This window comes from Corynebacterium sp. UD i78 (assembly GCF_056280545.1).
Genome location: NZ_JBWCED010000001.1, coordinates 1 through 57,671 on the forward strand (window position 1 = coordinate 1; position 57,671 = coordinate 57,671).

General features: G+C 67.7%; 48 protein-coding genes (1 of these 48 running past the window's edge). 28 read left to right on the top strand and 20 right to left on the bottom strand.

Annotated elements, in window-relative coordinates; all coding sequences use genetic code 11:
* The first annotated feature begins 256 nt into the window (after window positions 1-256).
* Both ACZ9GM_RS00005 and ACZ9GM_RS00010 read left to right on the top strand, forming a co-directional pair.
* On the top strand, window positions 257-2,818 hold the full coding sequence (locus ACZ9GM_RS00005; RefSeq protein ID WP_476036920.1) for an ABC transporter ATP-binding protein/permease: 2,562 nt from the start codon (window positions 257-259) through the stop codon (window positions 2,816-2,818).
* Window positions 2,818-4,524: an ABC transporter ATP-binding protein gene (locus ACZ9GM_RS00010; RefSeq protein ID WP_476036921.1), complete on the top strand. Its 1,707-nt coding sequence runs from the start codon at window positions 2,818-2,820 to the stop codon at window positions 4,522-4,524. The genes ACZ9GM_RS00005 and ACZ9GM_RS00010 overlap by 1 nt, the downstream gene beginning before the upstream one ends.
* On the opposite strand, the gene ACZ9GM_RS00015 is transcribed toward ACZ9GM_RS00010, so the two are convergent.
* Together ACZ9GM_RS00015 and nhaA are read right to left on the bottom strand one after the other, a co-directional pair.
* Window positions 4,525-5,841: an MFS transporter gene (locus ACZ9GM_RS00015; RefSeq protein ID WP_476036922.1), complete on the bottom strand. Its 1,317-nt coding sequence runs from the start codon at window positions 5,839-5,841 to the stop codon at window positions 4,525-4,527.
* 120 nt (window positions 5,842-5,961) lie between these two features.
* Window positions 5,962-7,161, bottom strand: coding sequence for a Na+/H+ antiporter NhaA (gene nhaA / locus ACZ9GM_RS00020; RefSeq protein ID WP_291476206.1), 1,200 nt, complete (start codon window positions 7,159-7,161; stop codon window positions 5,962-5,964).
* Between the two features lie 36 nt (window positions 7,162-7,197).
* Here nhaA and ACZ9GM_RS00025 point away from each other — a divergent pair, with 36 nt between their 5' ends.
* Both ACZ9GM_RS00025 and crtI read left to right on the top strand, forming a co-directional pair.
* A complete protein-coding gene (locus ACZ9GM_RS00025) occupies window positions 7,198-8,082 on the top strand; it encodes a phytoene/squalene synthase family protein (RefSeq protein ID WP_476036923.1) in 885 nt (294 codons plus the stop codon).
* Window positions 8,079-9,707 (top strand): phytoene desaturase family protein, encoded by a 1,629-nt coding sequence (gene crtI / locus ACZ9GM_RS00030; RefSeq protein WP_476036924.1) that lies wholly within the window; start codon window positions 8,079-8,081, stop codon window positions 9,705-9,707. Before ACZ9GM_RS00025 ends, crtI begins: the two co-directional genes overlap by 4 nt.
* Before the next feature lie 40 nt (window positions 9,708-9,747).
* Here the strand turns inward: crtI and ACZ9GM_RS00035 are convergent, their stop codons facing one another.
* Window positions 9,748-10,470 carry a L,D-transpeptidase gene (locus ACZ9GM_RS00035; protein WP_291476203.1) on the bottom strand — a complete coding sequence of 241 codons (723 nt, stop codon included), beginning with the start codon at window positions 10,468-10,470 and terminating at the stop codon, window positions 9,748-9,750.
* A 159-nt stretch (window positions 10,471-10,629) separates the two neighbouring features.
* Between ACZ9GM_RS00035 and ACZ9GM_RS00040 the strand changes: the two genes are divergently transcribed.
* The gene (locus ACZ9GM_RS00040) at window positions 10,630-11,364 is read left to right on the top strand and encodes a response regulator transcription factor (protein ID WP_041629794.1); all 735 of its coding nucleotides are present in this window, start codon (window positions 10,630-10,632) and stop codon (window positions 11,362-11,364) included.
* Between the two features lie 64 nt (window positions 11,365-11,428).
* Entirely contained in the window at window positions 11,429-12,949 is a 1,521-nt protein-coding gene (locus tag ACZ9GM_RS00045) for a sensor histidine kinase (protein ID WP_476038293.1), read from the top strand.
* Window positions 12,950-12,975: 26 nt separating this feature from the next.
* Here the strand turns inward: ACZ9GM_RS00045 and ACZ9GM_RS00050 are convergent, their stop codons facing one another.
* From ACZ9GM_RS00050 to ACZ9GM_RS00060, 3 genes are all read right to left on the bottom strand, one after another.
* Window positions 12,976-13,701: an esterase/lipase family protein gene (locus ACZ9GM_RS00050; RefSeq protein ID WP_476036925.1), complete on the bottom strand. Its 726-nt coding sequence runs from the start codon at window positions 13,699-13,701 to the stop codon at window positions 12,976-12,978.
* Window positions 13,702-14,297: 596 nt separating this feature from the next.
* Complete coding sequence (locus ACZ9GM_RS00055; protein WP_291476201.1) at window positions 14,298-15,305, bottom strand: esterase/lipase family protein; 1,008 nt, start codon at window positions 15,303-15,305, stop codon at window positions 14,298-14,300.
* 6 nt (window positions 15,306-15,311) lie between these two features.
* A complete protein-coding gene (locus ACZ9GM_RS00060) occupies window positions 15,312-15,740 on the bottom strand; it encodes an HIT family protein (protein ID WP_291476200.1) in 429 nt (142 codons plus the stop codon).
* A 43-nt stretch (window positions 15,741-15,783) separates the two neighbouring features.
* On the opposite strand from ACZ9GM_RS00060, the gene purD reads away from it, so the two are divergent.
* The 10 genes from purD (at window position 15,784) to ACZ9GM_RS00110 (ending at window position 26,279) form a co-directional block, all read left to right on the top strand.
* Window positions 15,784-17,064, top strand: a complete 1,281-nt coding sequence (gene purD / locus ACZ9GM_RS00065; protein ID WP_476036926.1) for a phosphoribosylamine--glycine ligase — start codon at window positions 15,784-15,786, stop codon at window positions 17,062-17,064.
* Window positions 17,065-17,067: 3 nt separating this feature from the next.
* Entirely contained in the window at window positions 17,068-17,304 is a 237-nt protein-coding gene (locus ACZ9GM_RS00070; RefSeq protein ID WP_291476198.1) for an SMI1/KNR4 family protein, read from the top strand.
* On the top strand, window positions 17,301-18,011 hold the full coding sequence (locus tag ACZ9GM_RS00075; protein WP_476038294.1) for a DUF6966 domain-containing protein: 711 nt from the start codon (window positions 17,301-17,303) through the stop codon (window positions 18,009-18,011). The genes ACZ9GM_RS00070 and ACZ9GM_RS00075 overlap by 4 nt, the downstream gene beginning before the upstream one ends.
* A 4-nt stretch (window positions 18,012-18,015) precedes the next feature.
* Window positions 18,016-18,723 (top strand): hypothetical protein, encoded by a 708-nt coding sequence (locus tag ACZ9GM_RS00080; protein WP_476036927.1) that lies wholly within the window; start codon window positions 18,016-18,018, stop codon window positions 18,721-18,723.
* Window positions 18,724-19,779, top strand: a complete 1,056-nt coding sequence (locus tag ACZ9GM_RS00085; RefSeq protein WP_476036928.1) for a YbjN domain-containing protein — start codon at window positions 18,724-18,726, stop codon at window positions 19,777-19,779.
* Window positions 19,772-20,605, top strand: coding sequence for an Fpg/Nei family DNA glycosylase (locus ACZ9GM_RS00090; protein ID WP_476036929.1), 834 nt, complete (start codon window positions 19,772-19,774; stop codon window positions 20,603-20,605). Before ACZ9GM_RS00085 ends, ACZ9GM_RS00090 begins: the two co-directional genes overlap by 8 nt.
* 108 nt (window positions 20,606-20,713) lie before the next feature.
* Window positions 20,714-22,396, top strand: coding sequence for an L-lactate permease (locus ACZ9GM_RS00095; RefSeq protein ID WP_476036930.1), 1,683 nt, complete (start codon window positions 20,714-20,716; stop codon window positions 22,394-22,396).
* A 28-nt stretch (window positions 22,397-22,424) separates the two neighbouring features.
* Window positions 22,425-23,678 carry an alpha-hydroxy acid oxidase gene (locus tag ACZ9GM_RS00100; RefSeq protein WP_476036931.1) on the top strand — a complete coding sequence of 418 codons (1,254 nt, stop codon included), beginning with the start codon at window positions 22,425-22,427 and terminating at the stop codon, window positions 23,676-23,678.
* 441 nt (window positions 23,679-24,119) lie between these two features.
* A complete protein-coding gene (purB, locus tag ACZ9GM_RS00105) occupies window positions 24,120-25,550 on the top strand; it encodes an adenylosuccinate lyase (RefSeq protein WP_476036932.1) in 1,431 nt (476 codons plus the stop codon).
* An 84-nt stretch (window positions 25,551-25,634) separates the two neighbouring features.
* Complete coding sequence (locus ACZ9GM_RS00110) at window positions 25,635-26,279, top strand: VIT1/CCC1 transporter family protein (protein WP_476036933.1); 645 nt, start codon at window positions 25,635-25,637, stop codon at window positions 26,277-26,279.
* Here ACZ9GM_RS00110 and ACZ9GM_RS00115 read toward each other — a convergent pair.
* Window positions 26,276-26,911 (bottom strand): LysE family translocator, encoded by a 636-nt coding sequence (locus ACZ9GM_RS00115; RefSeq protein WP_476036934.1) that lies wholly within the window; start codon window positions 26,909-26,911, stop codon window positions 26,276-26,278. The two genes, ACZ9GM_RS00110 and ACZ9GM_RS00115, sit on opposite strands and share 4 nt — an antisense overlap.
* Window positions 26,912-26,994: 83 nt before the next feature.
* Here ACZ9GM_RS00115 and ACZ9GM_RS00120 point away from each other — a divergent pair, with 83 nt between their 5' ends.
* Window positions 26,995-27,450 (top strand): Lrp/AsnC family transcriptional regulator, encoded by a 456-nt coding sequence (locus ACZ9GM_RS00120; protein ID WP_476036935.1) that lies wholly within the window; start codon window positions 26,995-26,997, stop codon window positions 27,448-27,450.
* A gap of 82 nt (window positions 27,451-27,532) precedes the next feature.
* Here ACZ9GM_RS00120 and ACZ9GM_RS00125 read toward each other — a convergent pair whose 3' ends face one another.
* The 8 genes from ACZ9GM_RS00125 to ACZ9GM_RS00160 all read right to left on the bottom strand — a co-directional run bounded on the left by ACZ9GM_RS00125 (window position 27,533) and on the right by ACZ9GM_RS00160 (window position 40,450).
* Window positions 27,533-30,979 (bottom strand): pyruvate carboxylase, encoded by a 3,447-nt coding sequence (locus ACZ9GM_RS00125; protein ID WP_476036936.1) that lies wholly within the window; start codon window positions 30,977-30,979, stop codon window positions 27,533-27,535.
* Between the two features lie 144 nt (window positions 30,980-31,123).
* Window positions 31,124-32,278 carry a bifunctional 2-methylcitrate synthase/citrate synthase gene (locus ACZ9GM_RS00130; protein WP_291476181.1) on the bottom strand — a complete coding sequence of 385 codons (1,155 nt, stop codon included), beginning with the start codon at window positions 32,276-32,278 and terminating at the stop codon, window positions 31,124-31,126.
* 88 nt (window positions 32,279-32,366) lie between these two features.
* Window positions 32,367-33,290 (bottom strand): methylisocitrate lyase, encoded by a 924-nt coding sequence (gene prpB, locus ACZ9GM_RS00135; RefSeq protein WP_014009095.1) that lies wholly within the window; start codon window positions 33,288-33,290, stop codon window positions 32,367-32,369.
* On the bottom strand, window positions 33,290-34,804 hold the full coding sequence (locus tag ACZ9GM_RS00140) for an MmgE/PrpD family protein (protein WP_476038295.1): 1,515 nt from the start codon (window positions 34,802-34,804) through the stop codon (window positions 33,290-33,292). The genes prpB and ACZ9GM_RS00140 overlap by 1 nt, the downstream gene beginning before the upstream one ends.
* A gap of 422 nt (window positions 34,805-35,226) precedes the next feature.
* A complete protein-coding gene (locus ACZ9GM_RS00145; protein ID WP_476036937.1) occupies window positions 35,227-36,894 on the bottom strand; it encodes a dipeptide ABC transporter ATP-binding protein in 1,668 nt (555 codons plus the stop codon).
* Window positions 36,891-37,859 carry an ABC transporter permease gene (locus ACZ9GM_RS00150; protein ID WP_476036938.1) on the bottom strand — a complete coding sequence of 323 codons (969 nt, stop codon included), beginning with the start codon at window positions 37,857-37,859 and terminating at the stop codon, window positions 36,891-36,893. Before ACZ9GM_RS00150 ends, ACZ9GM_RS00145 begins: the two co-directional genes overlap by 4 nt.
* Window positions 37,852-38,778: an ABC transporter permease gene (locus tag ACZ9GM_RS00155; RefSeq protein WP_291476178.1), complete on the bottom strand. Its 927-nt coding sequence runs from the start codon at window positions 38,776-38,778 to the stop codon at window positions 37,852-37,854. Before ACZ9GM_RS00155 ends, ACZ9GM_RS00150 begins: the two co-directional genes overlap by 8 nt.
* 1 nt (window position 38,779) lies before the next feature.
* Entirely contained in the window at window positions 38,780-40,450 is a 1,671-nt protein-coding gene (locus ACZ9GM_RS00160; protein ID WP_476036939.1) for a peptide ABC transporter substrate-binding protein, read from the bottom strand.
* 241 nt (window positions 40,451-40,691) lie between these two features.
* Here ACZ9GM_RS00160 and ACZ9GM_RS00165 point away from each other — a divergent pair, with 241 nt between their 5' ends.
* The 8 genes from ACZ9GM_RS00165 to ACZ9GM_RS00200 all read left to right on the top strand — a co-directional run bounded on the left by ACZ9GM_RS00165 (window position 40,692) and on the right by ACZ9GM_RS00200 (window position 50,709).
* Window positions 40,692-41,591: a phosphoribosylaminoimidazolesuccinocarboxamide synthase gene (locus ACZ9GM_RS00165; protein WP_476036940.1), complete on the top strand. Its 900-nt coding sequence runs from the start codon at window positions 40,692-40,694 to the stop codon at window positions 41,589-41,591.
* 45 nt (window positions 41,592-41,636) lie between these two features.
* A complete protein-coding gene (locus ACZ9GM_RS00170; RefSeq protein ID WP_476036941.1) occupies window positions 41,637-43,823 on the top strand; it encodes a S9 family peptidase in 2,187 nt (728 codons plus the stop codon).
* A 214-nt stretch (window positions 43,824-44,037) separates the two neighbouring features.
* Window positions 44,038-45,432 carry a cation:dicarboxylate symporter family transporter gene (locus ACZ9GM_RS00175; protein WP_476036942.1) on the top strand — a complete coding sequence of 465 codons (1,395 nt, stop codon included), beginning with the start codon at window positions 44,038-44,040 and terminating at the stop codon, window positions 45,430-45,432.
* A gap of 163 nt (window positions 45,433-45,595) precedes the next feature.
* The gene (gene purS, locus ACZ9GM_RS00180; protein ID WP_291476173.1) at window positions 45,596-45,850 is read left to right on the top strand and encodes a phosphoribosylformylglycinamidine synthase subunit PurS; all 255 of its coding nucleotides are present in this window, start codon (window positions 45,596-45,598) and stop codon (window positions 45,848-45,850) included.
* Entirely contained in the window at window positions 45,850-46,521 is a 672-nt protein-coding gene (gene purQ / locus ACZ9GM_RS00185) for a phosphoribosylformylglycinamidine synthase subunit PurQ (protein WP_476036943.1), read from the top strand. The genes purS and purQ overlap by 1 nt, the downstream gene beginning before the upstream one ends.
* 27 nt (window positions 46,522-46,548) lie before the next feature.
* Entirely contained in the window at window positions 46,549-48,894 is a 2,346-nt protein-coding gene (purL, locus tag ACZ9GM_RS00190; protein WP_476036944.1) for a phosphoribosylformylglycinamidine synthase subunit PurL, read from the top strand.
* A gap of 118 nt (window positions 48,895-49,012) precedes the next feature.
* Entirely contained in the window at window positions 49,013-49,882 is an 870-nt protein-coding gene (locus ACZ9GM_RS00195; protein WP_476036945.1) for a hypothetical protein, read from the top strand.
* An 89-nt stretch (window positions 49,883-49,971) separates the two neighbouring features.
* Window positions 49,972-50,709, top strand: a complete 738-nt coding sequence (locus ACZ9GM_RS00200) for a hypothetical protein (protein WP_291476169.1) — start codon at window positions 49,972-49,974, stop codon at window positions 50,707-50,709.
* Window positions 50,710-50,718: 9 nt separating this feature from the next.
* Here the strand turns inward: ACZ9GM_RS00200 and ACZ9GM_RS00205 are convergent, their stop codons facing one another.
* A complete protein-coding gene (locus ACZ9GM_RS00205) occupies window positions 50,719-51,675 on the bottom strand; it encodes an acyl-CoA thioesterase (RefSeq protein WP_291476168.1) in 957 nt (318 codons plus the stop codon).
* 217 nt (window positions 51,676-51,892) lie between these two features.
* Between ACZ9GM_RS00205 and ACZ9GM_RS00210 the strand changes: the two genes are divergently transcribed.
* Both ACZ9GM_RS00210 and purM read left to right on the top strand, forming a co-directional pair.
* Window positions 51,893-52,270, top strand: a complete 378-nt coding sequence (locus tag ACZ9GM_RS00210; protein WP_291476167.1) for a sterol carrier family protein — start codon at window positions 51,893-51,895, stop codon at window positions 52,268-52,270.
* Window positions 52,271-52,287: 17 nt separating this feature from the next.
* Window positions 52,288-53,382: a phosphoribosylformylglycinamidine cyclo-ligase gene (purM, locus tag ACZ9GM_RS00215; RefSeq protein ID WP_291476166.1), complete on the top strand. Its 1,095-nt coding sequence runs from the start codon at window positions 52,288-52,290 to the stop codon at window positions 53,380-53,382.
* A gap of 326 nt (window positions 53,383-53,708) precedes the next feature.
* Here the strand turns inward: purM and ACZ9GM_RS00220 are convergent, their stop codons facing one another.
* Window positions 53,709-53,891, bottom strand: coding sequence for a DUF3073 domain-containing protein (locus ACZ9GM_RS00220; RefSeq protein WP_014009112.1), 183 nt, complete (start codon window positions 53,889-53,891; stop codon window positions 53,709-53,711).
* A gap of 159 nt (window positions 53,892-54,050) precedes the next feature.
* Complete coding sequence (gene ygfZ / locus ACZ9GM_RS00225; protein WP_291476164.1) at window positions 54,051-55,235, bottom strand: CAF17-like 4Fe-4S cluster assembly/insertion protein YgfZ; 1,185 nt, start codon at window positions 55,233-55,235, stop codon at window positions 54,051-54,053.
* 63 nt (window positions 55,236-55,298) lie between these two features.
* Between ygfZ and ACZ9GM_RS00230 the strand changes: the two genes are divergently transcribed.
* Window positions 55,299-56,219 carry an aminodeoxychorismate lyase gene (locus ACZ9GM_RS00230; RefSeq protein ID WP_291476163.1) on the top strand — a complete coding sequence of 307 codons (921 nt, stop codon included), beginning with the start codon at window positions 55,299-55,301 and terminating at the stop codon, window positions 56,217-56,219.
* Here ACZ9GM_RS00230 and ACZ9GM_RS00235 read toward each other — a convergent pair.
* The gene (locus ACZ9GM_RS00235) at window positions 56,216-56,890 is read right to left on the bottom strand and encodes a heme-binding beta-barrel domain-containing protein (RefSeq protein ID WP_476036946.1); all 675 of its coding nucleotides are present in this window, start codon (window positions 56,888-56,890) and stop codon (window positions 56,216-56,218) included. The genes ACZ9GM_RS00230 and ACZ9GM_RS00235 overlap by 4 nt on opposite strands.
* A 76-nt stretch (window positions 56,891-56,966) precedes the next feature.
* Window positions 56,967-57,671 carry the 3' portion of an LmeA family phospholipid-binding protein gene (locus ACZ9GM_RS00240; protein WP_291476161.1) on the bottom strand. The gene runs 237 nt beyond the window's last position, so only the last 705 of its 942 coding nucleotides appear in the window; its start codon lies off the right edge, out of view — the gene reads right to left on this strand; it ends in the stop codon at window positions 56,967-56,969.

A 57,671-nucleotide genomic window follows, 5' to 3' on the forward strand; every position in this document is an offset into this window, starting at 1 on the left:
GCGGCCATCGAGTCCGGGAACACGGCGTCGCTCAGGCTTCATGAGAAGCTCGGGTTCGCCACGGTGGGCGTCCTGCCGGAGGTGGGGACCAAGTTCGGACGCCGTCTCGGGATGACGCTCATGCAGATCACCCTCGACTGACCCCGGCTGATCCTCGACTGTCCCGTTACCGACCACGTACCCTTTCGGGTGTCCGCCCATCTTGGTATGGTGAGCCTTCTGTTACCTGAGTATCACTCGTAAAAGGAGGAACGCCGTGGGCAAGGGATTCCAGGGTGCTCTGCTGCGTACGCTCGGCGCGAAAGAGCACCGGATCACCGTCGTCGACAAGGAGCAGGTGACGGAGCATTTCCTCCGTATCCGGTTCAGGGAGGACCCGGACAAAGCTGTCCTCGAACCTGACGGCGAATCGCCCGGCGCCTTCCTCCGTGCCTGGTTCCCGGACCCTGACGGCGGTGCGAAACTCCACCAGCGCGGCTACACGATCGCACGTTCAGATCCGGCGTCCGGTGAGTTCGACATGGAGTTCGTCATCCACCAGCCCTACGGCCCGGCATCCTGGTGGGCGGTGAACTGTGAACCGGGCGACGAACTTGCCGCGATGCGTTACGGCGACGTCTCCTTCGAACCCCTCGACCCCGCGCCTGCGGGATACCTGCTGCTCGGCGATCTCGCCGCCCTGCCGGCGATCCGTGCAGTCGCGGCTACCGTCCCCGAGGACAGTGAGGTGATCATCTACCTCGAGAAGCACTCCGACGCGGACTCCGACGTGCCCCTGCCTGAAGGTCCGAACATCACCGCGGCGTGGATCGACGAGATCCCCGACGGACAGACGCTGGCACAGGCGCTCAGCGGCCGCGACTGGTCCGACTGGTACGCCTGGGTCACCGCGGAGACCACCGCCACCAGACACGCCCGCACTGTCCTGCAGCGTGAACACAATCTGAGTCGTGCGACGCTGCATGCCCAGGCTTACTGGGTCCGGGGCAAGGGGATGGGCAAGTCCGAGGTCCTCGACGAGGCGAACGCCGACGCACCGGACACCACCTCGCCTGCCGCCGGTACGAGCGACTCCCCGGCGCAGGACGCCACCCCGTCCGAGAGCGTCCTCTCCGGCGCGGCGGTCCCGATGGTCATCGCCGGAGTCGCACAGGCGCTGCTCTCGGTGCTGCAGATCGTGCCGTTCATCCTGTTCGCCGAACTGGCCCGCAGGTTCCTCGCAGGCACCGACCGCGACGAGGTGGTGCGCATCGCCGTCATCGCACTGGTCATCATGGGTGTCTCGGCACTCGGTAGCGCACTGCTGGTCTTCGGCACCCACCTTTTCGACTCCTCCTTCGCCGCGGCGCTGCGCAAGCGGCTCACCGGCAAACTCTCCCGCCTGCCGCTGGGCTGGTTCCAGGACCGTTCGGCGACCGAGGTGAAGAAGCTCGTCGCCGACGATGTCTCCGCCCTGCACTACCTGGTCACCCATGCGGTGCCGGACCTGGTCGCTGCGGTGGTCACTCCGGTGGCGACACTGATCTACCTGTTCACCGTCGACTGGCGGCTGGGCCTGGTGCTCTTCATACCCATCATCATCTTCATCAAGGTGATGGTCGGGATCTCCATCGAGGAGAAGGACGGCACCGTCCAGACCATGCGTCGGATGTCGCTGTTGTCCGGGCAGACACAGACCTTCCTCGCCGACCGCGAGGTCTCCCAGGTCTTCGGCGACCGCTCCCTGGTCGATCTGCCCGGGACCCTCGAGGAAGCCGGCGATTTCACCGACGCGGTACAGCGCAAGACCGGTACCCGCAAGATCCTCGCGGTGATGATCAACCGGCCGACCACCACGCTCGGCATCATCGTCGTCGCCGCCTGGCTGCTCATGCTGCCGGGCTGGGTCAGCGTCCACGACCTCGTTCCCTTCCTCATCCTCGGCCCGGCCTTCGGTGGACAGCTCGTCGCGATCTCCGGCGGTGTCGGGGTCCTCATGATGTCCCTGGACGCCCGCAGTGGTCTGGAACTGCTGCTGTCCACCCCGGAACTCGCCGGTCCGGCGAACCGGCCGGGGTCGGAAGGGCACGTCGTCTTCGACGACGTCACCTTCCGCTACACCCCGGAGCGTCCGGTGCTGCAGGACCTCTCCCTGTCGCTGGAGAAGGGCACCGTCACCGCACTGGTCGGTCCCTCGGGCGCCGGAAAGTCCACGGTCGGTGCACTCATCGCCCGGCTGTGGGACCCGCAGGCCGGGTCGGTGAGCGTCAACGGTCGCGACATCCGTGAGATGGACGTCGACGAGCTGTACTCGACCGTCACCATTCTGCTGCAGGACGTGCAGCTGGTACGCGGCACGGTCCGGGAGAACATCGCCCTGACCCGGCCGGACGCCACCGAGGAGCAGATCGTCGCCGCAGCGACCGCGGCCCGGATCCATGACCGGATCGGTGAACTACCCGACGGCTACGACACTGTCGTGGACGCCGCCCACCTCTCCGGCGGTGAACGTCAGCGCATCGGCATCGCCCGCGCGTTGCTCGCCGACACCCCCGTGGTCGTGCTGGACGAGGCCACCGCCTCGGCCGACCCGGACTCCGAGTGGGAGATCCGGCAGGGTCTCGACGAACTGCTGGTGGGACGCACCGTGGTGATGATCGCCCACCGGCTGCACACCATCGCCCGCGCCGACCGGATCCTGGTGATGGATGCCGGACGGATCGTCGAGGACGGTACCCACGCGACACTCATCGACGCCGGCGGGACCTATGCGTCCCTCTGGCACGACGCGAACGACGAGAGCGATTCGACCAACGCCCACGAGACCGAGGTGCACTGATGCTCACCAGACTCCACACCGTCACCCGCGGAGGACGGACCTTCCGGATCTACCTCCTGCTCGTCGTCCTGTCCACGGTCCTGCAGGTCGCGGCGATCATCACACTGTTCCCGCTGTGCCGGGACCTGTTCTCCGACGACCCGGCGTCCGCCGGCTGGTGGGTGCTGCTCATGGTGGTGCTCATCGCCGTGTGCTGGGTCGTCGACATCCTGGCCGCCCACCGGGGACTCGATCTCGGACTGGCGGTCATGCGCCGTATCCAACGTGCCACCCCGGACGCCCTGCTCGCCTGGCCGGAGTCCCGCTTCACCCCGACGATGACCGCGGACCTGCGCCGACTGCTGTCACAGGGGGCGACCGAGGCCAGTTCCTCGGTGGTGCTCGCGTTCACCCCGCTGGCCACCGCGGTCATCTACGTCTTCGCCCTCGGGGTCGGGCTGCTGTTCGTCCACGTCCCCGCCGGGCTGGTGACGCTGGTCGGTGGCGCCCTCGCCATCGGTGCGCTGTGGGCGAGTACCCGCCTGGAGGCCCGTGCCGACCGGCAGTTCGAGGAGGCGACCGGTGAGGTGGACTCCCGGTTGTTCGAGTTCGCCGTCGCCCAGCCGTCACTGCGCACCGGCCGACAGGCAGGCGCCGGTGCCCGACTGGTGGACCGGGCGGTGTCCGGGAACCGCAGCCGGGTCCTCAGACTGCTGCTCTGGCAGATCCCCGGGGAATTCCTGTTCAGCCTGGTGACCCAGGGCGTCCTGCTTGCCTTCGGCGTGGTGATCTGGATGGGCTACGACGGCGGTTCCCTCAGCGCCGTCGAGGCGGCGACCATGGTGATCGTGCTGCTCCGGGTCGTTGAACAGGTCTCCGCGGTGGCGGGCCTGTCCGCCGGAGTGAACAACTTCAACCGCAGCCTGGACCTCGCCGCGCAGGTCGTGAAGACCACACCGGTGCGCCCGGTGGCGATCACGACCGGGGCAGCACCGGCCGTGCAGCTCGACGGGGTAGACGTCACCTTCCCGGACGGCACCACCGGCCTGCAGGACGTGGACCTCACTGCCGCGCCGGGCAGCGTCACCGTCGTCATCGGAGCCTCCGGCTCCGGCAAGACCACCCTACTGCGTACGCTGGCCGGTCTGACCCCGCCGGACGCCGGTGCACTTACTCTCGACGGGACGCCTGCGGGCCCCGCCGAACTGCGCGGCAGCGCGACATTCGCCTTCCAGCACACCGTCCTCAATGCGGGGACGCTGCGGGAGAACCTGCTCACCGTGAACCCGGACCTCACTGACGCGGACCTGGACCGGATCGGAGCGGACGCCCGGCTCACCCCGCTGCTGGAGGCTGCACCCGACGGCTGGGACACCCCGGCCGGTGAACTCGGTGCGCAGCTCTCCGGTGGTGAGCGTCAGCGGGTCGGTATCGCCCGTGCCCTGGCCAAGCCGGCCCGCGTCCTGCTCATCGACGAGGCGACCTCCGCCCTGGACACCACCAGTGAGCGTGCGGTCGTCGAGGCGGTCAGGCGGGTCCGCGACGACTACACGACCGTCATCGTCACCCACCGTCCGGCGATGCTGGACATCGCCGACCGGGTGGTCGTCATGGCCGGCGGACGTGTCGTCGAGGCCGGTGCCCCGGCGGATCTGGAGGCAGCGGGTGGCGAGTATGCCCGACTGCTGGCCGGCTGGCGTGCTGCCGCGGACTGGCAGGTGCGGTAGTTACCGCGCTGTCTTGAGCAGTAGCGCGACACCGACGAGCAGCACCAGACCGATGCCGAGGATGCCGGCGCGGTCATTGCCGGCGATCCCGGTGAACAGGGCGAACATGGCCGGTGCGAGCCAGCTCACCGCGCGTCCGGTGGTGGCGTAGAGGCCGAACATCTCGCCCTCGCGTCCCGGCGGGCAGATCCGGGACAGGTAGGAGCGGGACGCCGACTGCGCCGGGCCGACGAACAGGCACAGGGCCAGTCCGAAGATCCAGAACATCAGCGGTCCGGAGACGATGAAGAGCACCAGGGCAATGGCGACCATGAGCATCAGGGAGACGGCGATGACCGGTACGGGGCCGCGGCTGTCGTCGAGGCGTCCCGCCAGCAGGGCGCCGAGGGCGGCGACGACATTGGCGCCGACACCGAAGATCAGGACGTCGGCGTCCGTCAGCTCGTAGACGGAGACCGCGAGGATCGCGCCGAAGGTGAACACGCCGGCCAGGCCGTCGCGGAAGATGGCAGACGAGATGAGGAACCACACGGTCTTGCGGTCGGTGCGCCACAGCACGGCGATGTCATGGAACAGAGCCCGGTAGGAGTCCTTCCACCCGGTGGGTTCGGAGCCGTTGGGTTCGACCTCGGGGATGCGGCGGAACAGGGGGATCGCCGACAGGCCGAACCACACGGCGGCGAGCAGGGCGACGATGCGGACGTTCCAGCCGTCGTCGGTGGTGATGTTGAACAGGCCGCGGGTGTCTCCGTCGCCGGCGATGAAGCCGACGTAGCAGAACAGCAGCAGGAAGATTCCGCCGAAGTAGCCCATCGCCCAGCCGAAGCCGGAGGCCCGTCCGACGTTCTCCTTCGTGGAGACCTGGTTGAGCATCGCGAAGTAGCCGACCTCGGCGAACTGGAAGGTCACCGAGGCGACCGCCATGATCACCGCGCCCAGCCAGAAGTAGCCCGGGGCGTCGTCGCCGACGAAGACGAGCATGAGCATCAGCGCCACGGTGACCAGCGTCCATGTGCGCACCGCACTGCGGCGCTTCCCCCGGGCATCCGCGCGGCGTCCGACCACTGGGGCCGTCACCGCGATGATGACGCCGGCGACGGCGATGGCTGCGCCGTACCAGGTGGACGCGCTGACGGAGCCGCCGAGGGAGTCACCGACAGAGTCGGTGAGGTAGACGGAGAAGATGAAGGTGACGAGGACGGCGTTGAAGGCGGCGGAGCCGAAGTCCCAGAAGGCCCAGGCGGTGACCGTGCGGCGGTCGGTACGGGCTGTCGTGGTGGGGGCGGCGGTGTCAGGTGCCGGGACGGGGACGGTCATGCCCTAGAGGATACGGTGCGCGACGAAACCATCCGTGAAGGTGGTGGCGTACACAATCGTCACGGATCGTGCCGCTACAGTGTCCGGACACTGCGAATCTGTCAAGATCGTGTACAGACGTCACTGCGCCGCCCGGGCGTGCTTCCGGTTCCTCACCGTCAGATACGCCCCGCCGAGGATGGCCGAGAGCAGCGACGCCGTGAGTACGCCGACCTTCGCGTGGTCGTCGAGCACGGTACCTGCCCCGAAGGTCAGCTCACTGACCAGCAGGGAGACAGTGAAGCCGATGCCGGCGACCATGCCCATGCCGATGATGTCCGGCCACTTCAACGACGGGGCCAGCGCCATGCCGGGAAGCTTCGAGGCCAGCCAGGTCGTCAGCGTGATGCCCAGTGGCTTGCCGACGACCAGGGCGATGATCACACCGTAGGCCACCGGGTCGGTCCAGGAATCCGTCAACCCCGACCAGCCGCCGACGGTCACACCGGCGGCGAAGAAGGCGAACACCGGCAGCACAACCAGCGACGACCACGGGCCGAGCGCCGCCGAGAACTGCCGCGAGGTCTCCTTGCCCGCCCGGGACTTCACCGGGACCATGAAGCCGAGGACCACCGCCGAGATCGTGGCGTGGATCCCGGAATGGTGCACCAGTGCCCAGGTCACCACCGCCAGCGGCGCCAGCACCCACCACTGGTCGACACCCCGCTGCGTACACACCGCGAACAGGACCAGTGGCACCAGCGCGAGCAGCAGGAACCCCAGGTTGAGATCGTCGGCGAAGAAGAAGGCGATGATGAGGATGCCGATGAGGTCGTCGACGACAGCCAGCGTCAGCAGGAACACACGCAACCGTTGCGGCAGATTCGACCCCACCACGGCGAGGACGGAGACCGCGAAGGCGATGTCGGTGGCCGCCGGGACCGCCCAACCTGAGGTGTCGCCACCGCTCGCCGCGGCATTCACCACGGTGTAGAGGATCGCCGGCACCGCGACACCACCGCAGGCCGCGAGCACCGGCACCAGTGCGTCCTGTACCCGGCGCAGTGCACCGGTGAGGAACTCCTGCTTCAGCTCCAGTCCGGTGACGAAGAAGAAGACCGCCAGCAGACCGTCGGATGCCCACTCACCGACGCTGAGGTGCAGATCCGCCCACTCCGGGCCGGTCTCGGCGTCCCGCAGCCCGGAGTAACCCCCGGAAAACCCGCTGTTCGCCCAGACCAGCGCGATGACCGTCGCGATGAGGAGGAGGATGCCGCCGCCCTTGTCGGTGATGAGGAATCGCACGGCGCGGGTGAACGGGGTGGGGCTGGGACCGGTCATGGTGGGAAACGGTACTCCTGACGGTACGGTTGATCCGTGACATGGCGCAGTACTGAGAGGACCGACGACCGGTACCAGGCGATGGCCGACCGGGTCGCCGCCGACGTCATCGCCCATTACTCGACCTCCTTCACTCTGGCCACGCGCCTGCTGTCCCCGCCGGTGCGTCGCGATGTGTGCAACCTCTACGCCGTCGTCCGGATCGCCGACGAGATCGTCGACGGTGCCGCAGCAGCTGCGGGGGAGGGCGCCTCGGGCATCCGCGCACTCCTCGACGGGTACGGGGACGCCGTGCTCACCGCCGCAGACTCCTCCGCCCCCGCCTTCCACACCGACCCGGTGCTGCACGCCTTCGCCGGTACCGCCCGCCGCTGCAACCTGGACCCGGCACATCTGCAGGCCTTCTTCGCCTCGATGCGCGCCGACCTGGCCCCCGACGTCCACGATGACGCCAGCCTCGCCGCCTACATCCACGGTTCGGCCGAGGTCATCGGCCTGATGTGTCTCGACATCTTCCGCGCCCACGGAACCGCCACCGGGGATCCGGAGTGGCTGGCCGAGGGGGCGGCGTCGCTCGGATCGGCGTTCCAGAAGGTCAACTTCCTGCGCGACATCGGTGCGGACTCCACTGTCCTGCACCGCCACTACCTTCCCGACGATCTCACCGAGGACGCCAAGCACGCCCTGCTCGACGAGTGTGTCGCGGAACTGGATGCCGGGTGCTCGCGCATCCCGGCCCTGCCCCGGGGAGCCCGCGCCGGGGTCGCCGCCGCAGCCGCGCTGTACCGGGCCCTCGTCGACCGGCTGCGGGAGACCCCCGCCACCGACCTCACCGGTGCGGACGCGGTGCGGGTCAGCGTGCCCTCCCGGGTGAAGACGGTGGTCACCCTGCGTGCCGTGGGGAAGGCGGTGCTGTCATGACGCGGGACATGCAGAGCGTGGTCGTCATCGGCGGCGGCGTGGCAGGTCTGGCGACCGCCGGACTGCTCGCCCGCAACGGTCATGCGGTGACTCTGCTGGAGAAGGGGGACTCCGTCGGCGGCCGTGCCGGGTCCCTCACCGTCGATGACGCCCCGGGGTTCCGCTGGGACACCGGCCCGAGCTGGTATCTCATGCCCGAGGCTTTCGACCGGTTCTTCGGACTCATGGGCACCTCGACGGAGGCGGAGCTCGACCTGGTGGACCTGCACCCGGGGTACCGCGTCCTGCCCGAGGGACTGGATCCGGTGGACGTCCCCGTCGGGGAGGACGCGGTGGCGTCCCTGTTCGAGGAGATCGAACCGGGGGCGGGGGAGAAGGTCCGCCGCTACCTCGCCGAGGCCGGCGACACCTACCGCATCGCCGTGGACCGGTTCCTCTACACCCACTTTTCCTCGCCGCGTCCATTCCTGGGACTGCCGGTGCTGCGCCGGGCAGGACGCCTGGTCCGGCTGCTCACCGGCTCGCTGGAGAACCTCGTCAACGCCCGGTTCTCCGACCGACGGCTGCGTCAGATCCTGTCGTACCCCGCGGTGTTCCTGTCCTCGCGCCCTTCGGCGACGCCGGCGCTGTACCAGCTCATGAGCTACACCGACCTGGTCCAGGGCGTGAAGTACCCGCTCGGCGGGTTCACTGCGGTGGTGGACGCACTGCGCTGCCTCGCCGAGGACAACGGCGCCGTCATCCGCACAAATGCGGAGGTCACCCGGATCCGGACCGACCGGGTGTCCGCCAATCCGTTGCGCCGGGTGCCCGGACTGGGGCGGATCTGGCCGCAGCGTGCCCGGGCGACCGGGGTGGAACTCGCCGACGGTACCGTGCTGGACGCCGACCTCGTCGTCAGTGCCGCTGACCTGCACCACACGGAGAACGCCCTGCTTTCGGCCGGTCTGCGTACGTATCCGGAACCGCACTGGACACGGGCGGACGCCGGGGTCGGCGCGGTCGTCGTGATGCTCGGCATCCGCGGCGCACTGCCGGAGCTCGCTCATCACACCCTCATCTTCAGTGAGGACTGGACGCCGGACTTCGCCGCGGTCTTCGACAGTGACGCATCCGGTAGCGGGGCATCCCGTTCCGTCTACGTCTCGAAGCCGTCCGCGACGGATCCCGACGTTGCGCCGGACGGGTACGAGAACCTCTTCGTCCTGGTCCCGGTGACCGCTGATCCCGGCCTCGGTGGCGGGTCGGCCTACAGTGCCGACGGGATCGGTTCGGCGCGGGTCGAGCAGATCGCCGATGCGGTGGTGGACCTCATCACCGAGCGTGCCGGGATCGACGACCTGGCGTCCCGTATCGAAGTCCGCCGCACGTTGGGGCCGGCGGACTTCGCCGCGCGGTACCACTCCTGGCACGGCTGGGCGCTGGGGTTGGCGCACACCCTGCGCCAGTCGGCGTTCTTTCGTGGGACGAACCGCTCGCGAGCCGTGGAGAATCTCTTCTACGCCGGGTCGACGACCACGCCCGGTGTCGGCGTGCCGATGTGCCTGATCAGTGCGGAGAACGTGCTGAGCCGGCTGGTGGGAGGACGGGGTACGGCAGACATGACGGAGCCCCGCACATCCTGAGTCGTGTGCGGGGCCCGTGGTGTCGGCCGGGAAGCAGGGTCTAGTAGATGAAGACCTCGTCGCCCTCGTTGAGGGAGTTGAAGAAGACGTCGTCATCGTCGCCACCGAGATGGATGCATCCGGCGGAGTCCACGTCCGGGTCGCCACCGTGGAAGGCATGACCTGACCAGGTGAAGTACACGGAGTTCGGCATCGGGGCGTCGTTGAACTCGCGGCTGATCTCATCCTTGACCTTGTAGGTCACGTGGAAGGTGCCACGCGGGGTCTCGGTGTCCGCACCCGGGGCGCCGGAGGAGATGTAGACCGGACCGTAGACGGTGTTGCCACCGTCGGTCAGCCAGGCACGGCGACCGTCGAGATCGACGCAGGCCTTCGCGGTGGCGGGGCACGGCGTGTTCGTCGTGTCGTTCCAGGCGTCCTGGCGGGCCTGCTCGGCAGCGGCGGCTTCCGCGGCTGCACGGGCGGCCGCACGCTCGTCGAGCGCGCCCGGGGCGACGGCGTTGGTGAGGTCGGTGACGCCCTGCTCGTAGACGTCACGGAATTCCTCCGGCACTTGGCCGGACTGCTCCAGAGCACCGTCGTGGGCGTCGAGCGCACCATCGGTGACCTGCGCACGGAGGTCATCGAGCGGGTTTGCCATGGCGGGGGCGGCACCGAGGCCGGCAAGGGCCGCCGTGGAAGCGCCGACGAGGGCGATGTTCCGGCGGGTGTGGGTGTGGGAGACCGCGCGGTGGCGTCCATGGTAGGTGTAGTTCGTAGTCACGGGGAGACACTTTAGCTGTTCAGCGGGTGGTTGACCAGAACGTTGACCGGAACTCAGTCGGCTGTGGGGTGTCGGTGTCGGTGAATCCCCGGCAGTTCCACAGGTAAAGTACAGGAGGTATGCACCCGTTTTCCGGGGTGTCTGTCCACACTAGGAAGCATGACCGTGCCGCTCACCCATCAGAATCATCAGACCGTCTCCACTCACGACACCCGGGTACTCGTCGTCGATGATGAAGCCAATATCGCCGACCTCATCAAGGCCCGCCTCGAGTTCCAGGACTTTGACGTGCGCACCGCCAACGACGGCGCGTCCGCCCTGGAGATCGCCAAGGACTTCCAGCCGGACGCCTACATCCTCGACGTCATGATGCCGGGGATGGACGGCTTCACCGTGCTCAACAAGCTCCGCGAGGCAGGCGACGAGGCTCCGGTCCTCTTCCTCACCGCCAAGGACGCCGTCGACGACCGTATCCACGGCCTGACCCTCGGCGCCGACGACTACGTCACCAAGCCCTTCGCCCTGGAGGAGGTCATCACCCGACTGCGGGTGATCCTGCGCCGCGTCCAGCCGGAGGAGAAGGAGGACGAGTCACTGATCACCTACGCCGACCTCACCCTCTCCGACGACATGCACGAGGTGACCAAGGGTGGTCAGGTCGTCGACCTGTCACCCACCGAGTTCAAGCTGCTGCGTTACCTGCTCATCAATGCGGAGGTCGTCGTCTCCAAGGCGAAGATCCTCGACGCCGTATGGGAGTACGACTTCGGCGGCGACGGCAATGTTGTCGAATCCTACGTCTCCTACCTGCGTCGGAAGATCGACACGCAGGAGCCGCACCTGATCCACACCGTCCGTGGTGTCGGGTACGTCCTGCGCATGCCGCGTAACTGACGCCTGACCAGAACACACCCAGCGCGCAACTGACACGGAACTGAGGTACTGACCTGTGGTGAGCATGCGGTCCGGCGGTCGGACGGGGACGAAGGACAGGAGTGCGCGCCGCTATCCGGGTGTCTTCCTGTCCCACTTCCCGCTCCGTGTGTCACTCGTCCTCGTGATGACGACGATGGCTGCGCTCGGTCTCGCCGTCTCCGGCGCGGTCGTCAGCGGGATGATGCAGCAGTTCCTCACCAACCGGGTCGATGAGCAGCTCACCACCGCCACCCACGACTGGGCGAGCCGCCCGGTGGAGGACCTGGAGACCTCGGCCGGTGGTAAAGCGGGGCCGTCGAGTCCGCCGAGTCAGTTCTTCGTGGTCATCTACGACACCGAAGCCGAGGGGTGGAGCACGTCCATCAATCCACTGGAGAACAGGTCCGCCCCGGATGTCTCGACGATCACCGAGGCCACCCCACCGGTGACAGTGCCTGCTTTCGGGGGCTCGGAGAGCTCCACACCCTGGCGCGCCGCCGCGGTGGTCAACGATGACGGGAAAGTCGTCGTCATCGCTCTGCCGATGGCGGGCGAGTACCACATCATGCACCAGCTCCTCGTCGTGCTGGTGACGATCGGCGTCATCGTCCTGGTGCTGCTGGTGGCAGGCAGTCTCTATCTCATCCGGCGTGCTCTGCAGCCGCTGTACCTGGTGGAGCGCACCGCCGGGCGGATCGCCAAGGGGCAGCTCGACGAGCGTGTCCCCGAGTGGTCGCCGAACACCGAGGTCGGTCGTCTCTCTGGCGCGCTCAACCGGATGCTCGCCCAGATCCAGGGTGCGTTCATCGCCACCAACCGCTCGGAGAAACAGGCGCGTGAGGCAGAGGCGTCGATGCGCCGCTTCATCGGGGACGCCTCCCACGAACTCCGCACGCCGTTGACAAGTGTCCGCGGCTACGCAGACCTGTACAAGTCAGGTGCCACCGAGGATGCGGACATGGTCATCGACCGGATCTCCTCGGAAGCCGGCCGAATGAGTCTGCTGGTCGAGGATCTGCTGACCCTGGTGCGCATGGACGAGGGGCGTCCGATGCGTCGTGAACCGGTGGACCTGCTGGACCTGGGGTTCGCCGCTGTGGAGAACGCACGTGCAGGGTTCCCGGGCCGCGCAGTGTCGCTGGTCAACGAGACCCGTTCGATCCCGGTGACCATCGGTGACTCTGACCGGCTGCACCAGGTCATCGGCAACCTCATGACGAATGCGCTGCGCCACGGTGGGGAGGGCGCTTCGGTGATCCTCAAGCTCACCCAGTCCGACCCCGGTGTCCAACCGGCGACCGTGGGTGTCGATGTCATCGACGACGGCGCCGGTATCCCCGCCGAGGATGTACCGCACCTGTTCGAGCGTTTCTACCGCGCCGACGTATCCCGGTCACGCGCGTCCGGCGGGTCCGGCCTGGGCCTGTCGATCGTCAAGAGCCTCGTCGAGGCGCACGGTGGCACGATCAACGTGGAGAGTGAGCTCGGTGAGGGCACGACCTTTCACGTGTCTCTGCCGGCGGCGGCGGAGATGCTCGACGAGAGTGAGATCGAGGAACTGTAGCCGGAGTTCCGGCTGCCCCGGCGGGGCTAGCTGAGCGCTTCGGCGACGAGGCGTCCGACCCGTCGGCTGTGGGGCAGTTTCTCGTGGGGAATACCGTCGATCTCGATGACCTCGGTGGGGCCACGGTGGGCGGGCGTTCCGGAGGCGGCGTCCTCGTCGGTGAAGGCCCGGGCCCGGTCAGTGGGAACGTAGGGGTCCCGGAGCGTGAGGATCTGGGTGACCGGGACCGTCGAACGGGTCGCGTAGTTCATCAGTCTCGCCATCTCGGAGGAGTCGGCGGGATGCCCGCGCCAGGCGGGGACGATGCGGGTGGCCAGCGGCATGATGCGCCGGAACCCGGTGACGCCACGGAAGTCCGCGCCGATGCCCACCAGGCGTCCGACCTTGCCCTGCAGTTCCGGGGTGCCGGACGCGGCGAGGGCCAGCAGTCCGCCCTGGGAGTGGCCGACGAGGTCGACGGTGCCGGCGTCTGCGACGATGTTCGCGAGTTTCTCGCGGACCTCGGTGAAGCTGTGGCGCAGCGGCATGGTGCCGTGGTGGCCGTAGGAGACGGAGAGGACGGGGTGGCCGGCGTCCTTCAGTGCGGCGGCGACACCGGTGAAGTTGCTGCGGGAGCCGACCGCACCGTGAACCAGGACGACCGGCCGGGTCGCCGGGTCGTCGATGCGGGGATACGGACGCCGGTGGCGGGATTCGGCCCAGGCGTCATCGGGCAGGAGGTCGAGCAGTCGGCCCAGGAGTGGAATGTTCACTCCAGCTACTGTGCCACGGTCACATCCGGCGGCGGACAGGTGCCCGGTCGTGGGAGGAGACGGCACCGATGACAGCACCGGTGGCCTCGCTCTACGCGTCTTCCCCGTTCCGCGACGACCTGCCGCAGCAGGTGTAACCCGTGGACAGCGCCCGGCAGGGCGACGCGGACGTCGAGTCGGGCGAAGGGGTGGTTCGCGGGTGCGGAGTGAGGGGCTGGTCAGGTGCCGGAAAGGTCTGGCTCAGGTATGGTTCAGGTCTGGTTCATGTCTGGGGTGCGGAACCATGAACCATTGGTAGGCCGGTGGAGTCAAACCGTGTATGGACGATAGGCAGGGCAATCGATTCTGTAGTGCCGTATTCGGTACCAGTCACTGACATGGGTAAGGGCATCGGGAAGCTCCTGGCACAGATGAGAACACAAGGGGCAGGGTGTGGCTGCGACGTTATGCTGCGGCATTGTGCATTCTCAACAACGTCCACTCCTGGGAAACCTGCAGGTAGACGTGATATCCGCGTCCTGTAGTCGGTATTACAGAATGCATAATGTCTGACGGTGGGGTGGTGAGGCAAGAGGGGGCGAGGAACAGGGAACGCCCTAACCCTTCGCGTCCTCCAGCCGTTCCAGCGTCTCCTCCAGTGCCTCCACCAGGCGTTCGTGCACGATGCGCTGCACCTTCGGGTCCGAAGGCATCTCATTGTGCAGGACGCGACCGGCCCCGAGGTCCTGGATGAACTCGTTGGTGACCTCGACAGCTACCCGGTCGCCCGCGTCATCCACGGCATCCGGCTCCAGGAAGCCGGACTCCGCCGGCACGACCGTGGTGTCCACCTTCGTCGCGAAGCAGGTGTAGCGCACGCCCGGCCTCGTCTCCGGAGAATAGGACAGGTCACCCAGCAGCGGCGATCCGACGACCTGCTGCATCCCGGCCACACCCATCATCCGCGTCACCGTCGTCTCGGCGACTTTCGCCGCGAGCTCGTTCGTCGAGATCAGTGAGGTCAGCTGTGCGTTCACCGTGGTCCCGTGGTGCGGTGCGGACAGTGTGACGAGGTGGTGGACCTTCGAGTCGAAGTCCATCTGGTTGATGAGGTACCGGGCCAGCAGCCCGCCCTGGGAGTGAGCGACGATGTCGACCTTCTCCGCACCCGTCGCCGAAAGCACCTGGTCGATGTACGCGCCCACGTCCTTGGCGGACTGGCGGATCTCGCCGGTGCCGTGGCGTCCGTAGTCGGGGGCGAAGACCACGAAACCGTCATCGCGCAGATCGGTCACCAGGTTCTGCCACACCGACTTCGAGGAGATCGTGCCGTGGACCAGCACCACCGGGTACGGCCGGTACGCCGGTGGCTTCGCATGCCACAGGTCGTCGACGTAGCCGGCGAAACTCTGCCGGGCGCCCATCGGCACCGGCTCCTCACCCGGCGGCTGCGGGGCAAGCTTGACCAGCCGCGAGGTGAACCCGAAGGTGTTGCGCAGCCCGTCGGAGAACGAGGCCAGCTGCTCCGCCCACGAATGCTGTTCCGGATCGGCGGTCTCCTCGGCCGCCGCAGAGGTCAGCGCGTCGATATACGGGGCGAGGTCGTCATCGGAACGGTGGCTCACGGTCGCCTACTCGCTGACACCGGAGACACCCCGGGACTGCAGGCCGAGACGGATCTTCGCCGCCGCCTCCTCCATCTGCACCGGATCGGTCTCGTCCATGCCGAGGGCGTCGGCGAGGTTGTAGCCGGACATGTCGGCGGCGGGGAAGACGTGGATGTGGGTGTGGGGGACCTCGAACCCGGCGATGAGGTAACCGGCGCGCGGGCACTCGAACTGCTCCACGATCGCGGCCCCGACCTCCTGGGCGACCTCGTTGAGGTGGGCCCACAGTTCGGGTTCCAGGTCGGTCCAGCGGTCGACCTCCTCGACCGGCACCACGAGGGTGTGCCCGTAGGCGACCGGCTCGATGGTCAGGAAGGCGACGACGGTCTCGTCGCGGTACACGAAACGGCCGGGGATCTCGCCGGCGATGATCTTGCTGAAGACAGATGCCATGCTGCCGATCGTAGTCACACCTGAGCCGTTAAGATCGGGAGTCATGCGCACACTCGTCATCGGCAACGGAGCCCGCGAACACGCCCTGGCCTATTCCCTCTCGCTCGACCCCTCGGTGACGGAGGTGCACGTCGCCCCCGGTAACCCGGGCATCGGTGGCGTGGCCACCCTGCACCCCGGCATCAAAGGGGAGGACGCCGCGGCCGTCGTCGCACTCGCCCGGGAGCTGACCCCGGACCTCGTCGTCATCGGCCCGGAGATCCCGCTGGTCGCCGGTGTCGCCGACGCCCTGCGCGCCGAGGGTTTCGCCGTCTTCGGCCCTTCCGGATCCGCCGCCCGCATCGAGGGCTCCAAGGCCTTCGCCAAGGGGATCATGGCGTCCGCCGGTGTGAAGACAGCCCACGCCGAGGCTGTCGGCCCGGGTGCCTCCGACGAGGAGATCGGTGCCGCGATCGACCGCTTCGGCCCGACCTGGGTCGTCAAGGATGACGGGCTCGCCGGCGGCAAGGGCGTGGTGGTCACCCCCGACCGTGCCGCCGCCGTCCAGCATGTCCATGACGTCCACGCCGCCGGCAACCCGGTGCTGCTCGAGAGCTTCCTCGACGGCCCCGAGGTCTCCCTGTTCTGCCTGGTAGACGGTGAGACCGTCGTCCCGCTGCTGCCCGCCCAGGACCACAAGCGCGTCCGCGACAACGACGAGGGCCCGAACACCGGCGGCATGGGCGCCTACACCCCGCTGCCATGGCTTCCGGCCGACGGTGTCCAGCGCATCGTCGACGAGGTCTGCGTCCCCGTCGCGAAGCAGATGGTCGCCGAGGGCTGCCCGTTCTCCGGTCTGCTCTACGCCGGTCTGGCCTGGGGCTCGGCCGGCCCCGCGGTCGTCGAGTTCAACTGCCGCTTCGGGGACCCGGAGACCCAGGCCGTCCTCGACCTGCTGAAGACCCCGATCGGTGGAGTGCTGGCCGCCGTGGCGAACGGCACGCTGGCCGAGCTGCCCCCGCTGGAGTGGGACGACGGTTACGCGGTGACCGTCGTGCTCGCTGCGCAGGGTTACCCGGAGAAGCCGGTCACCGGTGTGGCGGTCTCCGGTGCCGCCGCCGGTGACGAGGCCCGGGGCATCCGCGCCGCCGGTGTCGCCGAGAAGGACGGTGCGCTGGTGTCCGCCGGTGGCCGCGTCCTCAATGTCATCGGCCGCGGGGCGACCCTGGAGGAGGCCCGCGCAAAGGCCTACGCCGAGCTGGAGACCATCGACCTGCCCGGTGGCCACTACCGGTCGGATATCGGCCTCGCCGCCGTCGAAGGCCGGATCGCGATCCCGGAGTAGCGCATGTCCGCCCGCCCGAACAGCCCGTGCACGGACGCGGACATCGATGCCGTGGAGAACCGTCTGGGGCGCCGGATCCCGGCGTCCTACCGGGAACTGCTGCGGGAGACCGGGGGAGGTGTGCTCGACGACGACCACCGGGTGTACCCGGACACCTGCAGGACAACCGCCACGGCATCGGAGGAATCGTCCTCAACTGCGGGATCGCCGATGCTCCGGAGGGCGCGGTGCTGGCGATGACCCCGGCCTTGTCCGGGGCGGTGGACGCCCTGGTGGCGTCCGGTATGCGTGAACCGCAGGTCCCGCTGCGGGCGCCGGCGGAACGCCTCATCGACGCCAGAGGCTACCTCGGCCTTCACGAGGATGCGGACAGCCTGCTCTTCCTCGACATGCTCTTCGCCCTGGTGTCGGTGGAAACGGAGGCGGAGAATCCTGCGGCGTTTCTGGACCGGATCACGGACCCGGTCGGTGACGGTTCCACCGCCGGTTCCCCGACGGTGTTCCGGCTCACCTACGGGTGCAGCCGGGTCTTCGTCGACCACTGGTGGCCGACCCGCAACGCCGCACGGGGACTGGACTACCTCGAGAGGGTCATCGACGTGCGCTACGACCGGCTGCTGAAGAGCCTGGACCGCGGCATCGAGCTCTATCACCGCTTCCAGGTCACCCCGTGGGAGCAGTGGCTGCGCACGGCCCGCACCGAGATCGCCGCCGGTGACGCGCACGGTCTGACGTACATGCTCAGCGCCTACGGTGGCATGGGAAGCCTCCGGGACCTGTACATCCAGGGTCCGGGGCATCCGGTGACCGATGCGGAGTGGGGGCCGGCCACGGACCTCCACGAGGAGATCGTCTCCGCGATCCACGCGGACGCCACGGCGCTGATCACTCTGATCGCCCCCGACGGTATGAACGGTATGAACAGCCCAGACAAGAAAGCCAGGTGACACCATGAGACGGACAGTGATGATCAGCGGCCTCGGGGTAGCGACGCTCACGGCCCTCGCCCTCACCGCCTGCGGCAGCGATGAGCCGACCGACACCTCCGGCATCGCCCCGATGCTCCTCACCGAGGAGGACGCACCGGAGGGCTACACGTGGAACAGTGTCGCCGAGGTACTCACCGATGCCGGGGACGACCTCGGCCAGCAGTTGGACGCCGCGATGGCGGGCGTGACGACCGAGCCGGAGTCCTGCGCAGCCCTGGTGCCGAGCTCCGACTCGATCATCGCGGAGCTCTACGACCACCAGGATGCCGCCGATGCCGTCGAGTTCCTCCCGGTCGACGAGAATGATCCGGCGGTCATCGACGCCATCGTGTCCACCGCCGATTCCGGGGACACGGCTGACCTGGCGTCCGGCGAGATCGACGCGGAGGACTGCAGCGACTTCACCCGCACCGATTCCTCGGGTACGGAGACGGCTTTCCACGCGACCTCGCAGAAGGCGTCGGTCGCAGACACCGACGACACCTTCGTCATCACCGTGCTCAGTGATTCCGCGACACCCGGTGAGGAGCTGGTCACCACGGTCATCGGCACGGTCGACGACGTGCACTTCCGGGTCACCGCGGCCGGGGTCACCGACGTCGAGGTGCTCACCGAGCTCGCCGAGAAGCAGGTCGCACAGATCACCGGGACCCAGGAGGGGCAGGACTAGATGTTCGGCAGGAAATCGTCGAAGACCCGGCGACAGTGGAAGGACGCCCCGGATCCCGGCACGGTCGAGGTGCTCCCCGATCCGATACCGGACGCCGACCTGGCGTCTTCCGTGCTGCAGCGCGTCCTGGTCGAGGTCGGTGGCGACAATGTCGCGGGGTTCGACGTGACCGCCGGTGTGGCGACAGGTCCGCTGACGTTCACGGTGGAGGCTCTGTGGCACGGGATCGCGGGGGATGGCGGCGGCGTGGACACCGCCCTCAACCGCTGGAACGCCAGGCATACCGTGCCCCGCGCACACGCTGAACTCGACGAGGACGGCCGGGTGCGGGTCCGGGCGGACAGTACCCTGACCTGTGGTGCCGGGGTGACGGTGCAGCAGCTCGACGAGTGGATGCGCCGCGGCCTGGCCGGGTTCACCGCGCTGGGGGAGTTCCTCGACGCGCGGTGGCCGTCGGTGGAGGTCATCGGGGACGATGACGACGATGACGACGATGACGACGGAGAAGTCGGAGATTCCGGCGATGCGGATGTCGCCTCGGGTGACATCACCGCCCTGGTCACCGACGGCAACCGGTACGGACTGCTCGGCGGTCGCACACCCGCGGTGCTGCTGCCGCGACTCGCGGACGCCGTGACGAACAGGGACGGTGGGGAGAGCACCGAGGTCCGCGAGTCCGGTGCATCCGGGCGGCGCGGCAACGGCTACCTGCGCTTCGGGTCCGGCCCCGATGTGGCGCTGCACGACGGCACCCTGACGGTTACCGACGGTGTCGCCCTGGGTGCAGTGGACGCCGACACCCTCGACTGGCTCCATGCCCTGTGCGGTCGGGTCAACGCACTGCCCGGTGGTGTGGTCGCCGTGGCGGACGGGTCGGCAGGGGAGGGAACCGGAACCGTGCTGACCTGTGCCGTGCACCGGCCGGTGGGCTCAGGACTCTCGGAAGCCCAGGTCGCCCATGTCGTCGGATGGGACCGGTCCGCCGTGGCGGGGACGCTGCGGCTGCTGCTGGCCGAGGTCACCGGGGAGGACGAGGGAGAGGACGCCGATGCCTGAGGGGCATGTCATCCACCGTCTCGCCACGGGGCTGACCACGAGTTTCGGCGGTGAGGAGGTGTCGGTGGAGTCTCCGCAGGGACGGTTCACCGCTGAGGCGTCCCTGCTTGACAGGTCGGTGCTCACCGACGCCGAGGCCTGGGGCAAGCACCTCTTCGTGCACTTCACCGCGGGCACGGTCCATATCCACCTCGGCCTGATCGGCACGCTGCAGTTCGAGCCGCTCGCCGCCCCGCGGGGGCAGGTGCGGCTACGCATCGCCGATGACACGGTCGCCGCGGACCTGCGCGGCCCGCAACGGTGTTCCCTGGTCACGCCAGTGGAGGAGGATGCCGCGGTCGCGAAACTCGGTGTCGACCCGTTGCGCGTCGTCGGTGGGGGCACCCCGGCCGGGGAACTCAACGCACGGAAGCTGGAGACGGCACTGGCGAAGACCCGACGGTCGTCGAAGCCCGTCGGGGCGCTGCTCATGGACCAGGCGCTGTATGCCGGCGTGGGCAGCATCTACCGCACCGAGGTGCTGTTCCGGCTGGGCATCGGTCCGACCCGTCCGGGCAGGTCCCTGACCACGGTAGAGCTCGACGAGATCTGGTCGGACATGGTCGATCTCATGACCTACGGCGAGGTGGTCGGTCGGATCGACACCGTCCGCGCGGAGCACACCCCGGAGGCGATGGGGCGTCCGCCGCGCAAGGACGATCACGGGGGTGAGGTGTACGTGTACCGGCGCGCCGGGTTGCCCTGCCTGGTGTGCGGGACGCCGGTGGAGACAGGGGAGATGGCCGGGCGGAAGATCTACTGGTGTCCGGTGTGCCAGCGGGGTTGAGTGCACCCCCGGTCATAGATTTGTGAGCGATAGCACACTAGTGTGGTGCCGATAATTCTTGACCGATCCAGTGGCGCACCACGGCCACCTCCGCCTCATGGAGCCTTCATGTACCAACCTGACCTGGCACCGGTCGCGGACAACACCTTCCTGTCCGCGCTCGTCGCTCTCCTGCCCCTCCTCACGGTGTTCCTCACCCTCGGCGTCCTGAAATGGCGTGCCCACTGGGCTGGCCTGGCAGCGCTCGCTGTCTCGCTCGTCATCGCGGTCGCCGTCTACGGCATGCCCGCTGACCTGGCGGGACTGTCCGCCACCCAGGGTGCGGTCTTCGGACTCTTCCCGATCCTGTGGATCGTCATCGCCGCGATCTGGTTCTACGAGATCACCGTCAAGGCAGGAAGGTTCCAGGACCTCCGCGCGGTCATCGACGGCATCTCGGATGACCCCCGCATCCAGGCCATCCTCATCGCCTTCTGCTTCGGCGGCATGCTCGAGGCGCTCGCCGGTTTCGGCGCGCCGCTGGCGATCACCGGTGTGATGCTCCTGGCCGTCGGCTTCCCACGTATGCGCGCGGCCATCGCCGTCCTCGTCGCGAACACCGCCCCGGTCGCCTTCGGCGCCATCGCCACCCCGGTGATCACCGCCGGTAACCTCACCGGCATCGACTACGAGCACATCGGCGCGATCATCGGCCGCCAGACCCCGTTCATCGCCCTCGTGGTTCCGCTGTTCCTGCTGCTGATCGTGGACGGCCGCCGTGGCCTCAAGGACTGCTGGCCCGTCGCCCTGGTCATCGGCACCGCCTTCGCCGCAACCCAGTTCGTGGCGTCCAACTACATCTCGGTCGAGCTCACCGACATCATCTCATCGCTGGCCGGCCTGGCCGTCGCGGTGATCATGCTGCGGTTCTGGTCCCCGATGGGCACCGCCGACGCCACGGAGCGTCTCGGCATGGAGCGGGGTAAGGAGGATGCCGAGGCGACCGGCGAGAACGCGCAGATCGCGAAGGACGCCATGGGGGAGCGGGACACCGACCGCGAACTCACCGGCGGTCGGATCGCCATGGCGCTGTTCCCGTACCTGCTGGTCATCGTGGTCTTCAGTCTCGCGAAGCTGTGGGCTCCGCTGAAGGACTTCCTGACGGACACGGACCTCAGCATCGGCTGGCCCGGGCTCGACGGTGAGGTCGCCACCACCTCCGGCGAGATCTCGAATGCCACGGTCTTCAACTTCCAGTGGCTGTCGTCGCCGGGCTCGTTGCTGCTGATCTGCGGCGTGATCGTGGCGCTGGTGTACCGCTACCCGCTGACCGGTGCGGCGAAACTCTACGTCGACAACGTGGTCAAGATGCGCTGGACGATCCTCACGGTGGTCTCGGTGCTGTCGCTGGCCTACGTGATGAACCAGTCGGGGCAGACCATCACCGTGGGTACCTGGATCGCCGGTGCCGGTGCGGCCTTCGCTTTCTTCGCTCCGGTCCTCGGCTGGCTCGGTACCGCGGTGACCGGCTCCGACACGAGTGCCAACGCCCTGTTCGCCACGCTGCAGCAGACTGCCGCCGAGGGTGCGGGCCTGGATCCGGCGCTGATGGTGGCGTCCAACACCTCCGGTGGCGTGGTCGCCAAGCTCATCAGCCCGCAGAACCTGGCGATCGTCGCGACGGCGGTGGGGCTGGTCGGCAAGGAGTCCGTGATCCTGCGCAAGGTCGTGTGGTGGAGCATCGGCATGCTGGTGGCGCTCTGCCTGCTCAACGGTCTGCAGGCGGGAGTTCTGGAAGGTATGCTGCCCTAAGATCATACCAGGCGTACCATAGTTTCACATGGTTACACGTCAGTTCCCGCACCCGTCCGAGATCCTCGAACTCATGCAGTTCAAGAAGCCCGAGTTCAACGCGAAAAAGCGCCGGTTGGACAAGGCCCTCACCATCTACGACCTGCGTACGATTGCGAAACGCCGTACCCCGGCGTCCGCCTTCGACTACACCGACGGTGCCGCGGAGGGCGAGATCTCCCTCGCCCGTGCACGCCAGGCCTTCGAGGACGTCGAGTTCCACCCGTCGATTCTCAAGGACGCCTCCCACATCGACACCACCACCGAGATCCTCGGCGGCTCCTCCGCACTGCCCTTCGGTATCGCCCCGACCGGTTTCACCCGCCTGATGCAGACCGAGGGGGAGATCGCCGGTGCCGGTGCCGCCGCGGCCGCCGGCATCCCGTTCACGCTGTCCACCCTCGGCACCACCTCGATCGAGGACGTCAAGGCCACCAATCCGGCTGGCCGCAACTGGTTCCAGCTCTACGTCATGAAGGACCGCGAGATCTCCTACGGTCTCGTCGAGCGCGCCGCGAGGGCCGGCTACGACACCCTCTTCTTCACCGTGGACACCCCCGTCGCCGGCAACCGCATGCGCGACACCCGCCACGGTTTCTCCATCCCGCCGCAGCTCACAGCGAAGACCATTCTGGACGCCATCCCGCGGCCCTGGTGGTGGATCGACTTCCTCACCACCCCGCCGCTGGAGTTCGCATCCCTGTCCTCGACGGGCGGTACCGTCGGTGAGCTGCTGGATTCCGCGATGGACCCGACGATCAACTACAAGGATCTCGAGGTCATCCGCGAGATATGGCCGGGCAAGATCGCCGTCAAGGGCGTCCAGAATGTCGAGGACTCGGTGACGCTCGCCGAGCTCGGGGTTGATGCCGTCGTCCTGTCCAACCACGGCGGACGTCAGCTCGACCGCGCTCCTGTGCCGTTCCAGTTGCTCCCCTCGGTGAAGGACGCGGTGGGTGACGACATGGAGATCATCGTGGACACCGGCATCATGAACGGTGCCGACATCGTCGCCGCCATGGCGCTCGGCGCGGACTTCACCCTGATCGGTCGCGCGTACCTGTACGGCCTCATGGCAGGTGGCCGCGAGGGTGTGGACCGCACCATCTCGATCCTGCAGTCCCAGATTGAGCGCACCATGAAGCTGCTGCAGGCCAACACCATCGGTGAGCTGACCCCGGAGCATGTCACCCAGCTCTCCCGCTTCAACCGGGTGGAGAAGCCTGGCCAGCAGGTGCTGTAGCCCCGGTCACCGAGTTCACGCCACGTCGATGGTGCAGGTCTCGGACGTATTCGCATCGTCGTGGGCGGGGACGGTCACTTCGACGTGGTCGATGTCCTCGGGATCGCAGGTACCGTCATCGGATATGTTGCCGAGAACCGGTGGCGTCGAGGTCCGGGCGTCGGCAGGGGGTCTCGGAGGAGTCGTCCGACGAACATGCGGTCAACACGAGGGCGGCGACGGTGAGGGAAACGGCGAGGGATGGGAGGTACAGCAGACAGCGGAGAGAACGCATGGCCCCTCCCCACGGGAGCAGCACCCCGTCCCAGGGGCGTACACAATCATGACGGATCTGGCCTTGCCGTTGTCTGCGTCCTCCAGAAACGTGATGTTCGGGTACAGATTCGGGTGACCGCAGGCACGGCGGCAGCAGTTGCCGCACCATGTGGGATACTGGAACGCGTGGCTGACAAGAAGAAGATCTCCAATGTCCTGGCTGACCGCTACGCCTCCCCCGAGCTGACCCGCATCTGGAGCCCCGAGGACAAGATCCTCGCCGAGCGCCGGCTGTGGATCGCCGTAATGAAGGCCCAGAAGGAGATGGGGGTGGATATCGCCGAGGGTGTCGTCGAGGACTACGAGAAGGTCATCGACCAGATCGACCTCGCGTCCATCGCCGAGCGGGAGAAGATCACCCGCCATGACGTCAAGGCCCGCATCGAGGAGTTCAACGCGCTGGCCGGTCACGAGGACATCCACAAGGGCATGACCTCCCGTGACCTCACCGAGAACGTGGAGCAGCTGCAGATCCGCCGCTCCCTCGGGATCGCCCGCGACAAGGCCGTCGCCGTGCTCGCCCGCATCGCGACCCGTGCCGGCGAGTACAAGACCCTCGTCATGGCCGGCCGTTCCCACAACGTCGCCGCCCAGGCCACCACCCTCGGCAAGCGCTTCGCGTCCGCCGCCGACGAGCTCATGCTCGGCATCGAGCGCATCGAGGACCTGCTGTCCCGCTACCCGCTGCGCGGCATCAAGGGCCCGATGGGCACCAGCCAGGACATGCTGGATCTCCTCGGCGGCGACGTCGGGAAGCTGGCGTCCTTCGAGAAGAAGATCGCCGAAGAGCTCGGCTTCTCCCGCATCTTCGACTCCGTCGGCCAGGTCTACCCCCGCTCCCTCGACTTCGACGCTCTCTCCGCCCTGGTGGAGACCGGTGCGGCAATGTCGTCCCTGTCGATGACCATCCGCCTCATGGCCGGCAACGAGACCGTCACCGAAGGCTTCAAGGAGGGCCAGGTCGGCTCCTCCGCCATGCCGCACAAGATGAACGCCCGCTCCTGCGAGCGCGTCGGCGGCATGCAGATCATCCTCCGCGGCTACATGACCATGGCCTCCGACCTCGCCGGCTCCCAGTGGAACGAGGGCGACGTCTTCTGCTCGGTCGTCCGCCGCGTCGCCCTGCCGGACGCCTTCTTCGCCTTCGACGGCCAGTGCGAGACCTTCCTCACCGTACTCGACGAGTTCGGTGCCTTCCCTGCGATGATCGACCGTGAACTGGAGCGCTACCTGCCGTTCCTCGCCACGACCCGCATCCTCATGGCCGCGGTCCGTGCCGGGGTTGGCCGCGAGACCGCCCACGAGGTCATCAAGGAGAACGCCGTCGCCGTCGCGCTGAACATGCGTGAGAACGGTGGTGGACAGGACCTCGTCGAGCGTCTCGCCGCCGATGACCGTCTCCCGTTGGACGCCGACGCACTCACCGCAGCCCTGGCCGACCGCCACGCCTTCATCGGTGCCGCCGAGGATCAGACCGACCGCGTCCTCGCCCGTGTCGCCGCCGTCGTCGCGAAGTACCCGGAGGCCGCCGCCTACACCCCCGGCGACATCCTCTAGGACGTTCCAGGACGCTTCAGGACGCTTCAGGACGCTTCAGGACGCTTCAGGACGCTACGGTCGACCTGGCAGGGTCGCCTGTCCATGCTGGTCACGGGGGTGCTGGGTGCCAATGACGGCATCGTGTCGACCTCCGCCCTGCTGCTCGGCGTCATCGCCACCGGGGTGGGGTCCACGGCCGTCTTCGCGGCCGGTCTCGCCGCCGCCGTCGCGGGCGCGGTCTCGATGGCCCTGGGGGAGTATGTTTCCGTCTCCGCACAGCGGGACAGTGAGAAGTCGTTGATCGCCGAGGAGACCGGTGAGCTGACGGAGATGCCCACCGAGGAGACTGAGGGGATGGCGGAGATCCTCCGGGGCTACGGCATCTCAGCCGAGACGGCGGAGAAGGCGGCCGAGGAAATCCAGGCGGGGGATCCGCTGCCGGCCCACCTGCAGCTGGAACTGGGCATCGACGAGGAGGACCTCGCCAATCCCTGGGCCGCAGCCGGATCCTCTGCGGTGTCGTTCATCCTAGGGGCATTGCTGCCGATGCTGGCGGTCCTGATCGCACCGCACAGTGTGGCCGCAGTCGTCGTGACTGCGGTGACGCTGCTCGCCCTGGCGGTGACCGGTGCAGTCTCCGCGCGGCTCGGCGGTAACCCGCTCGGTAAGTCCGTTGCACGTCTGGTCATCGGTGGTGCGCTGGGACTGGCGATCACCTATGCGCTGGGGCCGGTCTTCGATGTTTAGCCGGTGATCGCGTCGAGCAGCAGCCAGGTTCCGAAGACGGTGAGGAAGATGCCGGACGCCATACTGACCGCAATGCTCAGCCGGGGCCGGGAGCGCAGTAGGGAGCGGGCGGCCACCGCCACGCCGGAGTAGACGACGAGGATCTCGAGGATGAAGATCCCGCCGAGCAGAAGAATCTGCACGCCGGAGGCCCATCCTCCCTCGGTGAGGAACCGGGGGAGCAGGGCGAGCAGCAGCATGAGGCCCTTGGGGTTGATCCCGCTGACGCCCATGCCGTGCAGGTACTGCCGCAGACTGTCGCCGCGGTAGGCGGACTCTGTGTCCGTCACCGCGACGAGTGTCCTGTCGCTCGACTTCACCCCGAGTAACGTGCTCACACCGAGCCAGAGAATATAGGACGCTCCTACCGCGGTCAGCACCGTGAGAACCCCGGGAGAGGACGCCACGACAGCACCCACGCCCACGGCAATCACCGACACGACGATGACATATCCGCTGGCCAGTCCGAGGATCGGCGGAACTATCGACCGGGATCGGAGGCCTGCGGTGATGGCATAGGCCCAGTCGGCACCGGGCATGAGTGAGAAGAGGCCGGCGGTGAGCGCGAACTGGAGGACGAGTGTAGTTTCCACAGGTCACAAGTTTATTGCGGGTTCGTGGGAAGATGTTCCTGACTTTTCGACAGGTTGGGAAATCACGTGCAATAATATTGCGTATGGACGCAGTTGACCGGGAAATAATGTCGCAGCTGCAGCGGGACGGGCGGATGAGTGTCACCGACCTCGCCCGGAGAGTCCGGCTCAGCATCTCCGCCTGCCACCGTAGGGTGAAGGATCTCGAGAGCTCCGGGGCGATCCGTGGCTACCACGCGGAGATCGCCCCCGAGGCGCTGGGACTGAGCTTCGAGGCCCTCGTCATGGTGACGATGGGTAGGACCGATCAGGCGACCGTGGCGGCTTTCGAGAATGCGGTCGCCGCTGAGCCGGCCGTCATCTCCGCGGAGCGGCTTTTCGGCGAAACCGACTTCATCCTGCGGACGCTAAGCCGGGACCTCGCCGGCTACCAGGAGCTCTACGACACGGTGCTCGGTACCCTGCCCGGGGTGGAACGGCTGACCTCCACCATGGTGATGAAGCGCATGGACACCGGTGCCCCCGGGCCACGGTTGTAGAGGAGGAGACAGGAAACCCCACCACTCCGGACGAGTGACGGGGCTATGCTGCCGGGCCACAGGGCCCGGTGGAGGGGGAGTACTACTCCACGACGACGAGAAGGTCGCCGCCCTCCACCTTCGTCGGCTTGGTCATGACTACGCGGGCGATCTTGCCGGCGACCGGGGCCGTGATCGACGCCTCCATCTTCATGGCCTCGATCACGGCCACGGCGTCACCCGCCCCGACCTCGTCGCCGACCTTCGCGGTGACGGTGACAGCACCGGCGAACGGTGCTGCGACATGGCCGGCCACAGCAGGATCGGCCTTCTCGGCGGCGGCGGTGACGGACTCCACGGACCGGTCACGCACCCGCATCGGGCGGATCTGGCCGTTGACGTTCATGACGACCTGACGCATGCCCTTCTCGTCGGGCTCTCCGACGGCGTCGAGACGGACCACCATCGGCGGGTTGCCCTTGATCCGCACCGCTGTCTCCTCGCCCTCCTGGAGACCGTAGAAGAACTGACGGTCGGTGAGCGTGGAGACGTCACCGAACTGGCGCTCGTGCTCGTCGAAACCGGCGCTCTCCTTCGGAAACAGCAGGCGGCTCAGTGCGTTCCGCCTCTCCCGGGAGGAATCGCCGCCCAGGTGTGCCTCCTCCTCGGCCGGAACCTCGGTGACACGCGATGCGGTGGAACCGCGCCCCTCCAGGGCTTTCGTGCGCAGCGGCTCGGGCCAGCCACCGGGCGGGGTACCCAGCTCACCGCGCAGGAAGGCGATGACGGACGCCGGGATGTCGTATTTCTGCGGGTCCGCGGCGAACTCGTCGACGGTAACACCGGCACCGACGAGGTGCAGCGCGAGGTCACCGACGACCTTGGAGGACGGGGTCACCTTGGTCGGCCGGCCGAGCAGCTTGTTGACGCCGGCGTAGGCGTCCTCGATGAGTTCGAAACGGTCGCCGAGTCCGAGGGCGACAGCCTGGGTACGCAGGTTGGACAGTTGTCCACCGGGGATCTCGTGGGTGTACACCCGACCCGTCGGACCGGGCAGACCGGACTCGAAGGGACCGTAGAGGGAACGCACGGACTCCCAGTACGGCTCCAGCGAGTTCACCGCGTCCAGCGAGATGCCGGTGTCCCGGTCGGTGTGCGCGAAGGCCGCGACGATCGCGGACAGGGAGGGCTGGGACGTGGTCCCGGCCATCGCAGCGGACGCCCCGTCCACCGCGTCCGCCCCGGCGTTCGCCGCGGCGAGGTAGGTGGCCAGCTGACCGCCGGCGGTGTCGTGGGTGTGCACGTGCACCGGCAGGTCGAAGTTCTTGCGCAGGGCGGTGACCAGGGTGGACGCCGCCTGCGGACGAAGCAGTCCGGCCATGTCCTTGATCGCCAGGACGTGGGCACCGGACTTGACGATCTGCTCGGCGAGTTTCAGGTAGTAGTCGAGGGTGTAGAGGTCCTCGGCCGGGTTCGAGAGGTCACCGGCGTAGGCCATGGCGACCTCGGCGACAGCCGTCCCGGTCTCCAGGACAGCGTCGATGGCGGTGCGCATCTGGTCGATGTCGTTGAGCGCGTCGAAAATGCGGAAGATGTCCACACCACTCTTCGCGGCCTCGGCGACGAAGGAGCGGCAGACCACGTCGGGGTACGGGGTGTAGCCGACGGTGTTGCGGCCACGCAGCAGCATCTGGATGTTGGTGTTCGGCATCGCGACGCGCAGCCGGTCGAGACGCTCCCACGGGTCCTCGTGGAGGAACTGCAGCGCCACGTCGTAGGTCGCGCCACCCCAGGCCTCGACGGAGAGGAGCTCCGGGGTCAGCCGGGCGACCGCCTCCGCGGCGTCCACCAGGGCGGTGGTGCGCACGCGGGTGGCGAGCAGGGACTGGTGGGCGTCGCGGAAGGTCGTGTCCGTGACGGCCAGGGCCTCCTGGGCACGCAGCTTCTTCGCGAACTCGGCCGGGCCGACCTCGAGCAGCAGGTCGCGTGAACCGCGGGGCAGACCCTCGGCGACATTGGCGTCCTCACCGTGGCGGGCGTCCTTGACCTGCACGACATCCGGCAGCTTGTGGCGCGGAATGACGTCCGTCGGACGCTCGCCGTTGGGCCGGTTGACGGTTACGTCGGCCAGGTAGTCGAGCAGACGGCCCGGCTCATCGTCGGCCGGCGGGGCCTGCAGCAACCACGGGTGGTCGGCGATGAAGGACGTGGAGATGCGGTGGTGCTGGAAGTCGTCCTCGCGCAGCAGGGCGCGCAGGAAGCCGATGTTGGTGGCGACACCGGAGACGGTGAACTCGTTGAGCGCGCGCTGGGCGCGGGTGACCGCCTGGGCGAAGTCCGCGCCACGGCAGGTCATCTTCACCAGCATCGAGTCGAAGTGTGCGGTGATCTCGCCGCCGAGGGACGCCGCACCGTCGAGACGAACGCCCGCTCCGCCCGGGGAGCGGTACGCGGTGATGACGCCGGTGTCCGGACGGAAACCGTTGTTCGGGTCCTCGGTGGTGATACGGGTCTGCAGGGCGGCACCGCGCAGCTGGATGCTGTCCTGGCTCAGGCCCAGATCCTCGAGGGACGCCCCGGCGAGGATGTTCATCTGCGACTTCACCAGGTCGACGGAGGTGACCTCCTCGGTCACCGTGTGCTCCACCTGGATACGTGGGTTCATCTCGATGAAGACGTGGTTCTCGTTCTCGTCGACGAGGAACTCCACCGTGCCGGCACCGTAGTAGTTGATCGACTCGCAGAACTTCACCGCGTCCGCGCAGATCCGGTCGCGTAGTTCCTCGGAGATGTGCTGCGCCGGGGCGATCTCCACGACCTTCTGGTGACGACGCTGCAGGGAGCAGTCACGCTCGAAGAGGTGGATGATGTTGCCCTGGGTGTCACCGAGGATCTGCACTTCGATGTGCTGCGGGTTGACCACCGCACGCTCGATGTAGACCCGGCCGTCACCGAAGGCGGCGGCAGCCTCACGGGACGCCTCGGCGGCCTTCTCCGCCAGTTCGTCGGGGGAACCGACGAAGCGCATGCCGCGTCCACCACCACCGGCGACAGCCTTGACGAACAGCGGGTAGGTGCGTCCCTCCGCGAAGGAGACGAGCTCGTCGATGTCCTCGCTGGGGGCCGAGTCGTCGAGGATCGGCAGACCTGCCTTGCGGGCGGCCTCGACCGCGGCGGACTTGTCACCGGTGAGGTCCAGGGTCTCCGGGGACGGGCCGATGAAGGTGATGCCGTTGGCGGCGCACTGCCGGGCGAGTTCGGCGTTCTCCGAGAGGAAGCCGTATCCGGGGTAGACGGCGTCCGCCCCGGTCTGCTTCGCGGCCCGGATGATCTCGTCGATGTCGAGGTAGGCCTTGACGGGCGACCCCTCGGTACCGATGCGCACGGCTTCGTCGGCGAAGGAACGGTGGAAGGAGTTGCGGTCCTCGCGGGGGTACACCGCGACGGTCTGCGCGCCGGTCTCGTAGGCGGCGCGGAAGGCGCGGACGGCGATCTCACCGCGGTTGGCGACGACGATCTTCCCGAAAGAGGGCAGTGAAGGGTAGGCCATGTGAGGCGCGTCCTTTCTGGTGGCGTGGAGTGGTACGCGAACCGCCCGCACTGGACCGGGGTGCCGGTGCAGGGGCGGGCGGTGTGCGGTCCGTTTCCCAGGCTACTCAGCCCTGGGAGCAGGACGGTGGAGCAGCGGAGGCGGTCAGGCCTGGACGGACCGCTGGGCCTCGCCGTTGTAGGCGGACAGCGGGCGGATGAGAGCGTTGTTCTCGTTCTGCTCCGCAATGTGGGCGGTCCAGCCGACCACGCGGGCGATCACGAAGATCGGGGTGAAGAAAGGGATGTCGATGCCGAGCATGTAGTAGGTCGGGCCGGCCGGGAAGTCCAGGTTCGGCTGGATGCCGGTGCGCTTGTCCATCGCGGCCTGCATGTTCTCGTACATGTCGACCCATTTCTGGCCGTCGTGGTTGGCGGCGGTGCGGCGCATCGCGGCCTCCATCGACGGGACACGGGAGTCGCCGCGCTTGTACACGCGGTGACCGAAGCCCATGATCTTCTCCTTGTTGTCGGCCTTGTTCAGCACCCACTCCTCGGCCTTGGCCGGGTCGTCGACCTCGAGGAAGTTGTGCATGACGGCCTCGTTGGCGCCACCGTGCAGCGGGCCTTTCAGCGCACCGATCGCACCGGTGACCGCGGAGTAGGTGTCCGCGGTGGTGGACGCGATGACGCGGCCGGTGAAAGTGGACGCGTTGAAGGAGTGCTCGGCGTAGAGGGTGAGGGACTGGTCGAAGGCCTCGACGTCCGCCGGGTGGGTGGCGGGGGAGCCCTCCTCGTCGCCGAAGGCCATGTAGAGGTAGTTCTCCGCGATGGACCGCTCCGGGTCCGGCGCGATGAACTTCTGGCCGCGACGGCGGCGCATGTCCCAGGCGATGACGGTCGGCATCTTCGCCAGCAGGCTCAGGCCGATGCGGCGGACACCGTCGCCGGAGCGGTCGTCGGCCTCGGGGTCCTGGGTGCCGAGCCAGGACGCCGCGGTGCGGCAGACGTCCATCGGGTGACAGTCGGCCGGCAGGTCGGCGATGATGTCGAGCAGGGCCTGCGGGACCTCACGCTGGGAGCGCTCGGTCTTCTCGAAGGCGGCCGTCTGCTCCGCGGTCGGCAGTTCGCCGTTCCACAGCAGGTAGGCGACGTCCTCGAAGGTGCAGTTCGCGACCAGTTCCTGGACCGGGTAGCCACGGTACGTCAGGGAGTTGGTCTCCGGGACGACCTTGGACACGGCGGTGTAGTCGACGACGACGCCGGCGAGGCCCTTCTTGATGTCGATGCTCTCTTCGCTCACGGTAGTGGCTCCTCTCATGGAGTGGGGTGGTCCCCCGTTGGGTGTGGTTGTGGTGCCGTGTGCCGGTCAGGCAGCGCTGGTAACTGCCGGCTCCTGCCGGCAGCTGTTACTTGCTGGGGTCGTAGCTCTCGCGGGAGTAGGTGAAGACGCCCTGGTCGAACTCGTTGTACTCGTCGTAACGGAGCAGTTCGTAGAGACGGGAACGGTGCTGCATGCGCTCCAGCCATTCCTTCTGCGTGCCGGTCTCGGCGATGTCGCCGAGCGCTTCCTCGACCTGGCCCATGGCGATACGCAGGGTGGTCACCGGGTAGATCACGGCGTTCATGCCGAGATCCTCCAGCTCCCGGGCGGACAACAGCTCGGACTTGCCGAACTCGGTCATGTTCGCCAGCAGCGGGATGTCCACTGCGGCGCGGAACTTCGCGAACTCCTCCGGGGTGTGCAGGGCCTCGGTGAAGATGAGGTCCGCACCGGCGTCGGCGTAGGCCTTGGCACGCTCGATGGCGGAGTCGATGCCCTCGACTCCGGCGGCGTCGGTCCGGGCGCAGATGACGAACTGGTCGTCGCGGCGCTCTTTCACGGCGGCACCGATGCGGCGGAGCATGACGTCGGTCGGGACGACCTCCTTGCCGTCGAGGTGACCGCAGCGCTTCGGGTTGACCTGGTCTTCGAGGTGGCAGCCGGCGACACCGGCGTCCTCGAACTCCGAGATCGTGCGGGCGGCGGACATCGGCTCACCGAAGCCCGTGTCGGCGTCCACCAGGACCGGCAGGTCAGTGGCGCGGGCGATCTGGCGTGCCCGGCCGGCGACCTCGGTCAGGGTGGTCAGCCCGATGTCCGGCAGGGCCAGATCAGCGGCCACGACGGCACCGGAGACGTAGACGCCCTCGAAGCCTTTCTCCTGGATCGCGCGGGCGACCAGCGGGGAGAACGCACCCGGCAGGCGGGTGATCTCCGAGCCGTTCAGCGACGCGCGGAAAGCCCTGCGACGGTCGGTCGGGGTGACGTTGCTGGAGTACAGGCCCGTCATCAGAGGATGCCCTCGGGGATGGTCGGGGCCTTCGCCAGGACCTCGGGATCGAAGGTGACGGTGAGCTGGTCGAGCTCATCGGCGCCGAGGGACGCGGCGTTGCGGGCGGCCTCCAGGAAGCGCTCCTGCTCCTTCTCGGCGACAAGACCGTCGGCCAGCTTGCGGAACTTGCCCTCGTACTGGGAGCGGTCGAAGGGGTGCTCGCCCAGCGGGTGGGCGTTGGCGACGGCCAGCTCGTCCTCGATGACGGTGCCGTCCTTGAGGGTGACGACAGCCTTGGCGCCGAAGGCCTTCACCTGCGGGTCGTTGGAGTGGTAGCGACGGGTCCACTCCGGGTCCTCGACGGTGGAGATCTTGTTCCACAGCTCGATGGTGGACGCGGTGTGGGCGCGGTCCGGGGAGTAGGAGGTGTTGTAGTCCCACACGCCGTCCTCGAGGGCCACGGCGAAGATGTACATCACCGAGTGGTCGAGGGTCTCGCGGGAGGCGTCCGGATCGAACTTCTGCGGGTCGTTCGCACCGGTACCGATGACGTAGTGGGTGTGGTGGCTGGTGTGCAGCACGATCGACTCGATGTCGTCGAGACTGCTGATCTGGCTGCGCAGGCGGAAGGCCAGGTCGATCGGGGCCTGGGACTGGTACTCCGCGGAGTGCTCCTTGGTGTAGGTGTCCAGGATGCCGCGCTTGCCCTCACCGGCGGCGGGCAGCGGCACGGTGTATTCGGCGTCCTTGCCGTCGAGCATCCAGGCGATGAAGCCGTCCTCACCCTCCCAGATCGGGGCCGGGGCACCCTCGCCGCGCAGTGCGCGGTCGACGGACTCGATGGCCATCTTGCCGGCGAAGGCCGGGGCGAAGGCCTTCCAGGAGCTGATCAGGCCCTTGCGGGACTGACGGGTGGCGGTGGTGGTGTGGAGAGCCTGGCCGATGGCCTGGTAGATGGTCTCCGGGTCCAGCTTGAGCATCGCGCCGATACCGGCGGCGACCGACGGGCCGAGGTGGGCGACGTGGTCGATCTTGTGCTCGTGGAGGCAGATGCCCTTGACCAGGTCGACCTGGATCTCGTAGCCGGTGACGATACCGCGGATGAGGTCCTCACCGGTGAGGCCCTTGGCGGCGGCCTGACGCTGGGCGACGGCCAGGATCGGCGGGATGTTGTCGCCGGGGTGGGAGTACTCGGCGGCGAGGAAGGTGTCGTGGTAGTCCAGCTCACGGACAGCAACGCCGTTGGCCAGCGCGGCCCACTCGGGGGCGAAGGTGCCGGGGACACCGAAGACGGTGGAACCGGGGGTCTGCGGGCGGGACAGGGCCTGGGAGCGGGCGGTGCTCGGCGGGCGACGCAGCACGGAGGCGACAGCGACGGAGGCGTTGTCGATGATGCGGTTCACGGCCATATCCGCCGACTCGGTCGGCACGGCCACCGGGTCAGCGGCGACCTGTGCGATCTTCCACGCGAGGTGTTCGCTCTTGGGGAAGTCTTCGGCGGACGGATGGACGCGGACGATGTGGTTCTCCACGGAGGGAATCTCCTTTGTGACAGTGGACACAGGATGTGATGTGGGTCCCACTATTCCATCTGACCCGGAGAAAATGTTCACGAAAGTAATTGCGGGGGTGACGCGTTCGTCACACTTTGTGGTGTGACGCGGTTGCGCACACACTTTCGTGGGTGAATGGTGATGTGGAGTGGAATCCGCAACTGTGCAGGTGAGGAGGGTCCTGTGGGGCGTCCTGGGGTGACCGTGGCGAGGATTCCGGGTCGATCTGGCAGTTTTCTGCCGCTGGGGGTGGTGGAGTCACGGTGAGTTGTGTATGTGGCGTGACTGGCGTCCGGGGGTGCGCGCCGGTGGCCCGGTGAGAGTCCCCGCGCTGCCGGTGCGACCCGACCGGTTGGTCAGGGTGGCTGATTCCACCCTCCCGAGTCGCACCTGGCGCGGCACTACCCCTGGTACAGCGGCAACGTGCCACCCGGGATCGACTCGATGAGTCGACGGGTGTACTCCTGCTCCGGGTTGTCGAACAGGGCGTCCGTCTCCCCGCGCTCGACGATCCGACCGGACTTCATGACCAGCGTCTCGTCGGCGATCTGCTTGACCACCGCGAGATCATGGGTGATGAAGAGGTAGGTCAGCCCCATCTCGTCCTGCAGGTCGTTGAGCAGCGAGAGCACCTGTGACTGCACCAGCACGTCGAGCGCACTGACCGCCTCGTCGAGGATCAGCGCCTCCGGGCCCAGCGCCAGCGCACGGGCGATCGCGACACGCTGACGCTGACCGCCGGAAAGCTCCCCGGGGTAGCGGGACAGCATCGACGACGGCATGGCCACCAGGTCCAGCAGTTCGCGGACACGGGCCTCCTGCTCCTTCTTCGAGCCGACCTTGTGGATCTTCAGCGGCTCGGCGATGGTGTTGAACACCGAGTACATCGGATCGACCGACCCGTAGGGGTTCTGGAACACCGGCTGGACGCGGCGTCGGAACGCCAGCTCACCGGCCCTGTCCAGGTGGGTGACGTCGGTGCCGTCGAAGGAAACCGTTCCACTGGTCGGCTCCAACAGGCCGAGCACCATCTGCGCGACCGTGGACTTGCCCGAGCCGGACTCGCCGACGAGCGCGAGAGTGCGGCCCTCGCGCAGGAAGAAGTTCACGTCCTCGGCGGCGGTGAAGTCCTTCTTCCGCCACGGCCTGTCACCGGGGACCTGGTAGATCTTCGTCAGACCGGAGACCTCGATGAGGTTGGGGGACGCCTCTTCAGCGTCCTCCCCGGAATCCCGGAGGGGTTCCTCGATGTCAAGGTCGATACGACGCGCGGCGACCGACGGGGCGGACGCCACAAGCTTCTGCGTGTACGGGTGCTGCGGATTCTGCAGGATCTCCAGCGACGGGCCGGCCTCCACGATCCGGCCCTGGCTCATGACGATGATGCGCTGGGCGCGTTCGGCGGCCAGGCCGAGGTCGTGGGTGATTAGCAGCACCGCGGTGCCGAGCTCCTCGGTCAGCCCCTGGAGGTGGTCGAGGATCTGCTGCTGGACCGTCACGTCGAGCGCGGAGGTCGGCTCGTCGGCGATGAGCAGTTTCGGACGCGCCGCCAGGCCGCAGGCGATGAGCGCACGCTGACGCTGACCGCCGGAGAACTGGTGCGGGAACTGGTTGATCCGGCGGTCGGCTTCGGTGAGCCCGGCCTCCTCCATGAGCTCGACGGCCCGGTCGTGGGCTGCGGAGCCGGAGGCGACGTTGTTGGCCTTCAGCGCCTCCTTGATGTGGTGGCCGACGCTCCACACCGGGTTGAGGTTGCTCATCGGGTCCTGGGGGACCAGACCGACCTCGGAACCACGGATTCCGGTGAACTCACGCTCGGAGAGATGGGTGATGTCCCGGCCGTCGAAGGTGATGGTGCCGTCGGTGACGTGGCCGCCACCGGGCAGCAGTCCCATGATGCTCATCGCGGTGGTGGACTTGCCCGAGCCGGACTCACCCACCACGGCGACGGTCTCGCCGGGCCAGATGTCGAAGTTGACGTCGAAGACCGTCGGCAGCGGGTTCTTCCGCGTACCGAAGGCGATGTCGACGTTACGCAGGGAGAGCAGAGGAGAGGTTGCGTCACTCATCGGGTGCGCTCCTTCGGGTCGAGGGCGTCCTTGAGGGTGTCGCCGAGCAGGATGAATCCCAGCACGGTGATTGCCAGCGCGCCCGCCGGGTAGAACAGGATCTCCGGGGCGACACGCAGCGTGGATTGCGCGGTGGAGATGTCGTTGCCCCAGGAGACGGTCTCCGGGGGAAGACCGATGCCCAGGTAGGAAAGTGTCGCCTCGGCGACGATGTAGATGCCCAGGTTGGTCGTCGTCATCACGATGATCGGTGCCAGGCAGTTCGGCAGGATGTGACGTACGAGGATGCCGATCTTCGACAGGCCCAGGGCACGGGACGCCTGGACGTAGTCGTTGTTCTTCGTCTGCATCACCGCGCCACGGACCATGCGGGCCATCTGCGGCCAGCCGAACAGCGACAGCACCAGGACCACGGTCCAGGTGGTGCGCACGTCGAAGGCCTGCATCAGCACGATGCCGGCGAGCAGCAGTGGGATGGCGAAGAAGATGTCGGTGAGGCGGGAGAGGACGGCGTCCACCCAGCCCCCGAAGTAGCCGGCGGTCGCGCCGACGACGATGCCCAGGACGGTCACGGCCAGCGTCGTGAGGACGCCGGTCGCGATGGACGCACGGGCGCCGTAGATGGTGCGGGCGTAGACGTCGTACCCCTGCTGGGTGAAGCCGAAGGGATGGCCGGAGCGGGCACCCTCGAGGGAGTCCTCGAGGTCGGCGGCCCGCGGGTCGGTCCCGGAGAACAGGCCCGGAAACAGGGCTACCAGGAGAACCAGGGTGATGATGACGACGGAGACCCAGAACATGGGTCGGCGTCGCAGATTCACCCAGGCAGATCCCCAGATGCCGCGGGGTGCTGCATCGGGCAGCAGCTGGTCACGGGTCAGGACGTCATCGGTCTCGACCTCGGCGACCCAACGACCGTCGCGGTCGAGGGGAGTGGGGCGTGTGTTCTTGTGCGTGGACTCAGGCATAGCGGATCCTCGGGTCGAGCAGGGCGTAGAGAAGGTCGATGATGAGGTTGGAGAGTACGAAGATGATCACCAGGACGGTGACCACGGAGACCACCGTCGGGGACTCCCCGAGCTTCACCGCCTCGAAGAGCAGTCCGCCGACGCCGTGGATATTGAAGATGCCCTCGGTGACGATCGCGCCGCCGAGCAGGGCGGCGAAGTCGGCGCCGATGAATGTGACGACCGGGATGAGCGAGTTGCGCAGCACGTGGGCCGCGATGACCTTCGGTCGGGACAGGCCACGGGCCGAGGCGGTGCGGACGTAGTCGGCACGTAGGTTCTGCGCGACCTCGGAGCGGGTCAGCCTCAACACGTAGGCGAAGGAGACGAGCCCCAGTACGAAGGCGGGCAACAACAGTCTCGTGAAGGAGCCGTGGGAGCCGACGGTCGGTGGGACGATGCCCCACTGGATACCGAAGAGGAACTGGCCGACGAAGCCGAGCACGAAGACCGGGATGGCGATGATGATCAGGGAGACGACCAGGAGGGTCGAATCGAACCAGCCGCCCTTCTTCAGGCCGGCGACGACACCGAAGCCGACACCGAAGACGGTCTCGATGACCAGTGCCATCAGCGCCAGCCGGATGGTGATCGGGAAGGCCTCGGCGAGCACCGTGGTGACCTCGCGTCCGGAGAAGGTGAGGCCCAGATCGCCCTGGAAGATGCCGCCGAGGTACATGAAGTACTGGACGATGAAGGGCTTGTCGAGGTGGTACTGCTCGCGGATGGAGTCCAGCACCGCGGGGTCGGCGGCCTTGTCGCCTGCCAGGGCCAGTACGGGGTCACCGGGGGTGAGGAAGACCATCGCGTAGATGAGGAAAGTGGCCCCGAGGAAGACGGGGATGAGCTGGAGGAGTCGTTTACCGAGATACCACCACATGTCAGTTCACATCCTTGGTGATCTCGGTGTACACGGGCATGCCGAGCCAGCCGGACTCGACGTTCTGGAGATCCGGGTTCCAGGCGGTGGACGCGGCGTAGTACCACAGCGGAATCTGGGGCAGGTCCTGCATGAGGATCTCCTGCGCGCTGTTGTAGATCGGCTGCGCCTCTTCGGGACTGGACTGTGCCGCAGCCTCGGCGAGGAGCTCGTCGAAATCCTTGTTGGAGTAGCCGCCGTCATTGGCGGAATCCCCGGTGCGGTAGTTCGAGACGAGGAAGGACGCGATTGACGGGTAATCGGCGTTCCAGCCGGACCGGAAGGCCGCGCCGACGGTGCCGTTGACCACGTCGTCACGCATGGCCTTGAACGTGGGGTAGGCCTTGCCGGTGGCGTCGATGCCCAGGTTCTGGCGGATGCTGTTGGTCACCGCTTCGACCCACTGCTGGTGGCCGCCGTCGGAGTTGTAGGCGATCTGGAACTTCTGACCACCCCACGGGTTGATCTTGTTCGCCTCCTCCCACAGCTCCTTGGCCTTCTCCGGCTGGTAGGTCAGGACCTCCTTGCCCTCGATGTCCGGCAGACCGCCGGCCAGGGTCGGGGCGCCGAAGTCTTCGGCGATCTGGCGGGCGCCGAAGTACACCTTGTCGATGATCAGCTGCCGGTCGATGGACATGGAGATCGCCGCGCGACGCAGGCGTCCCTCCTCGTCCGTGGCGAAGCCGGGAAGGTTCTCCGGGATCGTGAAGTTCTGGATCGCGGCGTAGGGCCTGTCGTCGTGCGAGTCCGGGAAGTCCTCGGTGTAGGTGGGGTACGCCTCGGGGGAGACCGCCTCACGCATGTGGTCGAGGTCGCCGGACTGCAGGTCGGCGTAGGCGGTGTTCAGCGAGGAGTACATGAGGAAGGCGATGCCCGGGTTCTTCGGGGCGTCCTCCCCGGGGTAGTCCGGGTTGGCCTTCAGCGATATGGCGATGTTGTGCTGCCAGGCGTCCTGCCCGTCCATCATGTACGGGCCGTTGCCGATGGGGTGCTCGCCGAAGCCCTTGGGGTCGTCGAAGAAGACCGAGGGCAGCGGGACGAAGGCGGAGTAACCGAGCAGCAGGGGGAAGGTCGAGTCAGGCGCGGAGAGCGTGACGGTGAACTCCGTGTCGCTGATCTTCGTCAGACCGGACATGGTGTCCGCGGTCGCGCCGACGGTGTTGCCGTCCTCGTCGGTGGTGCCGGCCACCTCGTCGTAACCCTTGATCGGCGCGAAGAAGGCGGACTGCAGCTGGGCGTTGGCCGGGTCAACGGCCCAGTTCCAGGCGTCGATGAAGGAGTCCGAGGTGATCTTCTCGCCGTTGGTGAAGCTCCAGTCCCGCAGCTTGATGCGGAAGGAGGTGGAGTTACTGTTCGGGGTGATCGATTCAGCGACCGCGTTCCGTGCTTCGCCCTCCGGGGTGTAGCGGGCGAGGCCGGTGAAGAGGTTCTCGATCACCTGGCCACCGTTGACTTCCTGGGTGTTGGTCGGGATCAGCGGGTTCTGCGGCTCACCGCCGAAGAAGGTGATGTAGTCGTCCGGCACTTTGGAGGTGTCGTTCATGCAGGCGGTGAGGCCGAAGACCACGGCAACGCTGGTGAGCAGTGCCGTGATGAGGCGGGGTATGTGACCGGGGAGCCTGGTGCGGCCCATGTCGGTGCCTTTCGTCAGAAGGGGTAGGGGACCCGGGCCGATGGAGACGGTCAGGGACAACTGGTTGCTGGATCACGGTGACCGGGGTCATGAGATCCGGACCACAGATACTTTAGAGTTACCAGGGATACACCGGGTATTCATCCGGAAGAACCCCCGGCGTCGGCGGTGTGGGGTCTGTCGCCCGGCTGTGGGGTGGCCGCGTGGAGATCGGCTGCGCGGCGGGCTAGACTTTGCCCCCATGCGACCTGACTTGTCCGAGTACACGCACTTTTCCGCAGGTAAGGTGCGCGAGATCTACGAGATCGACGACGCCACCCTCCTCATGGTGGCCACCGACCGGATCTCCGCCTACGACTTCGTCCTGGACACGGACATCCCTGACAAGGGACGCGTCCTCACCGCGATGAGCGACTTCTTCTTCGCGGCCCTGGACTTCCCGAACCACCTCGCGGGTGCCGCCGATGACGAGCGGATCCCGGAGAAGGTCCTCGGCCGGGCGATGGTCTGCCGCAAGCTGGAGATGCTCCCCTTCGAGTGCGTCGTCCGCGGCTACCTGACCGGTTCCGGGCTCAAGGAGTACCGGGAGAACGGCACCGTCTGCGGTGTCGAGCTGCCCGAGGGGCTCACCGAGGCCTCCAGGCTGCCGGAGCCGATCTTCACCCCGGCGACGAAGGCCGAGATCGGTGACCATGACGAGAACGTCTCCTTTGACCGGGTCGTCGCCGACCTGGGTCAGGAGCGCGCCGAGGAACTGCGCGCGGCGTCCATCAGGATCTACAGCCAGGCTGCGGCCGTCGCCGCCGAGCACGGCATCATCCTCGCCGACACGAAGTTCGAGTTCGGTCTGGACGCCGAGGGCAACCTGGTCCTCGGCGACGAGGTCCTCACCCCGGACTCCTCCCGCTACTGGCCCGCGGACACCTACGAGGAGGGCAAGGTCCAGCCCAGCTTCGACAAGCAGTACGTGCGCAACTGGCTGACCGGGCCGAAGTCCGGCTGGGACATCAAGTCCCAGACCCCGCCGCCGGAGCTGCCCGGCTCGGTCGTCGAAGCCACCCGCGAGCGCTACATCGAGGCCTACGAGCGGATCTCGGGGAACCGCTTCGCCGACTGGATCGGCACCTGCGCGGGGTACTGAGCCCGCCGCGGCCCGCACCACACGTCGCGGCTACGATCGGGCGTCATGGATTCAGACACTCCTATGCCCGCGACCGTGGCGGCTCTTCCTCCGGTCGCCGCGAAGATCCCGCACATCCGCACCTTCCACGGCCGTGAGTTCCGGGATGACTACGAATGGCTCCGGGAGAAGGACAACCCGGCGGTCCGGGAGTACCTGGAGGCGGAGAACGCCTTCACCGACTCCCGCACTTCGCACCTCAAACCGCTGGAGGACGCCATCTTCGGCGAGGTGAAGGAGCGTGTCCGCGAGACCGACATGTCCCTGCCGGTCCGCGCCGGACGCTACTGGTACTTCTCGCGCACCGAGGAGGGCAAGAGCTACGGCATCTCCAGCCGCATCCCCGTCAATGACGCCGCCCCGTGGACCCCACCGGAGATCGTGCCGGGGGAACCGGCACCGAACGAGGAGGTCATCCTCGACAGCAATGAGCTCGCCGAGGGCCATGAGTTCTTCAGCCTGGGCGCGGCGAGCGTGACAGTCGACGGCCGCTACCTCGCGTACTCCGTGGACCTGGCCGGTGATGAGCGCTTCGATCTGCGGATCAAGGATCTCAGCACGGGGGAACTGCTGGCCGACGAGATCCCCGGCGTCGCCTACGGTGCGACCTGGGTCGGCGACGACTTTCTCTTCTACCAGCGGGTGGATGAGGCCTGGCGTCCTCACGAGGTGTGGCGCCACCATGTCGGTAGCCCGGTCAGTGAGGACGTCTGCATCTTCCGTGAGGAGGACGAGCACTACTGGGTGGGGGTCGGGGTGACCCGTTCCGAGCGGTTCCTGCTGGTCTCTGCGGCCTCGAAGACCACCAGTGAATCCTGGTACCTGGACCTCGGTACCGACGGGGAGAATGCCGACGGTGAGCTGTCCTGCATCCGACCGCGGGAACAGGGCGTGCAGTACGACGTCGACCATGCGGTCGTCGGCGGCGAGGACCACTGGCTGGTGCTCCATGACTCCCTCGACAAGCGTCCCAACGGCGAGCTGGGACGCTGCCCGGTCGGCCCGATCGATGACCTGGACGCGTTGACGGTCATGGTGGAGCACCGCGACGACCGTCGGGTCGAGGGTGTCGACGTTTTCGCCGACCACATCGTGCTCTCCACCCGCGACAACGCCATCGAGAAGCTCTCGCTGATGATGCTCGGCGGTAGCGACGACGAGGACGCCACGGGTTGGGGCACCTTTGAGCCCGTCGCCTTCGACGAGGAGCTGTACTCCGCCGGCAGCACCGGGAACGCGGAGTGGGAGTCCCCGGTGCTGCGGGTCAGCTACACCAGCTACGTCACCCCGGGGCAGGTGTGGGAGATCGACCTGGCGTCCGGTGGGCGGACGCTGCGCAAGCAGCAGGAGGTCCTCGGTGACGTGGACCTGTCGCAGTACACGGCGTCCCGCCGGTGGGTGAGGGCGACCGACGGTGCGGACATCCCGGTCTCGCTGATCCACCGCACCGATGTGCCGCTGGACCGGGTCAACCCGGTGCTGCTCTACGGCTACGGCTCCTATGAGGCGTGCATGGACCCGTACTTCTCGGTGTTCCGGCTGTCGATGCTGGACCGCGGTGTGGTCTACGCCGTCGCGCACGTCCGTGGTGGCGGCGAGATGGGTCGCATCTGGTACGAGCAGGGCAAGGAGTTGCAGAAGAAGACGACCTTCACCGACTTCATCGACGTCGCCGACAACCTCATCGCCGCCGGGATGACTACTCCGGAGCGGATGGTGGCCGAAGGCGGGTCCGCCGGCGGCCTGCTCATGGGTGCGGTGGCGAACATGGCCCCGGACCGGTTCGTCGGTATCGAGGCTGTGGTGCCTTTCGTGGATCCGCTGACCTCAATGCTCATGCCGGAGCTGCCGCTGACTGTCACCGAGTGGGAGGAGTGGGGCGATCCGTTCCACGATGCCGGGGTCTACGACTACATGGCGACCTATGCACCCTACGAGAACGTGACGACTCAGAAGTACCCGTCGATCCTCGCGGTGAGCGGCTTCAACGACACCCGCGTGCTCTACGTGGAGCCGAGCAAGTGGGTGGCGAAGCTGCGGGAGACCGCCGCGCCGGAGTCCGGGGAGATCCTGCTGAAGACGGACATGTCCTCCGGGCACGGGGGAGTGTCCGGACGCTACGCCAAGTGGCACCAGACCTCTTTCGAGATCGCCTGGGAACTGGACCTGATGGGTGCCACCGAACGTCTCTGAGGAGCTGCCTGAATCACCCCCGGTGCCTGTCTGGCGGACACCGGGTCCCACGGTCTGACCACTTTGTAACCGTATACTGGGACAACAGTGTGAGTGAATAAAGTTCACGTGAACTGGTGTGATCGTCCCCATACATGAACGGCGGGGGGAGCGGTACGGAATCGCTGAAAAACCTTTTGGAGCGGGGGTCGGTCGGGGGTAGATTCTTGCGACTATGAGCAGTCAAGAGTCTTCGGCGGCAGTGAAGCCGAAGAAGAAGATCAACAAGAGCCAGTGGCTCTACATCACCGTCATCATCGCGATTGTCGCGGGCGTCATCCTGGGCCTCGTCGCCCCGGGCGTGGCATCGAACGTCAAGTTCCTCGGAACGATGTTCGTGAACCTGATCAAGATGATGATCGCGCCGATCATCTTCTGCACCATCGTCGTCGGCGTCGGCCACGTCCGTGAAGCGGCGACAGTGGGTAAGGCCGGCGGCATGGCCCTGGTCTATTTCATCATCATGTCGACCTTCGCCCTGGCCATCGGCCTGGTCGTGGGCAATCTCCTTGACCCGGGCAACGGGCTGAGCATCAACCCGGGAGACTCCGACAAGTACCCCGCGGGCGAGCAGAAGAGTGACGGTGTCCAGGGGATCATCGAGGAGATCATCCCGGACACCATGGTCTCCTCCCTGACCTCCGGTGAGATCCTGCAGGCCCTGTTCGTCGCTCTGCTCGTCGGTTTCGCGGTCCAGGCCATGCCGAACAAGGTCGCCGGTCCGGTGCTCTACGCCGTCGAGCTCGGTCAGCAGGTCGTCTTCAAGGTGATGGCCATGGTGCTGTGGGTAGCTCCGGTCGGTGCCTTCGGTGCGATGGCCGGTGTCGTCGGCGAGACCGGTATGGACGCCGTCTGGAGCCTGATGAAACTCATGCTCGCGTTCTGGATCACCTGCATCCTCTTCATCACGATTGTGCTGGGCACGATGCTCAAGACCGTGACCGGCCTCAGCATCTTCAAGCTGCTGCGCTACCTCGGCAGCGAGTACCTGCTCATCTTCGGTACTTCGTCCTCGGAGTCCGCGCTGCCGCAGCTCATCGACAAGATGGGATTCGCCGGGGTGGACAAGTCCACCGTCGGTATCGTCGTGCCGACCGGCTACTCCTTCAACCTTGACGGCACCGCGATCTACCTGACCATGTCCTCGATCTTCATCGCCGAGGCGATGGACATGCCCATGAGTATCGGCGAGCAGGTCAGCCTCATGGTCATCATGATCATCGCCTCCAAGGGTGCTGCAGGTGTCTCCGGTGCAGGTATCGCGACCCTGGCCGCGGGTCTGCAGGCACACGAGCCGCAGATGCTCTCCGGCGTGGACACGATCCTCGGCATCGACAAGTTCATGTCCGAGGCCCGTTCGCTGACCAACTTCACCGGTAACGCTGTCGCCACCTTCCTCGTCGGCAAGTGGACGAAGTCCATCGACATCCAGCGTGCCCACGATGTCCTCGACCGCAAGGTGGAGTACACCTCGGGTGAGGTCGCGGAGCAGACGCCGGTCGAGGCCTTCGTCGGCGCCAACCCACAGCCGGCGGTCCAGGAGCCCCAGACCGAGATCTGGAAGCCCTGACCTGACCCGCAGGATGACCCGCTGAGCCGGGGCCGCCCCCGCCGTCCCGTGACCCCGCGGGAGCAGGGGACGGTCCCGGTTCGCTCTGTCCGGGTCAACCGGTAAGGTTGTGCCTGTTCAGCAACCCCGACCAGCAACCGCTGACTTTATGGAGAGAATCACCGTGGCCCGAGTCGTTGTCAATGTCATGCCGAAGGCGGAGATCCTGGACCCCCAGGGCCAGGCCGTCGTCCGAGCCCTGGGACGCATCGGCGTCAGCGGTGTCGCTGACGTCCGCCAGGGCAAGCGCTTCGAGCTCGAGGTCGACGGCACCGTGACCGCCGGGGACCTCGACCGGATCGCCGCCACGCTGCTGGCGAACACCGTCATCGAGGACTACGAGGTCGTCACCGCCGAGCTCGCCGGGGAGAACAAGTAATGGCAGCCCGTATCGGTGTCATCACCTTCCCCGGCACCCTGGACGACGTCGACGCAGCCCGCGCCGTGACCATCGCCGGTGCCGAGGCCGTGAGCCTCTGGCATGCGGACGCCGACCTCAGGGACGTCGACGCGGTCGTCGTCCCCGGCGGCTTCTCCTACGGTGACTACCTGCGTTCCGGCGCCATCGCCGCCCAGGCGCCCGTCATGCGCTCCGTCATCGAGCGTGCGAACGCCGGCATGCCCGTTCTGGGCATCTGCAACGGCTTCCAGATCCTCACCGAGGCCGGCCTGCTCCCCGGTGCCCTGACCCGCAACCAGGGTCTGCACTTCCACTGCACGGACGCCTGGCTCGAGGTCGCCAACAACTCCACCGCCTGGACCACCGGTCTTGACGAGGGCCAGAAGATCCTAATCCCGTCGAAGCACGGTGAGGGACGCTTCCAGGCGTCCGCCGAGACCGTCACCGAGCTGGAGGCCGAGGGCCGCGTGGTCTTCCGCTACACCGACAACGTCAACGGTTCGGTCAACGGTATCGCCGGTGTCGGCTCCGCCGACGGTCGCGTCGTCGGCCTCATGCCGCACCCCGAGCACGCCGTGGAGACTCTCACCGGCCCGTCGCTCGACGGCCTGCAGCTGTTCCTGTCCGCCGTCGGCTCCGTCGCCGCCTGATCCGCCGCGTCTTCGCAAGGGAGAACAATGACCGTCCACAACGACACCGTCGCCAACGCCGTAGCCACCCCGGATCTTGAGCAGCCCTGGGCTGAACTCGGCCTCAAGGAGGACGAGTACGGCCGCATCCGGCATATCCTCGGACGCCGCCCCACCGCCGCGGAGCTCGCCATGTACTCCGTGATGTGGTCTGAGCACTGCTCCTACAAGTCCTCCAAGACCCACCTGCGCTACTTCGGTGAGACCACCACCGAGGAGATGCAGTCCAAGATGCTCGCCGGCATCGGCGAGAACGCCGGCGTCATCGACATCGGGGACGGCAACGCCGTCACCTTCAAGGTGGAGTCCCACAACCACCCGTCCTACGTCGAGCCCTACCAGGGTGCGGCCACCGGTGTCGGCGGCATCGTCCGCGACATCATGGCCATGGGTGCCCGCCCGGTCGCCGTCATGGACCAGCTGCGCTTCGGTGCTGCGGACGCCCCGGACACCCAGCGCGTCCTGCCGGGTGTCGTCGCCGGTGTCGGTGGCTACGGCAACTGCCTCGGCCTGCCGAACCTCGGCGGTGAGACCGTCTTTGACCCCTCCTACGCCGGTAACCCGCTGGTCAACGCCCTGTGTGTCGGTACTCTCAAGAGCGATGACCTGAAGCTCGCCTTCGCCTCCGGCGTCGGCAACCGTGTCATCCTCTTCGGCTCCCGCACCGGCCTCGACGGTATCGGCGGCGTGTCCGTGCTCGCCTCCGACACCTTCGAGGAAGGCGCCGAGCGCAAGCTCCCCGCTGTCCAGGTCGGCGACCCCTTCGCCGAGAAGGTGCTCATCGAGTGCTGCCTCGACCTGTACAACGCCGGCGTCGTCGTCGGTATCCAGGACCTCGGCGGTGCCGGTCTGTCCTGCGCCACCTCCGAGCTTGCCGCCGCCGGTGACGGCGGCATGCACATCAACCTCGACAACGTGCACCTGCGTGCCGAGAACATGTCGGCCGCGGACATCCTCTCCTCGGAGTCCCAGGAGCGCATGATGGCTGTCGTCGCGCCCGAGCACGTCGACGCCTTCATGGAGATCTGTGCGAAGTGGGAGGTCATCGCCTCCGACCTCGGCGAGGTCACCGACGGCGACCATCTCGTGATCGAGCACCAGGGCGAGATCGTCGTCGACGCAGACGCGTCCTCCATGGCGGATGAGGGTCCGGTCTACGAGCGTCCCTACGCGAAGCCGGATACCCAGGACGCCCTGAACGAGACCCCTGACCTTGCCCGCCCGGCCTCCGCCGACGAGCTGCGTCAGACCGTGCTCGATCTCGCAGCGTCCCCCGCACTCTGTTCCCGCGCGTACATCACCGAGCAGTACGACCGCTACGTCCGTGGTAACACTGTCCTGGCGAAGGACGCCGACGGTGGCGTCCTGCGTATTGACGAAAAGACCGGACGAGGCATCGCCGTGGCCACCGACGCCTCCGGCCGGTACACGAAGCTGGATCCGAACACCGGTGCCCGCCTGGCGCTGGCAGAGGCGTTCCGCAACGTCTCCGTCACCGGTGCGACCCCGGTCGCCCTGTCCAACTGCCTGAACTTCGGCTCCCCGGAGGACGCCGGCGTGATGTGGCAGTTCCGCGAGGCCGTCCACGGTCTGGCTGACGGTGCCGCTGAGCTCGGCATCCCGGTCACCGGCGGCAACGTCTCCTTCTACAACCAGACCGGTTCCGAACCGATCCTGCCGACCCCGGTCATCGCCGTGCTCGGCACCATCGATGACGTCGCCACCCGCATCCCGGCCCAGGCGCCGGCAGGGGAGTACACCCTGCTGCTGGCCGGCAAGGCCACCGCCGACGAGCTCGGTGGGTCGATCTGGCAGCAGGTCGTCCATGCAACGCTGGCCGGTGTGCCGCCGCAGGTCGACCTCGCTGACGAACAGAAGCTGGGCGCGGCACTGTCCGCACTGCGCGGTACCGTCGCCTCCGCCCACGACCTCTCCGAGGGTGGCCTGTCCCAGGCACTTGTCGAGTTCGCTGTCCAGGCCGGCGCCGCCGTGTCCGTCGACCCGACGGCTGCGCTCGCTGCCGCCACCGGTGATGCCGTGGCGGACACCTTCACCGCACTGTTCTCCGAGACCGCGTCCCGCGTCCTCGTCGCCGTCGCCGTCGACAAGGCGGGGGAGGCGGAGTCAGTCTTCGCCGCCAACGGTGTGCCCGTGGTCACCCTCGGTAAGGCCGTGGTCTCCGGCGACGCCGCTGACGTCGAGGGTCAGGTCATCGAGGTGACCTCTGAGGGTGCGTCCTTCACCCTGCCGGTCGCCGAGGTGAAGGCCGCGTGGGAGGGCACCCTGCCGGGCCTGTTCAGCCACGCCGTCGGAGCGAACTCCGTGATCGACTAGACCCGCTGACGGGGATACTTCCCCGCGGCACCGCTCCGTGTCCCCCGCGTCGGCTATCGTCGCGGGGGACACGGTGTTCTCCTGTCGGAAACACCACGGATTCAAAGGAGCGCGCGCCATGGGCCACTACGACCTCTACTCCTCACTCGGTCTGGACCGGTGGGCCCCACCGGACGCCCTCGCCGCCGAACTGGACCGGCGCATCGCCTGGGCACAGACCGGGAACCCCTCGGCTCTCGACGAACTGCACTGTGCCCGGGCGATCCTCGGGGACCCCGGTCGCCGCACCACCTACGACCGGATGCTCGACAACCCCGCCGGCCCACCGGTCACCACCGACACCCTGCGACAGCTCGCGGCGTCCGCCCCCGGTGGCGGGTCCTCGGGTTCCCCGGGTTCCTCGGGAGGACGCGGCGCCCTGCGGATCCTCGTGCCGGTCATCACCCTGCTGGTCGGTCTCGGGCTCGGCGCCGGGGCAGTGGCCCTGTTCGCGGGCGACGACGGGGACTCCGGACAGGCCATCTCCACCGGCGACCGCGAAGAGGCCGAGTCGCTGACGCAGGAGTTCATCGTGCTGGACAGCAGGGACGCGGCGCTCGACTGGGCGGAGGACCACTTCGACCGACGGGTCCGCAACGAGCTCATCGAGGAACTCGGCGCCAGCGGCAGCCTGCGGGACTTCACGGGAATGGAGGACCTCTTCGGGGGTACGGGCCTGGCCACCGGCCCCGCCACCGAGTTCAGTTCGGTCGTCGCCTACGAGGCCATAGCCTCGGGGATTTCCATGCAGGACGCCCTCGACTCCCTGTCCAGTGAGCAGAACTTCGGGACCGGGGAGATGGGCTCCTCTCTGATGGTCCCCGTCCTTGACCGCAGCGACCGGGCTCTCGGGTTCGTGGTCTTCATCGACGACGGGGGCGACTACCGGGTCGCAGGGTTCGTGGCCACGGGAGCGGTGACGGACTCCGGCTACGGGTGGGACGCCTGATCCCCCGCACCACCTCCGATGACCGGATCAGGGTGAGAACTTTGTTAGTTTATGGGGAGTGAAAGTCAGCGTGGAATGAGGAGACACCCGTGCCAGAGAACCCGTGGGCCAGAGCGGACAGCGGCGAGACCCGGCAATGGGTGCCCGCCACCCCGCAGGGTTCCACCGGTCCGCAGCGATCCGGGGGAGGGAACGGCGGCCTGGTCATCGCGATCATCGCCGCCGTCCTCGCTGTCGCCCTGCTCATCGGCGTGCTCATCTGGCTCTTCACCAGTGGCGGCGATGACAACGACGACAACGCCTCCCCCACGACTCCGCAGTTCAGCGGGGCACCGACGGTCACCGAGACGGTGACCGCGGCCCCTGCCCCCGAACCTGCGCAGCCGGAGCCGACAGCCGCCGCACCGGACAGCGGAAGCGACGGCAGCAGCAACGGCAACGGTGGCAGCAGCTCCGGCAGTTCGGGCAGCGGTTCCCTGCCCTCGGGGCTCACCGACAGTGGGTGGACCGGCTACTCCAACGCCACCTGCAACGGCAGCGACACCTGGGTCTACGCCGGCGGCAACGACTCCACCAAGGTCGTCATCTGCCGGGCGACGGCCCGGGACGGTTCCTCGCTCGGTCTCTACTACCGCGGTCACGCCGGTGGACAGGGCCTGGAGCGGGACGTGGACATGAGTTCCGCCGACATCGCCGCCGGCCACTTCGAGATCCCCGCGAACCCGGCGAAGTTCGTCATCGACGGTGACGAGATGGAGGTCTACGAGAACAACAGTCTCAGGAAGACCCACACCTTCAGCGTGGCCCGCGTCAGGACCTCCGCCTAGAACACCAGCCTAGTTCACCGGGTACTGCGGCTCCTCGCGCAGCGGGCGGAACAGTGGCTCCGGGGAGTACTGGCTGCGGAGCTCGCGGAGAGTGACGGCATGCTGCTCGAGGCGCCGGTCCTCCGGGGACTCCGGGGTGAACTTCCGGGCGTTCAGCGGGTTTCCGTCGATGTCCACGCCGACATAGGTCATCGAGGCGTGGATCGCCACCGGCAGGTTTCCGGTGCCCTCACGGGGATCACCGGCTCGCAGGTGCACCGTGACGGCCATGGAGCGGGTGTCGGTACGGATCAGCCGTGCCTCGACCTCCACCAGGTCGCCGATGTGGACCGGGCGGTAGAAACGGATGCCGCCGGCGTAGACCGCCACGGTCTGCTCCCCGGACCAGGCCATCGTGCAGGCCGTCGCCGCCTCGTCGATCCACTCCATCGCGGTTCCACCGTGGACGTTGCCTCCCCAGTTCACGTCCGTGGGCTTCGCCATGAACCGGTGCACCATACTCGGCCCGGTGCCCGATGCGGTGTAGCTCTGCTTGAGCATCTCCTCCTCGATGGCTTTGCGCAGCCGGACGCGGGACAGCGCGGCGTCCGCCACCCGACGTTCCTCGTCGTTGCGCGGCTCGAAGTGGGGCACCGGGGTCGACTTCCGGTTCTCGTCCATCGCCACGAAGATGACGAGGCAGTCACAGGCGCGGGTGAAGACCAGTTCACGCGGATCCGCCGACAGCACCTCGTTGACGACGTGCATCGACGACCGGCCCGTGTAGGCGATCCGTGACCGGACCTCGACGACGTGCCCCGAGGGGATCGGCCGGGTGAAGTGGATGTGGCCGACGTAGGCGGTCACGCAGTAGGCCCCGGACCAGCCCACGGCGCAGGCGTAGGCTCCCTTGTCGATCCATTCGAGGACGCGACCACCGTGGACGCCGTTCGCACCCTGCATGAGCACGTCCGTCGGCGCTGCCATGAACCGCAGCGTCACGTCGGGGGAAGGGGACCGTTCTACACCGTTCACAGTTTCCGTCACCGGTTCATGCCTTCCATGCTCTCCATACGTCCATCACGCGTCTTCATTCCTGCCATACTATGTGTCTCCGGGTGTCACGTGTAGTGACGGGGCACACTCGACGTGGTGTTCAACAGGCGAACCACATGCACCGACAAACACAGAACAGGGGACACGGGTGGAGAAGACAGAGCCGGCTGAGGTCAGAGCGGCACTGCTTGCGGTGCGGGACTGGGTCGACGGGGACGGGGAGCGTCCCTCCCGGACCGCCGTCGCCCGGGCCTGCCGGCTCAGCACCGCACTGCTCGGGGAGGACGCCCCGGGGCACAGCGTGGAGGTGCGCGTTCCTCCGTTCGCGGCGGTGCAGTGCGTCGCCGGTTCCGTGCACCGACGGGGGACGCCGCCGAACGTCGTGCAGTGCAGTCCGCGGACCTGGCTGCGTCTGGCGACCGGGGTCGACACTCTCGACGACGCGGTGTCCGCCGGGGCCGAGGTGTCGGGGGCGCACGCCGCAGATGTCGCACACTGGCTCCCGGTGGTGGATCTGCGCCGGTGAACAGATAGGATGGGGCCGTGACTGAGACGAACGATTCATCCCTCCCCGACAACACCGACGCCACGGGCGCGAGCTACGCCGCCGCCGGTGTGGACATCGAGGCCGGTGACCGCGCGGTAGAGCTCTTCGCTCCGCTCGCGAAGAAGGCCACCCGACCCGAGGTCCGGGGCGGTCTCGGCGGCTTCGCCGGGCTCTTCGCCCTCGGGGAGTACGACAAGCCCCTGCTCGCCGCGGGTTCCGACGGCGTGGGTACCAAGGTCGCCGTCGCGCAGGCCATGGACAAGCACGACACCATCGGCCGCGACCTTGTCGCCATGGTCGTCGACGACCTCGTCGTCTGCGGGGCGGAGCCGCTCTTCCTCCAGGACTACATCGCCATCGGCAAGGTCGTTCCGGAGCACGTCGCCTCGATCGTCTCGGGCATCGCCGCGGGCTGCATCGACGCCGGCTGCGCCCTTCTCGGTGGCGAGACCGCCGAGCACCCGGGCCTCATGCAGGTCGGCGAGTACGACATCTCCGCCACCGCCGTCGGCGTGGTCGAGGAGGATGAGCTGCTCGGCCCGGACCGCGTCCGCAGCGGTGACGTCGTCATTGCGATGGCCAGCTCCGGTCTGCACTCCAACGGCTACAGTCTCGCCCGCCACGTCCTGCTGGAGCAGGCGGGTCTGCCGCTCGACGGCTACGTCGCCGACTTCGGCCGTACCCTCGGTGAGGAGCTGCTGGAGCCGACCCGCATCTACGCCAAGGACTGCCTGGCACTGGCCGCCGAGTGCGATGTGCACACCTATTCCCACGTGACCGGTGGCGGCCTGGCGGCCAACCTGGCCCGCGTGATCCCGGAGGGCTTCACCGCCGAGCTGGACCGTGGCACCTGGACCCCGGACCCGGTCTTCCACACCATCGCCCGCCTCGGCAAGGTCTCCCAGGAGGAGATGGACAAGACATTCAACATGGGTGTCGGCATGGTCGCCGTCGTCTCCGAGGAGGACGCCGAGCGCGCCCTCGCGATGCTGACCGCCCGCCACATCGAGTGCTGGAACATCGGTCGCGTCCGCGTCGCCAGGGACGATGAGCCGGAGCGCGCCGTGCTCACCGGCGAGCACCGCCGCTAGCTCCGCGTTCGACAGCAGCGCCGGGAGGATGTTACCGGGTTTCCGGAACGACCTCCCGGTGCTACTTCTGTACCGGGGCGGGCAGCGGCCGGGACCCGCGTGAGAAGTCGGTCAGGATCGGTCGATCCGGGTGTGTCGGGGACGCATAACCGGCCCGGCTTTTCACCGGGTTCTACGGTGGGGCGCGTGGGGACAGGGCGGGCCCGGGGCGGTCCCGGCGGAAAAGGGGTCCGAATATGCCGCGACCCCGCAGGCCGGTCGAGGCGGCGTGCGGGGTCGTACGGTGATATCAGAGGCTGAGTGGCCCCGGGGATGACGTCAGGGCGTCACCGGCCGGAATCGTCCGGGCCCCACTCCTCCCACTCGGCGTAGTCCTCTTCGGACGCCGCCTCATGCGGGTGTTCATTCGAGAGTTCACGCTGGAGACTGTCCAGGTCCATCTCGGGAGAGTTGTACTTGAGCTGACGGGCGACTTTCGTCTGCTTCGCCTTGGCGCGGCCGCGACCCATGGCCTACCCCCTCGGGTGTACTCGCGCAGCGGCCAGGGATTCAACCGCCTACGCATGTGTCTTGTATCTGTTCCTGGCACCACAATAGCGGGTGTCGGCGGAAATTTCAGAACCGACCCCCTGGACACACGGTCACCTGCAGTGGAACACCGAGCGCAGTCACCGACCCTTCAACTTGTTGACCGCCGCCCGCCCGGGCCGGACCGATCTGTCGACATGCAGGTCATCCCGGTCGATCGCCGCGTCCACCCCGTCGACCTGCAGTGGTGGGGCAGTTCCCTCGGCCGCAGCCTCGACGACGGCCCGCTTCACCAGGGCCAGGGCGACGGGGCCGTAGTCCGCGTCCTGGACGGGGGTGCCCATCCTGCCCACGGTGCGACCGCCGGCGGTCACGTCGGCGCCGATGTCCGGCAGACGACCGGCGGAACCGTCGAGCTGGAGCAGGACAAGCAGGCGGGGTGGTCGGCCCAGATTGTGGACCCGCGAGACCGTCTCCTGGCCGCGGTAGCAGCCCTTGTTGAGGTGCACCGCGGAGGCGGTGGGACCCTCGGCGGCGTCGGCCAGGCGGGTCGCCCCGTCGATCCCCGCACCGATCCAGGCGGGGACCTCATGGGGGATGAGCCGTTCATCGGTGTCCACACCCAGCACCGGGAGACGGTCGCGTAACCGCCAGGCATCGACGGCTGCACTACCGGTCGGGCGCGCGCCGGCCTCGACCAGGGCATCCCAGACCGCCGGCAGATCCGACAGCGGCACCCAGAGGTCAGTGACCGGCACCCCGGAGGTCACCCGGGTGCGCCAGAAATCGGCCGCCGGGGCCAGTGGGGTCGTGGTCCCGGCATGGCCGGGTCCGGGGAAGTCGGGGTCGGCCTCCCGGCCCAGCAGGGACAGTCGTGCCAGCCCGGGACGGCTGATCTCCACCTGCGCCCAGAAGACCATCCTGCGCAGGAAGTCCTCCAGTGCATCGGCATGGTCGGCGGCGACATCCAGAAGCACGGCGGGGGAGCCGTCGAGATCCACGATGCTGATCCCGAACTCCTGCTCCACCCGTCCCTGCGCGTCCAGCAGCAGTCCGTCAGTGGCGGTACCGGGCTCTGCGGCGTCCACCTTCTGGGAGATGAAACCGTTGAGCCAGCTGCGTGCCTCATCCCCGGTGACCAGCAGTGCGACCCGGTCCCAGCCGTCGGTGAGACCGGCGGAGCCTTCGTCGACCCGGGTCTGTTCGATCAGCGGGGCGCCGTAGTGGCGGGCGGTGACGGACTCCACCCCTGAGCCGTCCTGTGTGCTTGCCGCCGCGACATGGGCGACGATCGGCGAAACTTGCGAGGCACTCACGTCATCCACTGTAGACCCTTGCAGGTGTGCCCGCCGCAAGTCCGGCCGACGGCACAGTCCTAGGATGGCCCCATGGATGTCCCCACGACCACCTCCGCCCCCCTCGGTTCCCGCGCCGCCGTCGCCGTCCACCCGGCCGGTGACGCCGCCCCGGAGCTGCTCGACCCGACCCTGCCGGCCCTCTACATCGACGACCTCGCCGCCGTACGCGGTGACGGCGTCTTCGAGACACTCATGGTCCGTGACGGTGCGGTGCGCAACCTCGACCGGCACACCGCACGATTCATCAACAGTGCCGCGATGCTCGACCTGCCCACCCCGGACACCGGACGCTGGCACGCCGCCACCGATCTCGCCCTGGAGCACTGGGTGGCCTCGGGCGGCGGCGACGGATCGCTGCGGTGGATGTACTCCCGTGGCCGCGAGACGACCGGTGAGCCGACCGGCTGGGTGACCGTCGCCCCCGAGTCGCCGGCCGTCGCCAGGGACCGGGAACAGGGAGTGCGGGTGATGACCGCCCAGCGCGGGTACAGCCTCGACATCACGAAGGACGCCGCCCCCTGGGCCCTCGTCGGCGCGAAGACCCTCTCCTATGCGGCGAACATGGCGGCGCTGCGTTACGCGAAGAGCCACGACCTCGACGATGTCATCTTCATCGGTGACGGGGAACGGGTGCTCGAAGGCCCGACCTCCACCGTCATCGTGGCCCGGGACCGCGACGGTGTCCGGAAGATCCTCACCCCGCTGCACGAAGTCGGCGTCCTCCCGGGAACCACCCAGGCCGCGATGTTCCGCCTTGCGGGAGAGGCCGGCTGGGCCTGCTCCGAGGCGCCGCTGACCGTCGATGACCTGCGGGACGCCGACGGCGTCTGGCTGCTGTCCTCGGTGCGCCGTTACGCCCGGGTCACGGCCCTGGACGGTACCCCCCTGGGCCGTCCGGTCTGCGCCGACGAGATCGAGGACCTCGCCACACGCGCCGCCGAAGGACGCTAGCCCATCACGCGGCTGAGCTCGGCGGACATCCACGGGGTCAGGCCACCCTCAGCGTCGGAGCCGTCCTCGGCGCGGGCGATGCGCTCGTCGACCCAGCCGAGGTTGTTGTTCGGCATCAGGCCGTAGAGCCGCTTGCCCGGGCCCAGGGTGGACGGTCCGGTCTCGGTGACCATGGTGGACGCACTCTCGAGCTGCCAGGCGCGTTCGGTGAGCGGCTTGCCGTACATGATCTCCACCGCACCGTCGCTGTGCGCGGTGACGAACTCGATGTTGTCCTCGAGGTCGATGCGCAGGAAACCGGTCTCGCGGCGGTCCGGGCCGACGGCATTGCCCTCCTCGTCGAGCCGCCAGATGCGGGAGGAGTAGCTGATGTAGTTCTCGCCGTCGTGCGCGAAGACCAGCTGCTGGCCGAAGGCGTAGGGGTCGGAGCCGTCGGTGGGGGCGGCATTGCCCTCACCCCGCCAGACTCCGATGAGGGGGAGCAGGGCCAGCAGACCGTCGTGCAGGCTCGGGCCCTGACGCAGGTTAGCCGTGTCCTCGGCGACGGGGAGGTCGCCGAGGGAGGGGATGTTGCGGTCCGCGGTGTTCTTCGCCTGTTCGGTGGCGCGGGCGACAGCCTCGTTGCCGTCGATGGAGGGGGTCTCGGGGGAGTCACTCATGGCGTCCAGCATACGGAACGGTCTCAGCGACCCGGGAAGTCCCCGGAGCAGCCGGAGACAGACCCTGGAGCAGTTCCCGGAACAGTCCCTAGAGCCCGGCCTGTTCGTCTGTGGCCAGCGGGGCCGAGCGCGGTGCCAGATCGGAGATCCCGACCCGGGTGTAGTTCTGCTCCGACTCGATGTACAGGGCGCCGCCGTTGACGTACACCCGGCCCGGCTTCGTCCCCAGCGGCAGACTGTCGCCGGGGAGTTCCAGGGTGAAGGCCTCCATCACACGCTCGCGGGTGGCGTCGTCGAGGGCGTTCTTCTTCCCGTCGCCGCGGGAGGAGTCTCCGTCGACCGAACGGATCTCGGTCGGCAGCAGACGGACATCACCCTCCCAGACACGCAGCCGCATCCCGACATCCACCGGGCCGTCGATGCCGGGCACATTGTCCGGCGTGGCGGTGAAATAGGCCTCGGTCTCCCAGCCGCCGGAGGGTGAGATGTCCTCCACGCCCTGGACGTTGAGGTCGGAGAAGCCGTCCTCACCGTTGTCACCGCCGGTCATCAGACCGCCGAGCGCCACCGGGTCGAGCTGGAGGCGGGTGAAGACCTTGCGGGCCGGGGCGTCCTCGAAATCGCCGGAGAGGATCTCGTCGCGGGTCAGCGTCACCTTCTCGGCCGAGGAGGTCACCGACACCCGGGCGAAGCCGGGGACCTCGACATCACGGGCCTCCACCGACACCGAGGTGAGCTCGTGGGACCAGAGGGACGCACTGACCGGCATGCCGCCGATCTGCACGGCCGGGGG

Excerpts from the sequence above, each read along its gene's own strand:
- ACZ9GM_RS00010 (WP_476036921.1), top strand. The coding sequence starts at position 2,818 with ATGCTCACCAGACTCCACACCGTCACCCGCGGAGGACGGACCTTCCGG.
- ACZ9GM_RS00015 (WP_476036922.1), bottom strand. The coding sequence starts at position 5,841 with ATGACCGTCCCCGTCCCGGCACCTGACACCGCCGCCCCCACCACGACA.
- nhaA (WP_291476206.1), bottom strand. The coding sequence starts at position 7,161 with ATGACCGGTCCCAGCCCCACCCCGTTCACCCGCGCCGTGCGATTCCTC.
- crtI (WP_476036924.1), top strand. The coding sequence starts at position 8,079 with ATGACGCGGGACATGCAGAGCGTGGTCGTCATCGGCGGCGGCGTGGCA.
- ACZ9GM_RS00040 (WP_041629794.1), top strand. The coding sequence starts at position 10,630 with ATGACCGTGCCGCTCACCCATCAGAATCATCAGACCGTCTCCACTCAC.
- ACZ9GM_RS00045 (WP_476038293.1), top strand. The coding sequence starts at position 11,429 with ATGCGGTCCGGCGGTCGGACGGGGACGAAGGACAGGAGTGCGCGCCGC.
- ACZ9GM_RS00060 (WP_291476200.1), bottom strand. The coding sequence starts at position 15,740 with ATGGCATCTGTCTTCAGCAAGATCATCGCCGGCGAGATCCCCGGCCGT.
- purD (WP_476036926.1), top strand. The coding sequence starts at position 15,784 with ATGCGCACACTCGTCATCGGCAACGGAGCCCGCGAACACGCCCTGGCC.
- ACZ9GM_RS00070 (WP_291476198.1), top strand. The coding sequence starts at position 17,068 with ATGTCCGCCCGCCCGAACAGCCCGTGCACGGACGCGGACATCGATGCC.
- ACZ9GM_RS00075 (WP_476038294.1), top strand. The coding sequence starts at position 17,301 with ATGACCCCGGCCTTGTCCGGGGCGGTGGACGCCCTGGTGGCGTCCGGT.
- ACZ9GM_RS00080 (WP_476036927.1), top strand. The coding sequence starts at position 18,016 with ATGAGACGGACAGTGATGATCAGCGGCCTCGGGGTAGCGACGCTCACG.
- ACZ9GM_RS00085 (WP_476036928.1), top strand. The coding sequence starts at position 18,724 with ATGTTCGGCAGGAAATCGTCGAAGACCCGGCGACAGTGGAAGGACGCC.
- ACZ9GM_RS00090 (WP_476036929.1), top strand. The coding sequence starts at position 19,772 with ATGCCTGAGGGGCATGTCATCCACCGTCTCGCCACGGGGCTGACCACG.
- ACZ9GM_RS00095 (WP_476036930.1), top strand. The coding sequence starts at position 20,714 with ATGTACCAACCTGACCTGGCACCGGTCGCGGACAACACCTTCCTGTCC.
- ACZ9GM_RS00100 (WP_476036931.1), top strand. The coding sequence starts at position 22,425 with ATGGTTACACGTCAGTTCCCGCACCCGTCCGAGATCCTCGAACTCATG.
- ACZ9GM_RS00110 (WP_476036933.1), top strand. The coding sequence starts at position 25,635 with ATGCTGGTCACGGGGGTGCTGGGTGCCAATGACGGCATCGTGTCGACC.
- ACZ9GM_RS00120 (WP_476036935.1), top strand. The coding sequence starts at position 26,995 with ATGGACGCAGTTGACCGGGAAATAATGTCGCAGCTGCAGCGGGACGGG.
- ACZ9GM_RS00125 (WP_476036936.1), bottom strand. The coding sequence starts at position 30,979 with ATGGCCTACCCTTCACTGCCCTCTTTCGGGAAGATCGTCGTCGCCAAC.
- ACZ9GM_RS00130 (WP_291476181.1), bottom strand. The coding sequence starts at position 32,278 with ATGAGAGGAGCCACTACCGTGAGCGAAGAGAGCATCGACATCAAGAAG.
- prpB (WP_014009095.1), bottom strand. The coding sequence starts at position 33,290 with ATGACGGGCCTGTACTCCAGCAACGTCACCCCGACCGACCGTCGCAGG.
- ACZ9GM_RS00145 (WP_476036937.1), bottom strand. The coding sequence starts at position 36,894 with ATGAGTGACGCAACCTCTCCTCTGCTCTCCCTGCGTAACGTCGACATC.
- ACZ9GM_RS00150 (WP_476036938.1), bottom strand. The coding sequence starts at position 37,859 with ATGCCTGAGTCCACGCACAAGAACACACGCCCCACTCCCCTCGACCGC.
- ACZ9GM_RS00155 (WP_291476178.1), bottom strand. The coding sequence starts at position 38,778 with ATGTGGTGGTATCTCGGTAAACGACTCCTCCAGCTCATCCCCGTCTTC.
- ACZ9GM_RS00160 (WP_476036939.1), bottom strand. The coding sequence starts at position 40,450 with ATGGGCCGCACCAGGCTCCCCGGTCACATACCCCGCCTCATCACGGCA.
- ACZ9GM_RS00165 (WP_476036940.1), top strand. The coding sequence starts at position 40,692 with ATGCGACCTGACTTGTCCGAGTACACGCACTTTTCCGCAGGTAAGGTG.
- ACZ9GM_RS00170 (WP_476036941.1), top strand. The coding sequence starts at position 41,637 with ATGGATTCAGACACTCCTATGCCCGCGACCGTGGCGGCTCTTCCTCCG.
- ACZ9GM_RS00175 (WP_476036942.1), top strand. The coding sequence starts at position 44,038 with ATGAGCAGTCAAGAGTCTTCGGCGGCAGTGAAGCCGAAGAAGAAGATC.
- purQ (WP_476036943.1), top strand. The coding sequence starts at position 45,850 with ATGGCAGCCCGTATCGGTGTCATCACCTTCCCCGGCACCCTGGACGAC.
- purL (WP_476036944.1), top strand. The coding sequence starts at position 46,549 with ATGACCGTCCACAACGACACCGTCGCCAACGCCGTAGCCACCCCGGAT.
- ACZ9GM_RS00195 (WP_476036945.1), top strand. The coding sequence starts at position 49,013 with ATGGGCCACTACGACCTCTACTCCTCACTCGGTCTGGACCGGTGGGCC.
- ACZ9GM_RS00205 (WP_291476168.1), bottom strand. The coding sequence starts at position 51,675 with ATGGCAGCGCCGACGGACGTGCTCATGCAGGGTGCGAACGGCGTCCAC.
- ACZ9GM_RS00220 (WP_014009112.1), bottom strand. The coding sequence starts at position 53,891 with ATGGGTCGCGGCCGCGCCAAGGCGAAGCAGACGAAAGTCGCCCGTCAG.
- ACZ9GM_RS00230 (WP_291476163.1), top strand. The coding sequence starts at position 55,299 with ATGGATGTCCCCACGACCACCTCCGCCCCCCTCGGTTCCCGCGCCGCC.
- ACZ9GM_RS00235 (WP_476036946.1), bottom strand. The coding sequence starts at position 56,890 with ATGCTGGACGCCATGAGTGACTCCCCCGAGACCCCCTCCATCGACGGC.